This window comes from Rhizobium mulingense, from assembly GCF_029194105.1.
Taxonomy (GTDB): domain Bacteria; phylum Pseudomonadota; class Alphaproteobacteria; order Rhizobiales; family Rhizobiaceae; genus Rhizobium; species Rhizobium mulingense.
The window spans coordinates 55,931-110,322 of sequence record NZ_JARFVE010000002.1; the positions used below are offsets into that span (position 1 = coordinate 55,931).

The 54,392-nt window shown below is 61.9% G+C and carries 56 protein-coding genes and 5 pseudogenes (2 of these 61 running past the window's edge); 29 read left to right on the forward strand and 32 right to left on the reverse strand.

The window, feature by feature from the left end; translation table 11 throughout:
* The 4 genes from PYR71_RS00420 to PYR71_RS00435 all read right to left on the reverse strand — a co-directional run.
* Nucleotides 1-52, reverse strand: partial view of a homoserine kinase gene (locus tag PYR71_RS00420; RefSeq protein ID WP_275617829.1) — the start only. The gene continues 914 nt to the left of window position 1, outside the view; 52 of the gene's 966 nt are visible here — the first part of the coding sequence; its start codon is at nt 50-52; its stop codon lies off the left edge, out of view.
* A gap of 53 nt (nt 53-105) precedes the next feature.
* Nucleotides 106-1,107: a 4-hydroxy-3-methylbut-2-enyl diphosphate reductase gene (ispH, locus tag PYR71_RS00425; protein WP_275617830.1), complete on the reverse strand. Its 1,002-nt coding sequence runs from the start codon at nt 1,105-1,107 to the stop codon at nt 106-108.
* A 63-nt stretch (nt 1,108-1,170) separates the two neighbouring features.
* Complete coding sequence (locus PYR71_RS00430) at nt 1,171-1,926, reverse strand: SURF1 family protein (protein WP_275617831.1); 756 nt, start codon at nt 1,924-1,926, stop codon at nt 1,171-1,173.
* Nucleotides 1,919-2,299: a DUF983 domain-containing protein gene (locus tag PYR71_RS00435; RefSeq protein WP_010029252.1), complete on the reverse strand. Its 381-nt coding sequence runs from the start codon at nt 2,297-2,299 to the stop codon at nt 1,919-1,921. The genes PYR71_RS00430 and PYR71_RS00435 overlap by 8 nt, the downstream gene beginning before the upstream one ends.
* A 118-nt stretch (nt 2,300-2,417) precedes the next feature.
* Between PYR71_RS00435 and PYR71_RS00440 the strand changes: the two genes are divergently transcribed.
* A complete protein-coding gene (locus tag PYR71_RS00440) occupies nt 2,418-3,059 on the forward strand; it encodes a chloramphenicol phosphotransferase CPT family protein (RefSeq protein WP_275617832.1) in 642 nt (213 codons plus the stop codon).
* Nucleotides 3,060-3,205: 146 nt separating this feature from the next.
* Here PYR71_RS00440 and plsY read toward each other — a convergent pair.
* Both plsY and PYR71_RS00450 read right to left on the reverse strand, forming a co-directional pair.
* Nucleotides 3,206-3,891: pseudogene (gene plsY, locus PYR71_RS00445) on the reverse strand (glycerol-3-phosphate 1-O-acyltransferase PlsY).
* A 32-nt stretch (nt 3,892-3,923) separates the two neighbouring features.
* Nucleotides 3,924-4,402, reverse strand: a pseudogene (locus PYR71_RS00450) (HIT family protein).
* A gap of 353 nt (nt 4,403-4,755) precedes the next feature.
* On the opposite strand from PYR71_RS00450, the gene PYR71_RS00455 reads away from it, so the two are divergent.
* Nucleotides 4,756-5,019, forward strand: coding sequence for a hypothetical protein (locus tag PYR71_RS00455; protein WP_183918759.1), 264 nt, complete (start codon nt 4,756-4,758; stop codon nt 5,017-5,019).
* 112 nt (nt 5,020-5,131) lie between these two features.
* Here the strand turns inward: PYR71_RS00455 and PYR71_RS00460 are convergent, their stop codons facing one another.
* From PYR71_RS00460 to coxB, 6 genes are all read right to left on the reverse strand, one after another.
* Nucleotides 5,132-6,010, reverse strand: a complete 879-nt coding sequence (locus tag PYR71_RS00460; protein WP_275617833.1) for a cytochrome c oxidase subunit 3 — start codon at nt 6,008-6,010, stop codon at nt 5,132-5,134.
* A 60-nt stretch (nt 6,011-6,070) separates the two neighbouring features.
* Nucleotides 6,071-6,679, reverse strand: a complete 609-nt coding sequence (locus tag PYR71_RS00465; RefSeq protein WP_275617834.1) for a cytochrome c oxidase assembly protein — start codon at nt 6,677-6,679, stop codon at nt 6,071-6,073.
* Nucleotides 6,676-6,816, reverse strand: a complete 141-nt coding sequence (locus tag PYR71_RS00470) for a hypothetical protein (RefSeq protein WP_004672998.1) — start codon at nt 6,814-6,816, stop codon at nt 6,676-6,678. The genes PYR71_RS00465 and PYR71_RS00470 overlap by 4 nt, the downstream gene beginning before the upstream one ends.
* The gene (locus PYR71_RS00475; RefSeq protein ID WP_183918823.1) at nt 6,816-7,766 is read right to left on the reverse strand and encodes a heme o synthase; all 951 of its coding nucleotides are present in this window, start codon (nt 7,764-7,766) and stop codon (nt 6,816-6,818) included. The genes PYR71_RS00470 and PYR71_RS00475 overlap by 1 nt, the downstream gene beginning before the upstream one ends.
* Before the next feature lie 66 nt (nt 7,767-7,832).
* The gene (gene ctaD / locus PYR71_RS00480) at nt 7,833-9,533 is read right to left on the reverse strand and encodes a cytochrome c oxidase subunit I (RefSeq protein WP_275617835.1); all 1,701 of its coding nucleotides are present in this window, start codon (nt 9,531-9,533) and stop codon (nt 7,833-7,835) included.
* 18 nt (nt 9,534-9,551) lie between these two features.
* Nucleotides 9,552-10,436 carry a cytochrome c oxidase subunit II gene (gene coxB, locus PYR71_RS00485; protein ID WP_275617836.1) on the reverse strand — a complete coding sequence of 295 codons (885 nt, stop codon included), beginning with the start codon at nt 10,434-10,436 and terminating at the stop codon, nt 9,552-9,554.
* 315 nt (nt 10,437-10,751) lie between these two features.
* On the opposite strand from coxB, the gene PYR71_RS00490 reads away from it, so the two are divergent.
* The 3 genes from PYR71_RS00490 to PYR71_RS00500 all read left to right on the forward strand — a co-directional run bounded on the left by PYR71_RS00490 (nt 10,752) and on the right by PYR71_RS00500 (nt 13,720).
* Nucleotides 10,752-11,414, forward strand: a complete 663-nt coding sequence (locus tag PYR71_RS00490; protein ID WP_275617837.1) for an invasion associated locus B family protein — start codon at nt 10,752-10,754, stop codon at nt 11,412-11,414.
* Nucleotides 11,415-11,798: 384 nt separating this feature from the next.
* A complete protein-coding gene (gene tldD, locus PYR71_RS00495) occupies nt 11,799-13,214 on the forward strand; it encodes a metalloprotease TldD (protein WP_275617838.1) in 1,416 nt (471 codons plus the stop codon).
* 14 nt (nt 13,215-13,228) lie between these two features.
* Nucleotides 13,229-13,720, forward strand: a complete 492-nt coding sequence (locus tag PYR71_RS00500) for a GNAT family N-acetyltransferase (protein WP_275617839.1) — start codon at nt 13,229-13,231, stop codon at nt 13,718-13,720.
* 44 nt (nt 13,721-13,764) lie between these two features.
* Here the strand turns inward: PYR71_RS00500 and PYR71_RS00505 are convergent, their stop codons facing one another.
* Nucleotides 13,765-14,262 (reverse strand): NUDIX hydrolase, encoded by a 498-nt coding sequence (locus PYR71_RS00505; protein ID WP_275617840.1) that lies wholly within the window; start codon nt 14,260-14,262, stop codon nt 13,765-13,767.
* A gap of 285 nt (nt 14,263-14,547) precedes the next feature.
* On the opposite strand from PYR71_RS00505, the gene PYR71_RS00510 reads away from it, so the two are divergent.
* Nucleotides 14,548-15,189 (forward strand): DUF47 domain-containing protein, encoded by a 642-nt coding sequence (locus tag PYR71_RS00510; protein ID WP_183918750.1) that lies wholly within the window; start codon nt 14,548-14,550, stop codon nt 15,187-15,189.
* Nucleotides 15,189-16,202 (forward strand): inorganic phosphate transporter, encoded by a 1,014-nt coding sequence (locus tag PYR71_RS00515; RefSeq protein ID WP_275617841.1) that lies wholly within the window; start codon nt 15,189-15,191, stop codon nt 16,200-16,202. The genes PYR71_RS00510 and PYR71_RS00515 overlap by 1 nt, the downstream gene beginning before the upstream one ends.
* Nucleotides 16,203-16,233: 31 nt before the next feature.
* Here the strand turns inward: PYR71_RS00515 and PYR71_RS00520 are convergent, their stop codons facing one another.
* Nucleotides 16,234-16,551 carry a pyrophosphohydrolase domain-containing protein gene (locus tag PYR71_RS00520; RefSeq protein WP_183918748.1) on the reverse strand — a complete coding sequence of 106 codons (318 nt, stop codon included), beginning with the start codon at nt 16,549-16,551 and terminating at the stop codon, nt 16,234-16,236.
* An 83-nt stretch (nt 16,552-16,634) separates the two neighbouring features.
* A complete protein-coding gene (locus PYR71_RS00525; RefSeq protein ID WP_275617842.1) occupies nt 16,635-17,927 on the reverse strand; it encodes a D-alanyl-D-alanine carboxypeptidase family protein in 1,293 nt (430 codons plus the stop codon).
* A 216-nt stretch (nt 17,928-18,143) separates the two neighbouring features.
* Between PYR71_RS00525 and PYR71_RS00530 the strand changes: the two genes are divergently transcribed.
* Nucleotides 18,144-19,181 (forward strand): polysaccharide deacetylase family protein, encoded by a 1,038-nt coding sequence (locus PYR71_RS00530; RefSeq protein WP_275617843.1) that lies wholly within the window; start codon nt 18,144-18,146, stop codon nt 19,179-19,181.
* A 4-nt stretch (nt 19,182-19,185) separates the two neighbouring features.
* Here PYR71_RS00530 and pdxH read toward each other — a convergent pair whose 3' ends face one another.
* Complete coding sequence (gene pdxH, locus PYR71_RS00535) at nt 19,186-19,806, reverse strand: pyridoxamine 5'-phosphate oxidase (RefSeq protein ID WP_183918745.1); 621 nt, start codon at nt 19,804-19,806, stop codon at nt 19,186-19,188.
* A gap of 65 nt (nt 19,807-19,871) precedes the next feature.
* On the opposite strand from pdxH, the gene PYR71_RS00540 reads away from it, so the two are divergent.
* The 4 genes from PYR71_RS00540 to PYR71_RS00555 all read left to right on the forward strand — a co-directional run bounded on the left by PYR71_RS00540 (nt 19,872) and on the right by PYR71_RS00555 (nt 23,345).
* Nucleotides 19,872-20,330, forward strand: a complete 459-nt coding sequence (locus PYR71_RS00540; protein ID WP_275617844.1) for an RT0821/Lpp0805 family surface protein — start codon at nt 19,872-19,874, stop codon at nt 20,328-20,330.
* Between the two features lie 282 nt (nt 20,331-20,612).
* Nucleotides 20,613-21,794, forward strand: a complete 1,182-nt coding sequence (locus PYR71_RS00545) for a DnaJ C-terminal domain-containing protein (protein WP_275617845.1) — start codon at nt 20,613-20,615, stop codon at nt 21,792-21,794.
* 121 nt (nt 21,795-21,915) lie between these two features.
* Nucleotides 21,916-22,734, forward strand: coding sequence for an enoyl-ACP reductase FabI (gene fabI / locus PYR71_RS00550; RefSeq protein ID WP_085777195.1), 819 nt, complete (start codon nt 21,916-21,918; stop codon nt 22,732-22,734).
* A 20-nt stretch (nt 22,735-22,754) separates the two neighbouring features.
* Nucleotides 22,755-23,345: a histidine phosphatase family protein gene (locus PYR71_RS00555; protein ID WP_183918742.1), complete on the forward strand. Its 591-nt coding sequence runs from the start codon at nt 22,755-22,757 to the stop codon at nt 23,343-23,345.
* A gap of 20 nt (nt 23,346-23,365) precedes the next feature.
* Here the strand turns inward: PYR71_RS00555 and PYR71_RS00560 are convergent.
* Nucleotides 23,366-23,560, reverse strand: a pseudogene (locus PYR71_RS00560) (type II toxin-antitoxin system HicA family toxin).
* A gap of 4 nt (nt 23,561-23,564) precedes the next feature.
* Nucleotides 23,565-23,803, reverse strand: a pseudogene (locus tag PYR71_RS30780) (DUF1902 domain-containing protein).
* Between the two features lie 437 nt (nt 23,804-24,240).
* Between PYR71_RS30780 and PYR71_RS00570 the strand changes: the two are divergent.
* Nucleotides 24,241-24,720, forward strand: coding sequence for a class I SAM-dependent methyltransferase (locus tag PYR71_RS00570; protein ID WP_323115716.1), 480 nt, complete (start codon nt 24,241-24,243; stop codon nt 24,718-24,720).
* 167 nt (nt 24,721-24,887) lie between these two features.
* On the opposite strand, the gene PYR71_RS00575 is transcribed toward PYR71_RS00570, so the two are convergent.
* Entirely contained in the window at nt 24,888-25,148 is a 261-nt protein-coding gene (locus PYR71_RS00575; RefSeq protein ID WP_003569889.1) for a DUF1344 domain-containing protein, read from the reverse strand.
* A gap of 341 nt (nt 25,149-25,489) precedes the next feature.
* Here PYR71_RS00575 and aroC point away from each other — a divergent pair, with 341 nt between their 5' ends.
* On the forward strand, nt 25,490-26,587 hold the full coding sequence (gene aroC, locus PYR71_RS00580; protein WP_275617847.1) for a chorismate synthase: 1,098 nt from the start codon (nt 25,490-25,492) through the stop codon (nt 26,585-26,587).
* 8 nt (nt 26,588-26,595) lie between these two features.
* Nucleotides 26,596-27,699: a 3,4-dihydroxy-2-butanone-4-phosphate synthase gene (ribB, locus tag PYR71_RS00585; RefSeq protein ID WP_275617848.1), complete on the forward strand. Its 1,104-nt coding sequence runs from the start codon at nt 26,596-26,598 to the stop codon at nt 27,697-27,699.
* A gap of 448 nt (nt 27,700-28,147) precedes the next feature.
* On the opposite strand, the gene PYR71_RS00590 is transcribed toward ribB, so the two are convergent.
* Nucleotides 28,148-29,338 (reverse strand): winged helix-turn-helix domain-containing protein, encoded by a 1,191-nt coding sequence (locus PYR71_RS00590; protein ID WP_183918739.1) that lies wholly within the window; start codon nt 29,336-29,338, stop codon nt 28,148-28,150.
* Nucleotides 29,339-29,668: 330 nt separating this feature from the next.
* Between PYR71_RS00590 and PYR71_RS00595 the strand changes: the two genes are divergently transcribed.
* From PYR71_RS00595 to PYR71_RS00605, 3 genes are read left to right on the forward strand one after another with little or no spacing between them, the layout of a single operon-like run.
* Nucleotides 29,669-30,343: an energy-coupling factor ABC transporter ATP-binding protein gene (locus PYR71_RS00595; RefSeq protein ID WP_275617849.1), complete on the forward strand. Its 675-nt coding sequence runs from the start codon at nt 29,669-29,671 to the stop codon at nt 30,341-30,343.
* Complete coding sequence (locus PYR71_RS00600) at nt 30,343-30,951, forward strand: energy-coupling factor transporter transmembrane component T family protein (RefSeq protein WP_183918737.1); 609 nt, start codon at nt 30,343-30,345, stop codon at nt 30,949-30,951. The genes PYR71_RS00595 and PYR71_RS00600 overlap by 1 nt, the downstream gene beginning before the upstream one ends.
* Nucleotides 30,952-30,974: 23 nt before the next feature.
* Nucleotides 30,975-31,538: a biotin transporter BioY gene (locus tag PYR71_RS00605; RefSeq protein WP_183918736.1), complete on the forward strand. Its 564-nt coding sequence runs from the start codon at nt 30,975-30,977 to the stop codon at nt 31,536-31,538.
* A gap of 217 nt (nt 31,539-31,755) precedes the next feature.
* Here PYR71_RS00605 and PYR71_RS00610 read toward each other — a convergent pair whose 3' ends face one another.
* Nucleotides 31,756-31,932 carry a hypothetical protein gene (locus PYR71_RS00610; RefSeq protein WP_275617850.1) on the reverse strand — a complete coding sequence of 59 codons (177 nt, stop codon included), beginning with the start codon at nt 31,930-31,932 and terminating at the stop codon, nt 31,756-31,758.
* Nucleotides 31,933-32,068: 136 nt separating this feature from the next.
* Nucleotides 32,069-32,962 carry a LysR substrate-binding domain-containing protein gene (locus PYR71_RS00615; protein WP_275617851.1) on the reverse strand — a complete coding sequence of 298 codons (894 nt, stop codon included), beginning with the start codon at nt 32,960-32,962 and terminating at the stop codon, nt 32,069-32,071.
* A gap of 181 nt (nt 32,963-33,143) precedes the next feature.
* Between PYR71_RS00615 and PYR71_RS00620 the strand changes: the two genes are divergently transcribed.
* Complete coding sequence (locus tag PYR71_RS00620; protein ID WP_183918734.1) at nt 33,144-33,530, forward strand: ectoine synthase; 387 nt, start codon at nt 33,144-33,146, stop codon at nt 33,528-33,530.
* A 47-nt stretch (nt 33,531-33,577) separates the two neighbouring features.
* Here PYR71_RS00620 and PYR71_RS30785 read toward each other — a convergent pair.
* From PYR71_RS30785 to PYR71_RS00640, 4 genes and pseudogenes are all read right to left on the reverse strand, one after another.
* Nucleotides 33,578-34,681: pseudogene (locus tag PYR71_RS30785) on the reverse strand (helix-turn-helix transcriptional regulator).
* 259 nt (nt 34,682-34,940) lie between these two features.
* Nucleotides 34,941-36,290 (reverse strand): SLC13 family permease, encoded by a 1,350-nt coding sequence (locus PYR71_RS00630; protein ID WP_275617853.1) that lies wholly within the window; start codon nt 36,288-36,290, stop codon nt 34,941-34,943.
* 94 nt (nt 36,291-36,384) lie between these two features.
* Nucleotides 36,385-37,899, reverse strand: a complete 1,515-nt coding sequence (locus PYR71_RS00635) for a malonate--CoA ligase (protein WP_275617854.1) — start codon at nt 37,897-37,899, stop codon at nt 36,385-36,387.
* Nucleotides 37,896-39,320: a malonyl-CoA decarboxylase gene (locus tag PYR71_RS00640; protein ID WP_275617855.1), complete on the reverse strand. Its 1,425-nt coding sequence runs from the start codon at nt 39,318-39,320 to the stop codon at nt 37,896-37,898. The genes PYR71_RS00635 and PYR71_RS00640 overlap by 4 nt, the downstream gene beginning before the upstream one ends.
* 155 nt (nt 39,321-39,475) lie before the next feature.
* On the opposite strand from PYR71_RS00640, the gene PYR71_RS00645 reads away from it, so the two are divergent.
* On the forward strand, nt 39,476-40,126 hold the full coding sequence (locus tag PYR71_RS00645) for a GntR family transcriptional regulator (protein ID WP_183934853.1): 651 nt from the start codon (nt 39,476-39,478) through the stop codon (nt 40,124-40,126).
* Nucleotides 40,127-40,133: 7 nt separating this feature from the next.
* Here PYR71_RS00645 and PYR71_RS00650 read toward each other — a convergent pair whose 3' ends face one another.
* Nucleotides 40,134-40,535, reverse strand: a complete 402-nt coding sequence (locus PYR71_RS00650) for an acyl-CoA thioesterase (protein ID WP_183918728.1) — start codon at nt 40,533-40,535, stop codon at nt 40,134-40,136.
* A gap of 188 nt (nt 40,536-40,723) precedes the next feature.
* Between PYR71_RS00650 and PYR71_RS00655 the strand changes: the two genes are divergently transcribed.
* The 4 genes from PYR71_RS00655 (at nt 40,724) to PYR71_RS00670 (ending at nt 43,768) form a co-directional block, all read left to right on the forward strand.
* The gene (locus tag PYR71_RS00655; protein ID WP_275617856.1) at nt 40,724-41,659 is read left to right on the forward strand and encodes a histone deacetylase family protein; all 936 of its coding nucleotides are present in this window, start codon (nt 40,724-40,726) and stop codon (nt 41,657-41,659) included.
* 2 nt (nt 41,660-41,661) lie between these two features.
* Nucleotides 41,662-41,913 (forward strand): exodeoxyribonuclease VII small subunit, encoded by a 252-nt coding sequence (locus PYR71_RS00660; RefSeq protein ID WP_003545921.1) that lies wholly within the window; start codon nt 41,662-41,664, stop codon nt 41,911-41,913.
* Between the two features lie 74 nt (nt 41,914-41,987).
* Nucleotides 41,988-42,755, forward strand: coding sequence for an SDR family NAD(P)-dependent oxidoreductase (locus tag PYR71_RS00665; protein WP_275617857.1), 768 nt, complete (start codon nt 41,988-41,990; stop codon nt 42,753-42,755).
* Between the two features lie 89 nt (nt 42,756-42,844).
* A complete protein-coding gene (locus PYR71_RS00670; RefSeq protein WP_183918725.1) occupies nt 42,845-43,768 on the forward strand; it encodes a pirin family protein in 924 nt (307 codons plus the stop codon).
* A 177-nt stretch (nt 43,769-43,945) separates the two neighbouring features.
* On the opposite strand, the gene PYR71_RS00675 is transcribed toward PYR71_RS00670, so the two are convergent.
* Nucleotides 43,946-44,116 (reverse strand): hypothetical protein, encoded by a 171-nt coding sequence (locus tag PYR71_RS00675; RefSeq protein ID WP_275617858.1) that lies wholly within the window; start codon nt 44,114-44,116, stop codon nt 43,946-43,948.
* Nucleotides 44,117-44,392: 276 nt separating this feature from the next.
* Between PYR71_RS00675 and dxs the strand changes: the two genes are divergently transcribed.
* On the forward strand, nt 44,393-46,309 hold the full coding sequence (gene dxs / locus PYR71_RS00680; protein WP_275617859.1) for a 1-deoxy-D-xylulose-5-phosphate synthase: 1,917 nt from the start codon (nt 44,393-44,395) through the stop codon (nt 46,307-46,309).
* 235 nt (nt 46,310-46,544) lie between these two features.
* Here the strand turns inward: dxs and PYR71_RS00685 are convergent, their stop codons facing one another.
* Complete coding sequence (locus tag PYR71_RS00685; RefSeq protein WP_275617860.1) at nt 46,545-48,488, reverse strand: methyl-accepting chemotaxis protein; 1,944 nt, start codon at nt 48,486-48,488, stop codon at nt 46,545-46,547.
* A 269-nt stretch (nt 48,489-48,757) separates the two neighbouring features.
* On the opposite strand from PYR71_RS00685, the gene PYR71_RS00690 reads away from it, so the two are divergent.
* The gene (locus tag PYR71_RS00690) at nt 48,758-49,543 is read left to right on the forward strand and encodes a TlyA family RNA methyltransferase (RefSeq protein ID WP_416384271.1); all 786 of its coding nucleotides are present in this window, start codon (nt 48,758-48,760) and stop codon (nt 49,541-49,543) included.
* Entirely contained in the window at nt 49,540-50,790 is a 1,251-nt protein-coding gene (locus tag PYR71_RS00695; protein WP_275617861.1) for a class I SAM-dependent RNA methyltransferase, read from the forward strand. The genes PYR71_RS00690 and PYR71_RS00695 overlap by 4 nt, the downstream gene beginning before the upstream one ends.
* 59 nt (nt 50,791-50,849) lie before the next feature.
* Here the strand turns inward: PYR71_RS00695 and PYR71_RS00700 are convergent, their stop codons facing one another.
* On the reverse strand, nt 50,850-51,299 hold the full coding sequence (locus PYR71_RS00700) for a winged helix-turn-helix transcriptional regulator (RefSeq protein ID WP_275617862.1): 450 nt from the start codon (nt 51,297-51,299) through the stop codon (nt 50,850-50,852).
* 85 nt (nt 51,300-51,384) lie between these two features.
* On the opposite strand from PYR71_RS00700, the gene PYR71_RS00705 reads away from it, so the two are divergent.
* Nucleotides 51,385-52,203 (forward strand): oxidoreductase, encoded by an 819-nt coding sequence (locus tag PYR71_RS00705; protein ID WP_275617863.1) that lies wholly within the window; start codon nt 51,385-51,387, stop codon nt 52,201-52,203.
* A gap of 82 nt (nt 52,204-52,285) precedes the next feature.
* Entirely contained in the window at nt 52,286-53,290 is a 1,005-nt protein-coding gene (locus PYR71_RS00710; RefSeq protein WP_275617864.1) for an MBL fold metallo-hydrolase, read from the forward strand.
* Between the two features lie 29 nt (nt 53,291-53,319).
* Here PYR71_RS00710 and PYR71_RS00715 read toward each other — a convergent pair whose 3' ends face one another.
* A complete protein-coding gene (locus PYR71_RS00715; protein ID WP_183918821.1) occupies nt 53,320-54,072 on the reverse strand; it encodes a crotonase/enoyl-CoA hydratase family protein in 753 nt (250 codons plus the stop codon).
* A 31-nt stretch (nt 54,073-54,103) separates the two neighbouring features.
* A protein-coding gene (locus tag PYR71_RS00720) for an acyl-CoA dehydrogenase family protein (RefSeq protein WP_275617865.1) crosses the window boundary here: on the reverse strand, nt 54,104-54,392 show its end. It continues 1,487 nt past the right edge of the window; the window shows 289 of its 1,776 coding nt (coding positions 1,488-1,776); the start codon falls outside the window, past its right edge; it ends in the stop codon at nt 54,104-54,106.

Genomic DNA, 54,392 nt, shown 5'->3' on the forward strand with positions numbered 1-54,392 from the left:
CGGTCAGGAACCACTTCAGATCGTCTTCGGCGATATCGGTATAGACTGCCAAGTGAAGTCTCGTCTTTGCTTATGGATGATGGATGGCGCGGCCGCTATGATGGCCTAGCCGTTGACGAAGGCCATGTCGGCCGCCGTCAGCTCGATGCTGCGCAATTCGCGGTTGACCAGGAAATTCTCGGTTTCCTGCACCGTTTCGGCCAGTTCGACGCGGGCGTCGAAGCGGGCGCGGAACGCCTCGATGATCTCGTTGACGATCACCTCGGGGGCCGAAGCGCCGGCGGAAAGGCCGAGCGTCGAGATCGCGCCGATCTCGTCCCAGTCGAGTTCGGCGGCGCGCTGCACGAGAATCGATTTCTTCGCCCCTGCCCGCAGCGCCACTTCAACGAGGCGCTTGGAATTGGAGGAGTTCGGCGCCCCGACGATGATGAAGAGATCGCAGCCAGGCGCCGCCTGCTTCACCACTTCCTGGCGGTTGGTCGTCGCATAACAGATCGAATCGGCTGCCGGCGCGTTCAGGTTGGGAAAACGCTCCTGCAGGCGGGCGATGACGCCGGCGGTGTCGTCGACCGATAGCGTCGTCTGGGTGACATAGCCGAGATTGTCCGGATCGGCGGGTGCGTAGGCGTCGGCATCCTCGATGGTCTCGATCAGCGAAACCGACCCCTCCGGCAGCTGTCCCATCGTGCCGATCACCTCAGGATGGCCGGCATGGCCGATCAGCACGACGTGGCGGCCGAGGCGGTTGTGGCGCATCGCCTGCTTGTGGACCTTGGAAACCAGCGGACAGGTGGCGTCGAGATAGAAGAGATTGCGGCTTACCGCATCCTCCGGCACGGATTTCGGCACGCCATGGGCAGAGAAGACCACCGGCTGGGCGCGATGCTCGGCCGGGATCTCGTCCAGCTCCTCGACGAAAACGGCGCCCTTCGCCTCCAACCCCTCGACGACATAACGATTGTGGACGATCTCGTGACGCACATAGACCGGCGCGCCATAGGATTTCAGCGCCAGCACGACGATCTGGATGGCGCGGTCGACGCCGGCGCAGAAGCCGCGCGGCCCGCAGAGCCTGATCGTCAAGGGAGGTTTCGCCGCAATATTCATGTCTGTTCCGGATTGAGAGGGTTAGGGACCTCTAGCCCAATATGGCCAAGAATTGAAGCAATACTATTGCCGAGGCGACTTCCCTGACCTGCGGAACCAGGAGATCGCCACCACGACGACGAGCACGGCGGCCAGGCCGTACCAGGTCAGGGCATATTGCAGATGGTCGTTCGGCAGATCGACCTGGGTGACGCCGCCGATCGGCAGGCCGGCCGGATTGGGGGTGGAATCGGCATCGACGAAGAAGGGAAGGACGCGCCCCTTCTCCAGCCCGACGCTTTCGGCCATGACGTCGAGATCCTTCCAGTAGAAGATGTTCTTGGCGACGTCATTGTCCGGCACCAGCCGCGAGGGCTTGCCCGGAAGTTTTGCCCGCGCCAGGCCGGTGACGGTCTGCTGATCCGTCAACTGGCCCTGCATGCGCATTTCCGGCTCCTTGTTCTCATAGGGAACGAAACCGCGATTGACGAAGAGGACGCGCCCGTCGGCAAGCTCGAGCGGGGTATAGACATAAAAGCCGGTCTGGCCGCGCCAGGTGGCGAAGAAATGCCGCTCCTTGTTGTTGATGTAGCGGCCGGTGGCGGTGACCTTGCGGTATTCGATATCGCCGCCGCTCGCGGCCATCGCCTCGATGTCGGCCAGCGGCACCGGGGCGGCAGCCTGGCGCGTGGCAATATCGGCGAGCAGCCCCTCTTTCCAGTGGAGGCGCTCGACCTGCCAGGTGCCGAGCGAAATTAGGATGGCAAGCGCAATCAGCACCAGCATACCTGTTATGAGAGGCAGCCGGCGGCGCGGCATTACATGCTCTGCTTCAGTCACTCAGGCGTCCCTCGCGGGCATTGTGTCTGTATTGCATGGCGATCAGGATGCCCTTGAACCAGCGCAGCGTCAGAAGCGACAGGATGATCGTCAGCGGCCCGAACAGCAGGATATGCACCCAGATCGGCGGGCCGTAATTCACCTGCAGCCAGAGCACCATGCCGATGATGATAAAGCCGACGATAAGGATGACGAAGACGGCCGGACCGTCGCCGGAATCGGCGAAGGAATAATCGAGGCCGCAGGAGGCGCAGCGCGGCTTTACCCCGAGCAGGCCATCGAACAGCTTGCCCTGGCCGCAACGCGGGCAGCAGCCCTTGATGCCTGTCTTAACAGGGTCGACCGGGGGAAAATGAGCGCTGTCCTCGTTCATGCCACTCCTTCTGACAATTCCATGCTGCCTTAACTCTCCCATAAAGTATTCGCATCCCGAATGGAAATGCCTGCGCGACCTCCCTCAGCGATTCGCCCCAAACAGAAGAAGAAGACTGATGACCCATGACAGCCATGCCGGACAGATCATCATCCTGAACGGGGCGCCGCGCAGCGGCAAATCCAGCATTGCCCGGGCAATCCAGGAGGAATTCGAGGGGCCGTGGATCAACCTCGGCGTCGACAGCTACAATGCCATGACGCCGAAGCGCTATTTGCCCGGCATCGGGCTGAGGCCCGGCGGCGAGCGGCCGGAGCTGGAGGAGTTGATACCGTTCCTCTATGCCGCCCTTTACGAATCGATCGCCATTCATGCCGGATTGGGACTCAATGTGGTCGCCGATCTCGGCCATCACGACAGCTATTCGCGCCCGCTCGGCATACTTCCCGACTGCGCCCGGCGCCTTGAAGGCTTTTCCGTGCTGTTCGTCGGCGTGCGCTGTCCGATCGAGACGATCATGCAGCGGCGCGAGGTTGCCCAAGAAGGCCGCGAGAGGCTGTATCTCCGCGCCACCGAAGAGGTGTCGATCCCCGAACCGGTGCAGCGCTGGCAGGACGAGGTGCACCGGCCCGGGATCTACGACATGGAGGTCGATACATCCGTGCTGACCGCACTCGAATGCGCCGAGGCGATCCGCCAGCGCCTCGACCTCGGCATCCCCGAACCTTCGGCTTTCGAACGGATTGCCGGCGGGCGTTGAGATCGGCCCCTCATCCGGCTGCCGCAACCTTCTGCCACTCTGGGGACGAAGTGTTATGCCACGGCGTGTCGACTCCCCTCTTCTCCCAGCGGGAGAAGGTGCCCGTAGGGTGGATGAGGGGGCCGCAGACGGCCCACGTCGCCGCTCTAACTTTGCGACGCCGCTTTTGATTCCGGGCTGCCTTGCCCCAGGCGCGGCTCCATCCCTGACAGCAGCCGGCGAATGTTGGCGCGATAACGTATGATCACATAGGCACCGCCTAAGATCACCAGCAGCCGATAGGGCAAGGGCTGCTCGAGGCTGCAGATGAGAGCGATTGCAGTCAAAGCCGCCAGCATCGACCCGAGGGAAACAATCCTGAAGATGGCGAGCACGACGCCAAAAGTCGCAAGGGCGCCAAGACCGACCGGCCAGGATATTGCGAGCAGCAGGCCGAGCCCCGCAGCGACGGATTTGCCGCCTTTATAATTCAGCCAGATCGAACGGCTATGACCGAGCAATGCGGCAAGTCCGGCCAGGCAAACAGCCCAAGGTAGCCAAGCGTGCAGCTCAAGTGCGGCCGGCGGCATGTCGTGCAGCACTCTGTGGAGCCACGGATAAAACCAACGGGCAAACAGGATCGCTCCCGCGCCTTTTAGCACATCCACCAGAAGCACCGCCGACGCAGGCCATTTCCCCAGGGTTCGCAAGAGTTCGTTGCGCCGGTGGAACCGGAGCCGTGGTCGCGAATATCGATGCCTCTAAGCAGTTTCCCGGCAAGATAGCCCGTGGGCGTGGAACCGATGAGGTAGCCGATCGCCAATCCAAACAAACTCGCTGCCCAGAAAACCATGGAGCCTCCTCGATGCTCTACCTATCGGTGTATCATCGCATCGCCCTTCGCAATATTTCAATGGTCTCCGAGACGGACCGGCCTTGAACCGGCGGCGGCTCCGCGCGCTCGCAGAATTCGCGCCAGACGAACAGGGTCAGTTCGGCGCCATCCGTCGGGGTCTCTCCCGGTCCGTCGGCAAAACTCTGGAGGATGCGATATCGGCTGTCTTTCCAGAACAATTCCTCCACCCACTCATAGATCGGGATCACGTGGAAATGGATCGGATAACCGGGAGAGTGTCCGTAGCGGCCGATATAAACGCGTTGCGCTCCCAGTTTCCGCTTCAGTACGTCCTGAGCTGTCGCCAGCAACGGACCAAGCTCTTCAATGCGGCCTCGGACAAATCGGAAAGATCGTTCGTATCCGTCTTGGAGCTGATCATGAGATAGCCGGGAAGAGCGGAATTCATCCGATGGTTCACCAACCATCCATCCGTCTCGGCAATAAGAAAACGATCGGGGATCTGCAAATTGCCTACTCCTCTGCGAATTCGGGAGTTCTAGGGATGGAGCATTCTTGATCTCTCCCGGATCAAGCAAATGCTTTGTCGATCCCCGATCATGGGATGAGTGTCCGCCTCTTGCCAATCGCACGTCCCAGTCGCCGTCATGCTCAGGTTTGACCGACTTGACCCGAGCATTCGATGCGAAGTCCGGTAGCAAATGCTACCATGATTGCTTCTAATGCGAAGCTGGGGCCGGAAGCGACGAGAGCGTCGACATCTTTGCCATTTGCCGACGACGCTGCGCCCCGCCCATCCGGGTAATATCAATGTGATCAATCGCGGCGTAGTGTTCTATTTGGCTTTGAGCGGAGGATGCTATGCCTACCATATTGGCCTATCACGACGTCAAAGACGTCAAACATTGGCTCACTTCACCACGCCGCAAAGAGGTTTTCGAGCCCCTCGGCTGCACAAACATTCGTACGTTCGTCGATCCACAAGGATCCAACCGAGTTGGTCTGGTCATGGACGTCCCCGACATGGGCCGCCTGGAAGAATTTATGAAGTCCAAGCAAGCGGCGGATGCGATGGAATATGACGGAGTATTGCCGGAGACCTTGGTTATTCTCACTCAATCGTAGCGGGTAGTCAGGGGCCGCGCCGTGGGTCAAGCCCGGCGATGACGGAGCGTGGAGCCAAAGACAAAAAAGGCGGACCCGAGGCCCGCCCTTTTGTTTGAAGCTGACTTCCTGATCAGCCTGCGGCGACCGGAGCGCCCCAGCCGCCCCAAACGTAGATGCAGAAGAACAGGAACAGCCAGACGACGTCGACGAAGTGCCAGTACCAGGCGGCTGCCTCGAAGCCGAAATGCTGCTTCGGGGTGAAGTCGCCGCGAAGCGCGCGCAGCAGGCAGACCAGGAGGAAGATCGTGCCGACGAGGACGTGAAAACCGTGGAAGCCGGTCGCCATGAAGAAGGTCGCGCCATAGATCGAATTCTTGAAGTCGAACGGAGCGTGAGCATATTCGTAGGCCTGCACGGAAGAGAACAGGATGCCGAGCAGCACGGTCAGCGTCAGGCCCTGAATGAGGCCCTTGCGGTCATTGTGCAGCAGCGCATGGTGCGCCCAGGTCACCGTCGTGCCGGAGAGCAGCAGGATGACGGTGTTGTAGATCGGCAGGTGCCAGGGATCGAGGACTTCGATGCCCTTAGGCGGCCAGACGCCGCCAGTATAGGCCATGCGCGAGGCCTGGATCGCCTCGTTCGGAAACAGGCTGGCGTCGAAATAAGCCCAGAACCAGGCGACGAAGAACATCACTTCCGAAGCGATGAACATGATCATGCCGTAGCGCAGGTGCAGCGAAACGACGCGGGTGTGAGAGCCCTCATGGGCTTCCTTTACCGTATCGGCCCACCAGCCGTACATGACGTACAGAACCAGCACCAGGCCGATATAGAAGAGCCAGGGATTGGCGAGCTCGGCGCCGGCGAGCTTGAAGGAGCCGCCGTTCAGGTAACGCATATAGCAGACGCCGCCGATCGCCATGATGAAGGCGCCGAGCGAGGCGAGAATCGGCCACGGGCTCGGATCGATGATGTGGTAGTCGTGGTTCTTCTGATGCGCATCGGCCATGTGGCTATCCCCGAATGTCTTCCTCACTTCGCCCCCGGCATAGCCGGAAACGAGCCTTGATCAAAGTTTCTTTTCAATCTTCACCGTTCCACCTTCATTCGAAGCGACAGGCTTCGGACCCTCTTTCGGGTAGAACGTGTATGACAGCGTCACCGTGTGGATATCCTTCGATTCCACAGCCTTGACGATTTCAGGGTCGATATAGAACACGACCGGCATCTCCAGCTTCTCGCCCGGCTTCAGGTCCGTTTCCGTGAAGCAGAAACATTGCACCTTGTTGAAATAGGCGCCCGCCTCGCCCGGCGTGACATTGAACACCGCCTGGCCGCGCTGGGTTTCGTTCGACCGGTTCTCGGCGACGAAATTGACCTGGATGGTTTCGCCGATCTTCGGATTGACCTCGCGCTCGACCGGCTTGAAATTCCACTGCAGGCCGGGGGCGACATTGGCGTCGAAGGTGACGCGCATCTTGCGGTCGAGCACGACGCTCGACATCTGCTCGACGCGTTGCGTCGTGCCGTTATAGCCGGTCACCTGACAGAAGATGCGGTAGAGCGGCACGGCGGCATAGCTCATCGCGCCCATGCCGAAGACGAAGCTCAGGCACATCATGACGACGGCGCCGTTGTTGCGGCCCTGCTTCCTGGGTGCGGCGGCTTTTTCGCTCATCCGGCCATTCCCCCGCCGATCTTGACGATCGTGATCGCATAGAAGAGGACGACAAGGCCGGCCAGCACCAACCCGAGGGCGATGTTGCGGTTGCGGCGCGACTTCATCTGCTTTTCGGTGAGCTTGACCAGATCCATCAGAACCAACCTCCAGCGTGCGAAACCAAGACCGAAGCCAGCCGGTCGATCATCAGGGCTGAAAATACGGCGAAGAGGTAGAAGATCGAGAAGGCGAAGAGCTTCTTTGCCGGGATCATCTTCAGATCGCCGTCCGGCATGCGCCAGACGGCGATGGAACAGTAGATGAAGATCGCGCCGAGAGCGGCGGCGACGAGACCGTAGCCGAAGCTTGCGAAACCGAGGACGGAGGGCAGCACCGCGCAGATGGCGGTCAGCACCGCATAGGCGACGATCTGATGCTTGGTCACCCGCTCGCCGGCGACGTTCGGCAGCATCGGCACGCCGACGGCCTCGTAATCGCGCATCTTGAACAGGGCAAGCGCCCAGAAATGCGCCGGCGTCCACAGGAAGATGATCAGGAAGAGAACGGTGCTCTCGATCGTCACCGAATTCGTGACGCACGCCCAGCCGATCATCGGAGGAAAGGCGCCGGCGGCACCGCCGATGACGATGTTCTGCGGCGTCGAGCGCTTCAGCCACATGGTGTAGATGACGGCGTAGAAGAAAATGGTGAAGGCAAGGATGCCGGCCGACAGCCAGTTGACGGCAAGGCCGAGAATGACCACCGAAAAGCCCGACAGCACCAAGCCGAAGGCGAGCGCCTCCGACGGCGCGACGCGGCCGGCCGGAATTGGGCGCTTGGCCGTGCGGCTCATGACGGCGTCGATATCGGCGTCGTACCACATGTTCAGCGCGCCGGAGGCGCCGGCGCCGACGGCGATGCAAAGGATGGCGATCAGGCCGAGGACGGGGTTGATGTGGCCCGGCGCCAGCACCAGGCCGGCAAAGGCGGTGAAGACCACGAGCGACATGACCCGTGGCTTCAAGAGCTCGAAATAATCGCGCGCGCTCGCTTCCGACATTTCGCCGTCCTCTGCAAGCGCCTCGTGATTGTCGATAACCGTCATCATTCCGTCCTGAATTTCCTTACGCCGGACGCCGTATGGAATGCGGCGTCCGGTTTTCCGCACGCTTTACTTGATGCGCGGCAACTGTTCCCACTGGTGATAGGGCGGCGGCGAAGGCAGCTGCCATTCCAGAGTCGTCGCACCCTCGCCCCACGGATTCTCGCCGGCGATGCGCTTCTTGGCGAAGGCTTCGAAGACCGAGACGAGGAAGATCAGCACGCCGAAGGCCGAGATGTAGGAGCCGATCGAGGAAACATAGTTCCAGCCGGCAAAGGCATCCGGATAATCGATGTAGCGGCGCGGCATGCCGGCGAGACCAAGGAAGTGCTGCGGGAAGAACACCAGGTTGACGCCGATGAACATGACCCAGAAATGCAGCTTGCCGAGGAACTCGTTGTACATGTAGCCGGTCATCTTCGGGAACCAGTAGTACCAGCCGGCAAAGATCGCGAAGACGGCGCCGAGCGACAGAACGTAGTGGAAGTGAGCCACGACGTAATAGGTGTCATGCAGCGACCGGTCGAGACCGGCATTGGCAAGCTGGACGCCGGTGACGCCGCCGACCGTGAACAGGAAGATGAAACCGATCGCCCAGAGCATCGGCGTGCGGAACGAGATCGAGCCGCCCCACATCGTCGCGATCCAGGAGAAGATCTTCACGCCCGTCGGCACGGCGATGACCATGGTGGCGAAGACGAAGTAACGCTGCGCATCAAGCGACAGGCCGACCGTGTACATGTGGTGGGCCCAGACGACGAAGCCGACGGCGCCGATTGCGACCATGGCGTAGGCCATGCCCAGGTAGCCGAAGATCGGCTTCTTCGAGAAGGTCGAGATGATGTGGCTGATCATGCCGAAGCCCGGCAGGATGAGAATGTAAACCTCGGGGTGACCGAAGAACCAGAACAGGTGCTGGTAGAGGATCGGATCACCGCCGCCTTCCGGAGAGAAGAACGAGGTGCCGAAGTTGCGGTCGGTCAGCAGCATGGTGATGCCGCCCGCCAGAACCGGCAGCGACAGCAAGAGCAGGAAGGCGGTGATCAGCACCGACCAGGCAAACAGCGGCATCTTGTGCAGCGTCATGCCGGGGGCGCGCATGTTGAGGATCGTGGTGATGAAGTTGATCGCACCGAGGATCGACGAGGCGCCGGCAATGTGGAGCGCGAAGATCGCCAGGTCGACCGCCGGTCCCGGCGTGCCGCTCGTTGCCAGCGGCGGATACATCGTCCAGCCGCCACCCGTGCCGTAGGCGCCGGCCGGACCTTCGACGAACATCGACAGAAGCAACAGCGCGAAGGCCGGAACGATCAGCCAGAAGGAGATGTTGTTCAGGCGCGGGAAGGCCATGTCGGGGGCGCCGATCATGATCGGCACCATCCAGTTGGCGAAACCGCCGATCATCGCCGGCATGACCATAAAGAAGATCATGATCAGCGCGTGCGCGGTGGTGAACATGTTGAACATTTGCTTGGCGCCGTCGATGGCGGCATCGCCCTCATAGCCGTAGACCATCGAGGCCAGGCCGTGGAAGATCTGGATGCCCGGCTCCTGCAGCTCCATGCGCATGGCCACCGACAGCGCGCCGCCGATGATGCCGGCGATGATCGCGAAGATCAGGTAGAGCGTGCCGATGTCCTTGTGGTTGGTCGAGAACAGCCAGCGATTGACAAAGCTCGGCTTGTGCCCGTGATCATGGTGATCGTGATCATCATGTGCATGGTCGTGGCGGGCGTGAGAATGATCGTCGTGAGCGGAAGGTCCAGCCATTGTCCCGATCCCCTTTGATTACTGTGCTTCGGCGACGTCGACGGTCTTTGCGGGACCATCGGTTGCGGCCATGAGTGTCTTGTAGGCGCCGGGCAGGTCGCTGGCGGCTGCGCTCAGCCACTGCTTGTACTTGTCCTCGGAGACGACGCGGATGGCGATCGGCATAAACGCATGGTCCTTGCCGCAGAGCTCGGAACACTGGCCATAGAACAGGCCTTCGCGCTCGGCCTTGAACCAGGTCTCGTTCAAACGGCCCGGCACGGCGTCGATCTTGATGCCGAAGGACGGCATGGCGAAAGCGTGGATGACGTCGGTCGGCGCTGCGGTCACGAGGACGCGCACCGTCTTGTTGACAGGCAGGACCAGCTCGTTGTCGACGGCCAGAAGCCTGGGATAGATCGACTTATCTTCCTTGCCGGCAGCGGCGCGATCCTGATCCTTCAGAAGATAGGAATCGAAGGCGAGCGGGCTGTCGCCCGAACCTTCATATTCATAGTTCCACTGCCACTGCGTGGCGGTCGCCTTGATCGTCACATCGGGGTTTTCGGGCAGCGTCAGCTGCGCCGTCAGCAGGTTGAAGGAGGGTATGGCGAGAAGGAGCAGCACCAGGACCGGCCCCACGGTCCAGATGACCTCGATCAGGGTGTTGTGGCTCGTCCTCGAAGGCACCGGATTAGCGCTGGCGCGGAACTTGAAGCAGACGACGATGAGCAGGATCAGAACGAAAAGCGTGATCGGAACGATAAACCACAGGGTATATTGTTCGAACCAGTGGATTTCCCGCATGATCGGCGTCGCCGCCGGCTGCAGCGTCGCCTGCCACGGCTTCGGCTGGTCGGCATATGTGCCGGAAGCAAAAAGCAGACAGACCAGCGCGGTCAGAGCTGCATAAGCCTTCTTCATCACCTTATTATCTCCCTCGAGCGCTTGACCTGCAAAACCAACGCAGAATCCTTGCCATCTTCAGCGCTTCAAACCACAGTTTGGCATTTGCCGCAACAGGCCAGAGCAATTGTCTATGCGGCATTTTTGCTTAAAGAGCAGGCAGGCGCGGACGGCAAAACATCCCAAGTTTTTCATCAGCATATGAAAAAACGCCTTTCCGGCCAATCCGGCCGCCGCACATTCTTGTCGAAAGGTCCAATTTCTGCCGCAGTCCCCCGGTTTTCACGGGGTGGGGCTTTTCATTTTCGGTGGGCAGCTTCAACAATAGCCGCAATGATTCGATATCCAGAGGTTTTCATGGGTTTCCGTTCCCTCGCGCAGTCGCTCGTCGTGACTGCCAGCATCGCGGCTGCCACGGCGACGCCCGTTTTCGCACAGCAACCCGCCCCCTCCCCGGCCGCGCCCACCGCGCCAGCCCCGGCCGCCCCTGCCCCCACCCCGCAGCAGCCGAACGCCTCCACCCCGAAAGTCGAACCGGTGACGCCCGGCCAGACGCAGCCGCAGGCGCCGGGCACGGTGAAATCCAATCATGGCGCCTGGTCTGTTGTCTGCGACAAGCCGGCCGGCGCTTCGGCCGAACAATGCGCGCTGATGCAGAACGTCATCGCCGAGGACCGGCCGGAAGTCGGGCTTTCCGTCGTCGTGCTGAAGACGGCCGACCGCAAGTCGAAGATCCTGCGCGTGCTCGCACCGCTCGGCGTGCTCTTGCCGAACGGCCTCGGCCTCAATGTCGACGGCAAGGATATCGGCCGCGCCTATTTCGTGCGCTGCTTCGCCGATGGCTGCTATGCCGAGGTCGTGCTCGAGGACGAGTTGCTGAAGACCTTCCGCAGCGGCGCCCAGGCAACCTTCATCGTCTTCCAGACCCCGGAAGAAGGCATCGGCATCCCCGTCGACCTCAAGGGTTTCGCTGAGGGTTTCGATGCGCTGCCGTGAGGGCATGCGAGCGCGGCGCCACTAGGCTCGTCTTCCAACTTCCCTCGCTGCACGCGCTCCAAAGGCTCATCCCACCCTCCATCATACTCAGGCTTGACCCGAGTATCCACGCGGCATCCATCAGTGGGCGGGTATGGATCCTCGGCTCAAGGCCGAGGATGACGGAGGATGGGGTGACGTTCCAGTCAAGCTTGACGCTGGCGCGGGGGCGCCCCTGAACGTAAAGCGAAAAACGCTTTACATCTCCTTCGCGCACACTCCCATCTCCTGAGATGAACTTGCCCATCAAAGAATAATTCGGCCGCAGGGCTTCACTCCTTGTAAGGTAGAACCCTATCTAGGGAGTAAGCGCATTCCCGAACGCATGCCCATTGGAGCCAGACCATGACCACCGATCTCCTGACGCTTTTCGATGCCGACGACGCCACCATGCGCGGTCTGGTCGCCGAAGCCTTGTCCGGCGCCGATGACGGCGAGCTCTTCATCGAGCATGCGCAGGCCGAAGCGCTGACCTTCGACAATGGCCGGCTGAAGGGTGGCAGCTTCAATACCGAGCAGGGTTTCGGACTGCGTGCCGTTGCCGGTGAAGCGGTCGGCTACGCGCATGCGGGCGATCTTTCCGTCACGGCGTTGAAACGGGCCGCCGATGCCGTCAGTACGGTCACGCGCGGTTATGCCGGCAGCTATGCTGCAGCACCCCAGCGGACCAACCGCAAGCTCTATACCGACGAAAATCCGATCGGCTCGCCGAGCTTCGAGGAAAAGGTGAAGGTGCTGACCGAGATCGACGCCTATTTAAGGAACAAGAACGATAAGGTACGGCAGGTGACGGCTTCGGTCGCGGCAAGCTGGCAGATGGTCGACATCCTGCGCGCCGACGGTCATCGCGTGCAGGATATCCGGCCGATGACGCGCATCAATATCTCGGTCGTGGTCGGCGAAGGCGATCGGCAGGAAAGCGGCTCCTATGGCCAGGGCGGCCGCATCGGTTTCGGCGATTTCATCGCAACGGGAAGCTGGAAGTTCGGCGCCGACGAGGCGCTGCGCCAGGCGCTCGTCAATCTCGAGGCGATCGATGCGCCGGCCGGCACGATGGATGTCGTTCTCGGCTCCGGCTGGCCGGGCGTGATGCTGCACGAGGCGGTCGGTCACGGGCTGGAAGGCGATTTCAACCGCAAGAAGACGTCAGCCTTTGCCGGCCTTCTCGGCCAGATGGTGGCAGCACCCGGTGTCACCGTCGTCGACGACGGCACGATCGACAACCGCCGCGGCTCGATCACCGTGGACGACGAGGGCACTCCGTCCGGCTACAATGTTCTGATCGAGAATGGCAAGCTCGTCGGCTATATGCAGGATCGGCAGAATGCCAGGCTGATGGGCATGGCGCCCACCGGCAACGGACGCCGCCAGGGTTATGCGCATGTGCCGATGCCGCGCATGACCAACACCTACATGCTCGGCGGCGACAAGACGCCTGATGAAATCATCGCCTCGGTGAAGAAGGGTATCTATGCCGTCTCCTTCGGCGGCGGCCAGGTGGATATCACCTCCGGCAAGTTCGTCTTCGGCTGCACCGAGGCCTACCTGATCGAGAACGGCAAGGTCGGCGCGCCCATCAAGGGCGCGATGCTGATCGGCAACGGGCCCGATGCGATGAAGCGGGTCACGATGATCGGCAACGACATGAAGCTCGACACCGGCATCGGCAATTGCGGCAAGGGGGGCCAGTGGGTTCCGGTCGGCGTCGGTCAGCCGCATCTGCGGATGGATCAGGTGACGGTCGGCGGCACGCAGACCTGAGGCGGGAGGAGCCGATGGCGGAGATCGAAATCAGACCTTTTGCCGAGGGCGACGCCGATGACGTGCTGTCGGTGATCCTGCCGATCCAGCGCGAAGAATTCGGCATCGACATCACCGCCGATGCGCAGCCGGATCTGAGGGTCATCCCGGATTTCTACCAGTCCGGCAAAGGCCAGTTCTGGGTCGCGGTCAAGGACGGCGTCATCGTCGGCACTCTGGGCTTGAAGGATATCGGCCACAATCAGGCGGCGCTGCGCAAGATGTTCGTCGCCGCCGAGGTTCGCGGCCGCGAACATGGCGTGGCGGCGCGGCTTCTCGATCACCTGTTTGCCCACGCCAGGGATGCCGGCCTCACCGATATCTTCCTCGGCACGACCGACAAATTCGTCGCCGCCCATCGTTTCTACGAGAAGAACGGCTTTACCGAAATTGCCAAAAGCGCCCTGCCCCGGGCCTTCCCGCTGATGGCGGTGGATAGCAAGTTCTACCGATATAAGGTCGGGTGATGAAACAGAGGATGCGGCTCCGAAAACCGCTCTAGGCTTCGGCATCACGCTTTAGGCGGTTTCATCACCGTTTTTTCAACCTTGCCCAACAAGCTTTTCAGTTCGGGCTCGCGAACGAGAACCGCGGCTTCGAGCGGCGGCAGCCATCGGCTGCTCCGTTGTTTTTCCTCTGGAAAGTTCTCGTCTATTTCCCGGGCTTTCAGGAGATGGACCTGAACGACCGAGGGAACGCGCTCACCGTTGGCGCGCGTCTTAATATAGGTATAGAAGCCGAAGGGGCGCTTCTTGGCCTTACCCTTCACACCGGCTTCCTCCCATGCCTCGCGCTCGGCAACCTGATGGGGCGCGAGCTTGGCGATAGGCCAGCCTTTCGGAATGATCCACCGGCCAGTTTCGCGCGATGTGATCAGCAGAACCTGCACCGCGCTGTCGCCGACTTTTCGGTAGCAGATCGCCGCAAACTGCTCGATCGCTTCCCCGCGAAACAGCTGCTCGGTCGCGCCTGCGAGCCGGCCGAGATAGGACCTAGCTTTCTTCGGCATTCGCGTCAGCCACCATTGGTCGGGAATTATTTGTGGCGGACGCCATGTGGATCTCCAGGTCAATGGTGGAATGAAAGCCTGGGCTGTGTCGAAGGACAATGGACCAAGGTTCGGTGACCGACAATGTTCTTCAACTGTGCTCCTTTTTCAAGGCGCCATTGTCACAAATCTGTCATAAACTGAAATTTGCCCCTATCTCTTCAAAGGGATAGGGTTTAGGACGGCTGTCACATAAAGGGGTTGCTCTCATCGTCGATAGCGCAAATCAGGGATCGCGAGGTATTCATGCTGGGTTGGTTTCGAAAGTTGATGCCGCGCGAAGACCGGTTCTTTGTGCTCTTCGAACAACATTCCACGACGATCGTCGAGGCCGCACAGGCTCTGGACAGGTTGCTGTCGGGAATAGAGATCGAACATCAATGCGAGACGATCGTGCGGTTGGAAGACCAGGCCGACGACATTACCCGCGAAGTCATGCTTGCGGTCCGGCGAAGCTTCATCACGCCTTTCGATCGCGGCGACATCAAGGATCTCATCCAATCCATGGATGATGCGATCGACATGATGCACAAGACCGTCAAGACTATCCGGCTTTTTGAGCAGACCAGCTTCGATCCTGGCATGCGGGAGATGGGCAAGACCGTCGTCGAGGCCGCCAATCTCATTGCCGAAGCCATTCCGTTGCTTGATCGCATGACTGCCAATGCGCCGCGACTGTCCGCCATCGTCGAACAGGTAACGCGCGTGGAAGGCCGATCCGACGAGCTGCATGAGCTAGGGCTCAAGGATCTGTTTCGCAGACATGGCGCCAACAATCCGATGGCCTATATGATCGGCAGCGAGATCTACGGCGAGCTGGAGAAGGTGGTCGACCGTTTCGAGGACGTCGCCAACGAGATCAGCGGCATCGTGATCGAGAATGTCTGATGGATGCCACCCTTGCTCTTCCGCTTCTCGTCGGCCTTATCGGCGTCGCGCTGCTCTTCGATTTTCTCAATGGCCTGCATGATGCGGCCAATTCGATTGCGACAATCGTATCGACGCGGGTTCTGAGGCCGCAATATGCGGTCTTCTGGGCGGCGTTCTTCAATTTCATCGCCTTCCTGTTCTTCGGGCTTCATGTGGCCGAGACGCTCGGCACCGGCATCATCGATCCGGCTATCGTCACGCCGCAGGTGATTTTCGCCGCCCTGATCGGCGCCATCGCCTGGAATGTCTTGACCTGGATATTCGGCATTCCCTCCAGTTCCTCCCATGCGCTTGTCGGCGGCCTGGTCGGGGCGGGGCTTGCCAAGACCGGATTGAGTTCGATTGTCTGGAGCGGCCTCCTCAAGACCGCTGCCGCAATCGTCATGTCGCCGATGATCGGCTTTCTTCTCGCCCTGTTCCTCATCCTGGCGGTGACCTGGACCTTCATCCGGCAGACACCTTTTGCGGTCGATCGGTCCTTCCGTTTCCTGCAGTTCGTGTCGGCGTCGCTCTATTCGCTTGGTCATGGCGGCAATGACGCACAGAAGACCATGGGCATTATTGCCGTGCTTCTCTATTCGCAGGGCTACCTCGGCGACAGTTTCCACGTGCCGCTCTGGGTGGTGATTTCGTGCCAGGCGGCCATGGCGCTCGGCACGCTCTTCGGCGGCTGGCGCATCGTGCATACGATGGGTTCGAAAATCACCAGGCTGAACCCGATGCAAGGCTTCTGCGCCGAAACGGGCGGCGCCTTGACGCTCTTCGGCGCCACCTGGCTCGGCATCCCCGTTTCGACAACTCACACCATTACCGGGGCCATCATCGGCGTGGGCGCCGCACGGCGCGTCTCCGCGGTCCGGTGGGGCCTTGCCGGCAATATCGTGGTCGCATGGGTTGTCACGCTGCCGGCTGCGGCGATGATTTCGGCGCTTTCGTTCTGGCTCGTGACCGGAGTGAACAAGATCTTCTAACGTCGATGCCGTCCGGCAGAAACTGCAATTCTTAGGTGTTCGCCGTCTGCATCGGCTGAAACCGCCACTTGCGTTCGATCGCCGCGGCAAGATCGATATCGTTGCGGCGGGCAAACAGCAGCAAGTGGCCGAGCAGGTCGGCGGTCTCGTCGGCCAGATCGCGCCGCATTTCCTCGGGCGAACGGCCTTTGGCACGGCCCCGGCCGGTCAGCCGGTTCCACGCCTGTGTCAGCTCGCCCATTTCTTCCTGCAGCTTCAGGAGGAACCAGTCGGCATCGCGTTCGATGCCGTTGGCGGCGACATGGGCGGCGGACGAGGTTTCGAACTGTTCGGCAAGACGACGCAACATCGGCGTTCTCCTTTTGTTTATGGAAGAGACGCTGATTCCCGCTGCTTGTCCAGAGGGGATTGCCTTGAGTCCCGGGGTCCAGATCAGCCGTGGTCCGGCAACAGCATGCAGTCGTAGGAGCGCTGCTTCAGCGCGTCGCAGGCCGAAACGGCGGCATCCTTGCTGGCGAAGCCGACGAAGCGGGCGCGATAGATCTTGTTGGCGCCCGTCCCGACCGCCTCGGTATAGGGCGAAGCGGAAACGAGCGGCGCGCCGCCTTCCGATTGCGCTTGGGCGAGAAGCGCGCGCGCCGCATCGGCGCTCGGCGCGGCCGAAATCTGGATCTGCCAGGTCCCATCGGCCTTTTCGGCCGATGGCTTGACCGTCTTGCCGGCGGCGAGGATTTCGTCCATCGCGGCCGGACGCTCCAACGGCACGACCGCATCGTCGGCATAGGCCAGACTGTTGGCTCCGAGGCCGTTCGGCGCGGCATCGCCGGCCGAGCGCGGCGCGTTGAGCGGCACCGGAACGTCGGACGCATCGGCGGCGGAAGCGACTTCGACGGCCTCCTTGGCGCCGACGCTCGCCATCAGCCTGGCGCCGCCGGAGGCACGGCCGAGATAGCGATCGAGCAGCGCCGCCATCTTGGCGTCGCGGCTGCGGGCGGTGCGGCCGCCGAGCACGACGCCGACGACACGGCGGTTGCCGTCCTTGACGGCGCTGACGAGATTGAAGCCCGAGGCATTGGTATAACCCGTCTTGATGCCGTCCATGCCCTGGTAGCGGTACATGAGATTGTTGTGGCCGCGCACGGTCTTGCCGCGGAAATTGAAGCTCGCCATCGAAAACAGGCGGTATTCATTGGGATAATGCTTCATCAGCGCCACGCCGAGCGTCGACATGTCGCGCGCCGTCGTCACCTGGCTGCTGTTCGGCAGGCCGGATGCGTTGACGAAGACGGTGCGGCTCATGCCGAGCTGGCGGGCCTTTGCCGTCATCATCCGTGCAAAACCGCTCTCCGAGCCGCCGAGCGTCTCGGCCATCGCGGCGGCAGCATCGTTGGCGGATTTGACGATCATGCCATAGACCGCCTCGCGCACCGTGATGGTGCCGCCCGCCTTGACGCCGAGCTTGGTCGGCGGCCGGGCGGCAGCATATTTCGACATTTGGATCGGCGTATCCCAGGCGATCCTGCCGCGTTTCAGCGCCTCGAAGGTGAGATAAAGCGTCATCATCTTCGTCAGCGAGGCGGGGTGGTTCAGCGTGTCGGCGTTTTCGGCGGCAAGGACCTTGCCGGTGCGGGCATCGAGGATCAGCGAAGCGTTGCCGGCAAGAGCCGCAAGCGGCGCCGAGACGGCCAGCGTTACGGTCAAAACAGCCGCCAATAGCTTTCTCATGGAATCCCCCTGATGCGCTGGCTCTTGATGGGCCGGCCCTGTGTCGTAATGTGACAGAAGCCGCAAGTTTGTCGCGACTTTGCGGCAACGCTTACCATTTTTCTAGTCTTTTCATCGCCTTGGTTAACAAAAAACCAAAGAAGCTGTGCGAAAATCGGGATTCAGCAAGGCTTAAGCCGCTGTTGCTAGTTTGTCGCAAAAGGCAATGGGCGGCGCATGAGGGGACAATTGAAGCAACTGGCAAAACGCGCGGCGATCGGCGCCGGGCTCGAGGCATCCTGGCTGCTCGCGGCGGCCGGGTTGATGCGCCAGGCGCGCGGGCGCGGCGTCGTCTTCACGCTGCATCACGTCCGCCCGCATGTGACCCAGCCTTTCGCGCCGAATGCGCATCTCGAAATCACGCCTGACTTTCTCGACGCGGCGCTCAGGCGGCTGGCGCGGGAGGGCTATCGTTTCGTGCCGCTCGATCGGATGCCGGCGCTGTTGGCGGAGCCGGAGGGCGGCAGGCCGTTTGCGGCCTTCACGCTCGACGACGGTTACCGCAACAATTTGGAGCATGCGCTGCCGGTGTTCGAACGGCACCAGGCGCCGTTCACGGTTTTCGTCAGCCAGGGTTTTGCCGAAGGCTCCCACAGCATCTGGTGGGAGACGCTCGCTGTTCTCCTGCGCCAAGCAACCGAAATCCGGTTCGATTTCGGCCGCGGCAGCGAGCGGCTGGCGCTCGAAAGCCCGCGGCAACAATGGGACGCCTTCGACCGCTTTGCCGCTTACATCCACCGTTCCGACGAGGCACGCGCCGTCGCCGCCATCGACAGCCTGGCGCGGGAAAACGGCCTCGAGCCGGCGAATATCGTGCGTGAGCTGGTCATGGAGCCGGGTGAGCTGCAATGGCTTGCCAGACATCCGCTCGCCGCACTCGGGGCACACACGATCAGCCACCGCGCCCTTGCCCGCCTGCCAGCAGCCGAAGCGCGGATAGAGATGCAGGTTTCGGCCGATTATGTCGAGGGGCTGACCGGCATCCGCCCCGATACGATCGCCTATCCCTACGGCACGCCGCAGGCTGCCACCGCCCGTGAGGCGCGGATTGCCTGCGATCTCGGCTTTTCGGTCGCCGTCACCACGCAGCCCGGGCTGCCGGCAGCCGCCAGCACCGCCTATTTGCCGCGCATGTCGCTGAACGGCTTCTACCAGAAGCGACGCTACGTCTCAGCCCTTGCTTCCGGCATACCGCTGAAGCTGATGGGCAGGTAAACCGTCACGGATACATCCGCACCTTTTCCCACGCGCCTTCCGGCGACGGCCGGCGAAATTCGATACGGTCATGCAGACGGAATTTCTGGTCCTTCCAGAATTCGATCGAGGTCGGCCGGATGCGAAAGCCCGACCAGTGGGCGGGGCGTGGAATTTCGCCGAGGGCGTAGCGCGCCGTATATTCGGCCACCGCCTTCTCCAGCGCGAATCGGCTCTCGAGCGGGCGGGACTGTTTGGAAGCCCAGGCGCCGATGCGGCTGCCGCGCGCCCGCGTTTGGAAATAAGCGTCGGCTTCGGCGTCACTCACAATCTCGACAGGGCCGCGCAGCCGCACTTGGCGGCGCAGGCTTTTCCAGTGGAAACACATGGCGGCTTTCCTCTGCCCCAAGATTTCGAGACCTTTCCGGCTCTCGAAATTGGTGTAGAAGACGAAACCGTCGTCATCGAATCCCTTCAGGAGAACCATGCGGACATTGGGAAGACCATCCTCGTCGACCGTCGCCAGCGCCACGGCATTCGGGTCGTTCGGTTCGGAGGCCTCCGCCTCCTTCAGCCATTCGGCAAAGAGCTTGAAGGGCTCGCCACTTTCGGTAAAGTCACCGCTTGTTAACTCGTTTGCCGACATATTGGTTCAAATGCCCCGGATTGTTCAAAATTCGCCCAGTTTTTCATAACTGGACAGGATGCAGGGTGGAAGTCATAGCAAAGTCATATCGCCATACAAAGGGTCTGCGGCAACGCAGCTGCGCCTTCCTGGTCATCGGCGCCGCAATGCTGTCGCTCTCCGGTTGCGTTGGCGGCGGCATGGATTTCTTTAGCGAAGCCAAGGTCGACCGGTCGGTGGCAACAGGCACGGTGCCGCAGACGCCGCCGAGCACCGACACGCTGTCTGACGAGATGACGGTGCGCAACGCCGTGACTTCGGCCGATGTGAACAAGCTCGAAGGCCAGCCGCTTCCCTGGGCGAATGCATCGACCGGCAGCGCCGGCGTTATCGATACGATCGTCGAAAACAATGAGGCGGGCCAGGTCTGCCGGCAGTTCCGCACGACACGGCACTCGTATGTCGGCATCGCCAAATTCTACGGCAAGACCTGCCTTGTCGGCGGCGGCAACTGGCAGCTCCTGAGCTTCCAACCGGAGAGCTGATCCGGCGGGAAAGTTGACGCTAATCCGGCGCGCCGACAGGTTAACGGCCGCCGGCTTTCCACCCAATGCTTAGCAAAGAGCTAACCATTTCCGGCAAAACACTCCCAATCCCTCCACAGAAATAAGAAGTGATTAGCAACTCGGCCGCACGATCGGCGTTGAGAGTGGCTCTGCTTGCCTTTGCGGCCGGTGGCGCCTCACGGCGTTGATATTGGACTTTGATATTGGGCGGGGATGCCGGGCAAGGACAGGCGCCCGCATCACAACACCGGCGGTTTTGACATGCGCGATCCATACAAAATTCTGGGCGTCAAACGCGACGCGGCGGCGGACGAGATCAAGGCAGCCTGGCGCAACATGGCGAAGGCTGCGCATCCCGATCACAACCAGGATGATCCGACGGCGAACGCCCGGTTCGCCGAGATCGGCCGTGCCTATGAAACCTTAAGAGATCCGCGCAAGCGCAGCCTGTTCGACAATGCCGTGCGGATGGCGGAAGCCAAGAAGCAGGAACAGACGATCATGCAGCAGCGCCAGGCCGCGCGTGAGGCTGCAGCCCGCGCCAAGGCGGCCCAGGCAAACGCCGAGCGGGTGATGGAAGAGCTCGCCCGGGCTGCCCAGAAGACCGCGGCCGAAGGCTCCAGGCAGCAGGCCGCTGCTGCCGAAGGCGCCGAAGAGATGGTCGAACGCATTTTTGGGGCGCAGACACGCGCTGCGGCGGGCGGCCGCGCGCAGCAAGCCCAGAATCAGCAAACCCAATACCAGCAGAGTCATAATCAGCAGATGCAAGGCCAGACGCAGGCCGAAGCGGGCAAGCGGGCCGATGGCGACGCCGCCGAAGCCGAGGAGGAAACCGGCGAGGCGTCAAACAATGCAGGCGTCAACCTGCCGCTGCCGCTCAGCATTCTGACATCGCTGGTGCGCCGTTTCACCGGCGCCAAGGATGCGGGCCTCGAAAAGGCGCCTGACGAGGTGACGACGGCGACGGTGACGATCGACGACGTGCTGAAGAGCGGCTGGATCACCGCGTCGCTGCCGGAGGGTCGCGAAATCGGCTTCGCCTTGCCGGCGGGCACGACGGATGGTCACGAGATCCGGCTGAAGGGACAGGGCTTCAAGCTGCCGGGCATGCAGCGCGGCGACGCCGTCGTCAATATCCGCATCGCCCCCGATCCGCGCTTCACCGTCGACGGTTTCGACCTGCACGCCGTGCTGCCGCTCAGCATCGAAAACGCCGTGCTCGGCACCGAGGCGCGCATCGATGGACCGGCCGGGCCGCTTGATATCACCGTTCCCGCATGGTCGGGCTCGGACAAGACGATCCGGATTTCCGGCCAGGGATTGCCGCGGGAAGACGGCAGCAGAGGCGATCTCGTCGTCGAATTGCGCATTATTCTGTGGGAAAAACCCGACGACAAGATCACCGATCTCATGCGCAGCATGCGCGAAGGCCTGTTTTTGTGAAATTTTTACGACATTCGCACCCTTTGTTACGATCCCTAACAGTTGATGATCCAGGCCAAGCTTGAACCGATTAACGGCCTATGCCATAGGCAGGATCGATCAGAATCCTAGGGAGCGAAATATGGCTCAAGCATCCGGCCTCATGGCAGGCAAACGCGGCGTCATCATGGGTGTCGCCAACAATCGTTCGATTGCGTGGGGTATTGCCAAGGCCATTCATGCGCAGGGCGGAGAAGTTGCGCTCACCTATCAGGGCGATGCGCTGAAGAAGCGTGTCGAGCCGCTCGCCGCCGAAATCGAAGCGACGCTCGTCGGCCATTGCGACGTCGCCGACGAAGCCACCATCGACGCGGTTTTCGAGAATGTCGAAAGACTGTGGGGCAAGATCGATTTTCTCGTGCATGCGATCGGCTTTTCCGACAAGGACGAGTTGACCGGCCGCTACATCGACACCTCGCCCGACAATTTCAATAAGACGATGCAGATCTCCGTCTATTCCTTCACCTCGGTCGCACGCCGCGCCGAGAAGCTGATGACGGAAGGCGGCTCGATGCTGACGCTGACCTATTACGGCGCCGAGAAGGTGATGCCGAATTATAATGTCATGGGTGTCGCCAAGGCCGCCCTCGAAGCCAGCGTCAAATATCTCGCCGTCGACCTCGGGCCGCAGAACATCCGCGTCAACGCCGTCTCGGCCGGGCCGATCAAGACGCTCGCCGCCTCCGGCATCGGCGATTTCCGCTATATTCTGAAGTGGAACGAATATAACGCCCCGCTGCGGCGCACCGTCACCATCGAGGAAGTCGGCGATGTCGGCCTCTATCTCCTGTCCGACCTTTCGCGCTCGGTCACCGGCGAAGTGCACCATGCCGACAGCGGTTATCATGTCATCGGCATGAAGGCCGTCGACGCGCCGGATATTTCGGTCGTCAAGGACTAAATGCCTCCGGAGTCTGGACCGTGCTTATCTATGTGATCAGACACGGTCAGACGGACTGGAACGCCGAGCGCCGCCTGCAGGGCCAGAAGGACATTCCGATGAACGCCATCGGCCTGGAACAGGCCCGGCGGAACGGCATTGCGCTGGCGGAAATTCTTGGCGAAACGGTGGGCGAATTCGATTTTGTCGCCAGCCCGCTCGGGCGCACGCGCGCGACCATGGAAATCATGCGCGCCGCCATGGGGCTGCCGCCGCTTGCCTATCGCACCGATCCGAGGCTGGTGGAGATTTCCTTCGGCGACTGGGAGGGCTCTACGCTCAAGGAGTTGAAGGCGACGCAGCGCGAGCGGGTGGCGGAACGCAATGCCTCGAAATGGGATTTCATCCCACCCGGCGACGACGCGGAAAGCTATGAGATCCTCTCCTGGCGCACCGGCTCATGGTTGCGCTCCGTCGATCGCCCGACCGTCTGCGTCACCCATGGCGGCGTCATCCGCACGCTTTTCCAGATGGTCGCCGACCTGCCGAAAAGCAGCGCGGCGGAAGGCGGGATCCCGCAGGACCAGATCGTCAGGATCGACACCAAGGAGCGGACGATCGTCTGGCTGTAGGCATCGTTACTACGTCTCGATCAGAATGCCTTCGGAAGTCCGGCCTGTTTCAGCGTTTCATTGGCTGTATGGCGAGATTTTACGCCATGATCGACGGTGAAGTGGCGGTTGGAAATCGGGCTCTACCAGATTTCTTGATCGCCCTTCCCCGGTCGCACGTATTCGCAGCCACCTTTCAACGGCAACTCCTTAAGTTCGCGGAGATAGCCGGCCATGCGCTCAGTAAGTTGGATTAGGAATGCGAACGCTGTTCGGCTGATATGAACGGGGATTTCCGGCGGGCTCGAGGTGAAGCCGTTCAATTCGAAAAGATCGGTGATCGCTGCGACAACCTTCGGCTCGAGTGCTTCCAGCGTATCAGCCTCGACGGCCAGCCCCTCGATATCATTGCTGCTGGCAACCCAAACGCCTGCCTCTTCATCCCAATCCGCGCGCACTATGATCGAGGCGTGCTTCATATGATCAGTCGCCGTAGCGGACTCGCAATTCCACTGGTTCTTGAAAGAAGCTCTAAAACCCCACCACCCCTACCTCCAATGACTATAGAAATCGGGGCGGCATACCGAGTTCGCCGCTACGGCGCGGCCAATTGCTGCGCTTGCAGTCGTCTGCCCGTTGAGCTAGTATAGTTAATGAGTTGAGCTAGTATAGCGTAGGAGGGCATGAGTTGAGGTAGAATATCTTAGGGGGGGAGTAATGAGATATGACGCGAGGTTTTCTTTCGGAGGGTAAATTTAGCCCGACATCAATTAGTAATCCATTCCGGACGAAGCGGCTCGATCGGTTCCTAAACATAGTCGGGGGAGTCTTGGCGCAACGGCCCTCATGCAACATTCTAGATATCGGCGGGACCGCGAGCTATTGGAATACATATGGGCACAAGATCCCGAAAGGCGTGACGATCTCTCTGGTAAACCTCACCCAGGAAGAGGTTATGGAAGGCGACATCGTCTCCTCCTTCATAGGAGACGCCAGGAGCTTAGACAGCTTCGCAGACAAATCGTTCGACATCGTGTACTCGAACTCGGTGATAGAACATGTCGGCCTCTGGCGAGACATGGCCGCGATGGCCGGTGAAGTGCGCAGACTGGCGCCCAGATATTTCGTGCAGACCCCAAACTACTGGTTCCCGATCGAGGCCCATTATAGGCTTCCCTTCTTCCACCTCCTGCCAGATCCGATTAAGCAATCGCTTTTACTTAGAAACCGCCGTGGGTTCGTCCCCAAAGCGTCGGACATCGGGGAAGCCTCCGCGCTGGCGCAGTGCGCGTTCCTCCTGACGAAGAGACAGATGCGGTTTCTGTTTCCTGAAGCCACAATCGAGCAGGAAAAATTCTTCGGTCTCACCAAATCGTTGATGGCCATCAAGGAGTGACGTGCTAGTCCACTGCCCAAGTCACAGGGGATGTGACCGCCGTCCTAACCCCAGCACCTACGTCGTGCGGTGGTAGCTGATGACGGCTTTGCGCCGAACGCGGCCGTTGGTAGCATTTGCTACATAATTCCGGAAATTTATACGTCAATCCAGGAGGTTAGGCCTGCCTATTTGACGATGTCGAGATCGTTGATGACGCGCTTGCCGTCGACTTCGGTGTAGAAGACGATCACTTTGACGCCGGCTTCGAGGCCGTCGAAATTGAATTCCTCCGGCGCCTGATAGGTCTTGCCATCGTCAAGCGTCAGCACGAGATTGGCCGTGTCGACCTTCTTGATCGTCGCCTCGACGTCGGCGCTCTCGGCAAAGCCGCTCATCGGCGACAGGAAACTTGCTGTGGCCAAAAGCGTGGCGACGACGAAACGCATGGCAACAATCCTTTTGAAACGCTGCACGAGAACACTGGCCACAGATAAGCTCCTGAATATGGCGAAAATTGCCCGTAAGAATGGCTTTTCCCGCCCAATTGATGAATAGGATTTTAAATATAATCAAGATGCCGCGTTAATCATGGCGTCCTCCCGCGGCGTCTGCCTCCGCCGTCGTGGCGGCTACCCTTTCCCGAACCCGGAAACAGGATTTCCGCAGCTGCCGGTTTCGCGCAAAGAAAGGCTTTTGCCTCGGCGGCTTTTTGGCCTATGAGTGACGCGCCTTTTCAAGCAATGGCGCGGCCGGTGGCGACCGGCCCTGGCGCCGCCCGTGGGAACACATGTCGCACAATACATTCGGTCACCTCTTCCGCGTAACCACCTGGGGCGAAAGCCATGGTCCGGCGCTCGGCTGCGTCGTCGACGGCTGCCCTCCTGGCCTGCGTTTCAAGCTCGCCGATCTCCAGGTCTGGCTCGACAAGCGCAAGCCCGGACAATCCCGTTTCGTCACGCAGCGGCGCGAGGACGACCTTGTGAAGGTGTTGTCAGGCGTCATGCTGGATGCCGACGGCGAGACGATGACGACGACAGGCACGCCGATCTCGATGCTGATCGAAAACACCGACCAGCGTTCCAAGGATTATGGCGAGATCGCCCGGCAATACCGCCCCGGCCACGCCGATTATACCTATGATCTCAAATATGGCATCCGTGACTACCGCGGCGGCGGCCGTTCCTCGGCACGCGAGACCGCAGCCAGGGTTGCGGCCGGCGGCATTGCCCGCCTCGTCGTTCCCGGTGTGACCGTGCGCGGGGCCTTGGTGCAGATCGGCAAACACAAGATCGACCGCCGCAACTGGGATTGGGAGCAGGTCGGGCAGAACCCGTTCTTCTCGCCGGACGCGGCGATCGTGCCGGTCTGGGAGGAATATCTGGACGGCATCCGCAAGGCCGGCTCCTCGATCGGCGCAGTCGTCGAAGTGATCGCGGAGGGCGTGCCCGCCGGCCTTGGCGCGCCGATCTATGCCAAGCTCGACCAGGATATCGCCTCGCTGCTGATGTCGATCAACGCCGTCAAGGGTGTCGAGATCGGCAACGGCTTTGCCGCCGCCGAAACATCGGGCGAAGACAATGCCGACGAGATGCGCATGGGCAATGACGGCACGCCGATCTTTCTTTCCAACAATGCCGGCGGTATTCTCGGCGGGATCTCGACCGGGCAGCCGGTCGTCGCGCGTTTCGCCGTCAAGCCGACCTCCTCGATCCTGACCGAACGCCAGTCGATCGATGCCGACGGCAAGAATGTCGATGTCCGCACCAAGGGCCGGCACGACCCCTGCGTCGGCATCCGCGCCGTGCCGATCGGCGAGGCGATGGTCGCCTGCGCCGTCGCAGATCATTATCTTCGCGACCGCGGCCAGACCGGCCGTCTGAAATAGGAGCGTCCATGTCTTACGATCAGAAACGCGTCGTCGACGCCATCAGGGCCTTCGAGGCCGGCGAAATCGTCGTCGTCATGGACGACAATGACCGGGAGAACGAGGGCGACCTGATCGTCGCCGCCGTCCACACCACGCCGGAGAAGATGGCCTTCATCGTGCGCCACACATCCGGGATTGTCTGTGCGCCGATGCCGAAGGAAGAGGCCAAACGCCTCAACCTCAACGCCATGGTGGCGGAAAACGACTCGGCCCATACGACCGCCTTCACCGTCTCGGTCGATTTCAAGCACGGCACGACGACGGGCATTTCCGCCGACGACCGGACGCTGACGGTGCGCAACCTCGCCAATCCGAATGTCGGGGCCGCCGATTTCGTCCGGCCCGGCCATATCTTCCCGCTGGTTTCGCGCGAAGGCGGCGTGCTGATGCGCTCGGGCCATACGGAAGCCGCCGTCGATCTCTGCAAGCTTGCCGGCCTGCCGCCGATCGGCGTCATCTCCGAACTCGTCAATGATGACGGCACCGTCACCCGCGGGCCGCAGGTTGTCGAATTCGCCGAAAAGCACGGGCTGAAGCTCGTCTCCGTCGCCGACCTCATCGCCTATCGCCAGCGCAAGGAAACGTTGGTCGAGCACGGCACGAGCTTCGACATCGACACGCGCTTCGGCAAGGCCAAGGCGCATACCTATTCCCTGCCCTGGGACCCGATGCAGCATCTCGCCGTTGTCTTCGGCGACATCCGCGACGGCGTCGACATCCCGGTGCGCCTGCATCCGGAGAGTGTCGCGGAAGATCTCTTCGGCAAGAACAGCCCGGTCGATTTCTACATGGAGAAGATTGCCGCCGAAGGACGCGGCATCATCGTCTATCTGCGCGAGGGCTCCGTCGGCGTCGGACATTACGACAATGGGCGCAAGGCCCGCAACCAGGGCCGCGAAGCCCATGCCGAGGCGCAGAGCCGCGAAAGCGAATGGCTGGAAATCGGCCTCGGCGCCCAGATCCTCAAAGACCTCGGCGTCAGCTCGATCAAGCTGCTCACCAGCCGCGAGCGCCACTATGTCGGCCTGGAAGGTTTTGGCATCAAGATCAGCAAGACGGAGATTTGCTGAGGTCTCTCCTTCCTTACCGTGATCAATTCAAGCCGTGACTGACTGTCTGATTTCGGCAGAGTATTATGCCGAAAAAGTGTGGGCGGTTTTCGGACGACATCCTGCTCTAACTCTTTAATTTAGAACGGGATTCAGATTTTAGGCCGACCGGGCCTAAAATCATCCTGTTCTAGCGGATGGCGGCTGACACGGGCATCTGCGCTGTGAATGGGTGCCTCCTGTGCACCCCGCTCTCCGTCATGCTCGGCCTTGAGCCGAGCATCCACACCGCGTCCACCGGCAGTCGTGGCATGGATCCCAGGCTCAAGGCCTGGGATGACGGAGAGCGTGGTTGACGTTGTTGCCAAACTCGCCGTCGGCCTACAGAGAGGCACCGCTGCTGGTGTTACATTCGGCCCGCACTTATTACGGTCTCCCTGGAGGGCGCGGAACGTCAGCGGATAATTCGCTACCCCCTCCACCCCTCGAGCAACACCACCTTCTCCACGCCGGCAAACCGCGCCACCCGCTCCAGTTCCGCTTCCAGCTTTTCCAGCCTTCCTGCCGACGGCTTGACGCCCGGTTCCAGCCAGAGCCGCCTGACATCGAGCGTCGATTTCTTCCGGTCCGCCTTCATGTCGATGCGGCCGATCAGCCTGTCGCCTTCGAGCAGCGGGAAGACGTAATAGCCATATTCGCGCTTGGCTTCCGGCACGAAGACCTCGATGCGGTAGAAGAAGCCGAACAGCCGTTCGGTGCGGTTGCGGTCGCGGATCATCGGGTCGAAGGGGCTGAGCACGCGGATGCGCGGCGGTGCGTCGGGATGGCTGTCGAGCGTCGAGAAGAAATCGGCAAAGGCCCAGGAGGCGCGCGCCCTGTCGCCGGTCGCCGGCTCGATCAGCACTTCGGTCAGTTCGTCGCGATGGGCTGACACCCAGGCCTTGGCCTCGTCAGGCGAAACGAGGTTCCAGAAGGCGGCGATCTCCCCATGCGTGGCAAAACCGAGGCGGGTGAGCGCGCTACGGCAGGCCCAGTCGACGAAGTCTTCGCGGTTGACCTCCGGCTCGCGGAATTCCGCCGGAATGACCCGCTCCGTCAGATCATAGATCTTCTGGAAGTTCGAGCGGCCGGCGATGGCCAATTTGCCGGTGTGCCAGAAATATTCGAGCGCCGTCTTGTTGGGATGCCAGTTCCACCAGCCGCCGGACACGTGGCCATCGGCCTTGACGTCGCGCGCCAGCATCGCGCCGTCGCGAAGGACACGCTCATAGGTCTCCTCGAAGGCCGCCTCGAAACCCTCGCCGCGCCATTTGCGCCAGCGCTCGACCAAGACCTTTTCCTGATGGCGGAACTTGTGCTTCCAATAGACGAAGAAGGCGCTGGGCAGAATGGAGGCATCGTGTGTCCAGTGCTCAAACAGCGCTCGTTCCTTCTCGAGCAGTGCCTTCAGATGTTCGCGCCTGTAGGTCTGGTTGCGGGAAAACAGGATCTGATGATGCGCTCGCTCTACCGTCTGGATGCTGTCCACCTGGACGAAGCCGAGATCATGGATGAGCTGCAGCAGGCCCTGCTTGGTCAGGGCGCGGTTCGGCGGAGCGCTGAGGCCCTGCTTGGCGAGAAAGACCCGGCGGGCGTCGGAATTGGAAAGCAGATTCGTCATGCGGCCATCATATCGCGGAAAATCTTCCTAGCCACCCGATATCGCGATTTGCTCTTCATCAAGCCGATGTCCCCGTATAGAAGCATTGCTGTCCGGTTGGCGCCAGTGGCTGCCCCTCACCCTAACCCTCTCCCCGCCTGCGGGGCGAGTGGACCTGCCCTGCGAGAGCGAGTGGGAAAGGAGAGGTCGCGGCATGTCCCTTCGGAGCCCCGCAAGCGGGGAGAAGGTGGCGGCAGCCGGATGAGGGGCTGGTGTCGGCAATCTCGTGCCGTGACGCTTCCCGCACGACATTGATCCTGATCGTAAACGGACAGGATACGAGGGACTGATTTGGACATACAATTCGAAGGCGCCGGGGTCAGTTTCGGAACGCGGGTAGCGCTGGAACCGCTGACGCTCGGCATCAGCGGCAAACGCATCGGCGTCATCGGGCTCAACGGCTCGGGCAAGACCACGTTCGCTAGGCTGATCAACGGGCTGACCAAGCCGACGGTCGGCCGCGTCACCGTCAACGGCCGCGACACGGCCGATGAGAAGGCGGCGGCGGCCGATGTCGGCTTCATCTTCCAGTCGCCGCAGAACCAGATCATCCTGCCGATCGTCAGGGACGACATTGCCTTCGGGCTGAAGCGGCGCGGCTTCAGCAAGGCGGAGATCGAGGCCAAGGTCGAGGGGGTGCTCGCCCGCTTCGGCGCCGAGGCACTCGCCGATCGCCGGGCGCACGAGCTTTCCGGCGGCGAGTTGCAGGTGGCGGCGCTCTGCTCGGTGCTGGCGACGGGGCCGGGCATCCTCATCCTCGATGAGCCGACCAACCAGCTCGACCTCAAAAACCGGGCGCTGGTCGAGAGCATCATCGCCGGGCTGCCGGAAAGCGCCATCGTCATCACCCATGATCTCGAATTGATCGCCGGGTTCGAGCGGGTGCTCTTGTTTCATGAGGGGCGGCTTGCCGCCGACGCGCCGGCGAGCGAGTCGATCGCCCGCTACAGGGAGATCGCCGCCTGATGCAGTCGCTCTATGTCGAAGGCAGCAGCGTGATGCACCGGCTTTCACCGCGGCTGAAACTCCTGTCGCTGACGACCTTCGGCATCGTGCTGTTCATCACCGACAACCTCGTTCTGCTTTCGATCGCCGCGCTGATGACGGCGGTCGTCTATCGCATGGTCGGCCTGCCCCTCGGCGAGGCGCTCAGGCGGCTGCGGCCGGTCTTCCTGACGATCGCCGTCGTGGCGCTGTTCAACCTGATCTTCAATCCGTGGCAGCAGGCGCTCGTGCCATTGTTGCGGCTTACGGCGCTGATGCTGCTGGCCGCCACCGTGACGGCGACGACTTCGATCACGGAGTTCATCGACGAGGTGACGGCGCTTGCCCGCCCGCTCGAGCGCACCGGCCTCGTGCAGGCCGACGATATCGGCCTGGCGCTTGGGCTGGTGCTGCGCTTCGTGCCGGAGATTGTCGAGCGTTATCAAGCGATCCGCGAGGCGCACAGGGCACGTGGGCTGAAGGTCCGGCCGACGAGCCTGCTTGCGCCGCTGATCATCCTGACGCTCCGAGATGCGGATAATATCGCCGCGGCGATTGACGCGCGCGGCATTCGGCGGCATGTGAGTTAACGATTGATAAACAGGAATCCATGATGAGCACTCGCGACCTCGTCCTTACCGCCCTCTTTGCCGCGATCATCGTGGCGCTCGGCCTGCTGCCGCCGATCTCGCTCGGCTTCATTCCGGTGCCGATCACCGCCCAATCGCTCGGCGTCATGATGGCCGGTGTCGTGCTCGGCGCCCGGCGCGGCGCGATTTCCGTGCTGATCGTGCTGCTGCTCGTCGCCATCGGCCTGCCGGTGCTTTCCGGCGGCCGCGGCGGCCTTGCCATCTTCGCCTCGCCGACGGCCGGCTTCCTCGTCGGCTGGATCTTCGGTGCCTTCGTCACGGGATATCTCAGCGAGCGCCTGGTCAACCACGGGCAATCCGGCCTGGTGCAGACGGTCAGCTTCTTCCTCGCCGCCATGGCCGGCGGCATCGTCGTGCTCTACGCCTTCGGCATCGCCTATCTCGCGACCGTCGCCGGCCTCGGCTTCACCAAAGCCTTCGTCGGCTCGATGGCGTTCATCCCGGGCGACGTCATCAAGGCTTTCGTCGCAGCCCTGCTCGGCCGCGCCGTCATGGTCGGCTACCCCCTGCTGCCGGCGCGCGCCTAAGGCGCCACGATCGCAAATACATGCAATGGCCGTCTTCACCCGAAGGCGGCCATTTGCGTTTGTGGCACGCCAAGATCGCTTGCCTGCGGCGCAGGCTCTTCGTCTCGATGCTCATGGAGGGGGAAGGAGGGCTCGCTGCCAGCAAGGTACGGCCTGGAACGCAGGCAACAAAAAACCGCCTTGAGGCGGTCGGGCATTCTATCGATTTCAGTTTGATCTAGTCTCCTCCACCACCGTCGCCGCCGCCGTCACAGCCGCCGTCGTCTGAGGCGTCGAACCAGCCTCCCCCGCCATTGCCGGAGCTTTTCGATCTGCGCTGGCCAATCGCAGCGATCAGGGCGCAAATCAGAGCGAAATAGGCAATGAGAAAGACATTCGTGAAAAATGTGACCAATCAGTATCCTTTCGTTTGCTTCAGGAAATCTGGTTTCCTGACTAAAACTGTAGATTATTTTTCGATTTTCGCAATGGCTTCAATATGAAAGTTTCGTGACATTCCAGCTCTGGTCAGGTTGCCGGCGGTCGCTCGCCTATTCAATGATCGGAGGAGCGCTGGATCTACACTCCTCAACAAACCACTCGGCAAAGCGACGGACCGGTTTCTTCGCCCAGGCGCTAGTGATCAGATAATATCCCTGGGTCTCTGCCGTCGAGATGTCCGAAAGCACGACAAGGTCGCCGCGCTCGATCTCACGGCGAAACACCTCGACAGGACATAGAGCGATCCCATGCCCGGCAATCACTGCCGTGGCCAGAATATTGAAGTCCTGAAATATCGGTCCACGGATCGGCTCGGGTGGATTTATCCCGGCCTTGCGGAACCATTCTTTCCAGCCCTCCACGGATTCGTCATGCAGCAGGTCGGCCGTGGCAAAGGGAACTTTCTCGATCGTCCAATTCCGCTTTGCCAGATAATGGACGCTCGCCACCGGCTGGTTGCGCCGGGAGAAAAGCAGACGGCTCTCCCGGCCTCCCGACAGGTCTTCCCCCATGGTGATGAGAACATCCAGGCTTTCGTGATCGAGGCGTTCTTCCGCTCTGGCGTAAACGATCCTGACATCGAGATCGGGATCGCTCTCCCGGAACGACGGCAGCGCGGGAACCAGCCAGCGCGACGCGATCGAAGGAATGCAGCCGACGGTGATCGAGCGCATATTGTGGTCTCTGCGCATGTTGCCGGTTGCGTGGGCGATGGCTGCCAATGAGCCGGAGACGGCAAGATAATATTCGGTGCCTGCTGACGTCAGCGCAACGCCGCGCCCGGATTTCTGCAGCAGCTTGCGTCCCAGCCACGTTTCCAGATGCTTGATCTGGTGACTGATCGCGGCGTGGGTCACATGCAGCTCGTCTCCGGCTTTTGACAGGCTCATCAGCCGGGCGGTCGCTTCGAAGGCCCTCAATGCGTTCAGCGGCGGCAGCTGCATATGTTCGAGTTCCTCACATGATAGCCCTGGGTCGATCCGCCTCACGCAGAGATCAAGCGCTAAAAACATGTAAATTATTCTAACAGTTTTCTCAATTTAGATCATTTGAAGCAAGCATGGATTTCAGGGCCTAATGGATCATGGAGATCGAGCCATCTCCGCCATTTTCGAGGAGAAGAACATGTTTGTGAGAAGCCTGAAAGACGTGGAGCAGACCGAGCGTTTCGTCGACTGGGGCAATGGCACAAGCCACCGTCTGCTGACGAGGGATGACGGCATGGGGTTCACGGTCTGCCACACTGTCGTTCGCGCCAACACGCAAGCCCTGCTGCAGTACCGCAACCATCTGGAAGCCTGCTACTGCATCAGGGGAGAAGGCGAGGTCGAGGACATGGACGGCAATGTTTTCCCCATCCGCGTCGGCGATATCTATGTTCTCGACAAACATGATCGGCACTATTTGCGGGGCGGCAAGGACGAGGACCTCATCCTGGTCAGCGTCTTCAATCCGCCACTCAAGGGAACTGAGCGTCACGACCTGAAAAACACAAGCGGTTCGGAATATTGAGTTGAGCGACCGGGGGCCAGATCACGCCGGACTTGCACCCCTAGAATTCACCGCATCAGCAGCGACACCAGGCCGACGCGGGAATTCACCCCGAGCTTCGAATAGATGTTTCTGAGATGGGTTCTGACCGTCTCGTAGCTGATATCGTCGGTCATCGCCACCTCTCGGGGCGATTGCCCCGATGCAATGCTCGACGCGATCCGGATTTCGGTGGCCGTCAGCTTATATAGCTGCATTAGCAAGTTCCGCCGCTCATTGAGAGGCGTCGCGACGATCGGTTCCACGATCACCGCCACGGTCGGCCCCTCGAGAAACTCGGTAAATGCATCGGAATGCAATCGGACGAGGGTGATGCGATAATTATCCTGGTTTACACCCTTGACGATTGCCGTGTGCGGCTGGGTCTGCACGCCGTTTCTGGAAGTCAGGAATTCAAGCACCGCATCTGACTTCTCGCATTGAAGCGCGAGGGTTCCGTCGGCGGCGATCTGCACAGGCACGTCGGCGGCCAACAGCGCCTCTGCGCTCTTGTTCCAGCGGCGGGCCTTCCGCTGCTCCGAGACATAGATCAATCCGACGCCGATGCTGTCGAACAGGGCCTGCGTTGCCTGCTCGTGCGGCGCGAAGAGATCGCGCTTGCGAATGAAGTCGAAGGTCCTCTTTAGATGCGGCGCGAGCTGCGTGTAGAGCTTGGCCGCTTCCCTGTTGAGATCGGGGTCGGTCGAGGAGGTGGCGGTCGACAGGATGAAGGTGCGATTTTCCTCGCGTATGATCGAGACGCCGATGCTCGTCTCGCATCCGGTCTGCCGCTTCAGCCAGTCATTGTAAAAACTCCGATCTGATCAGTTCCTCGCGCGGAACGATCTCGTCACCGCACAGGCCTTGGCCGACGGGCACGAGATCCAGTCTCGGAAGCCAGGGATTGACCGAGGCAAAGTGGCTCATGAACTGGTCGACCTCGGATTGCGAAAAGCCCGACATGAAGGGAACATGGGCAACGGACCGGTCAGATCATGATAGTGAAGCGCCGCTTTGCCGCCCGGCGATGTCTGCGCAAGGCGATCCAGAAAATCCTGCCAGCTGCACTCGCCGAAGAGACTTCCATAGATCATATCCGTCAGAAGAGACGAGTCGTCAGTCGATTGAATCATGATCGATTTTCAACAGCTGCGAATGAAAGCGTCTTCAAAATATAGAACAGTGTTGTCTTCGCAATTGCAACGGAATTCGCATGCGCAATATCAGACGCTCCGCACTGAACGTGAAATACTACAACCCAAGCATGTTATAGCTTCTCCGGCACTATATTTCCGGCCGGCGCCTCCGAATCGGGGGCCGTGTAACTCGGAATACCTTCCCCTCAACGTGCGTGCCCGGGCCGCCGCGAGCGAAGGACCGCGGCGGACGCCGTCAAACCAGCCCCGGCACGACGAACACCAGCCAGGCAACGATCGGGCCGATGATGGCAATCAGGGCGCTGTAGACCAGCAACTGCTTGAGGACCTGCTCGCGCCTTTCATCCGGCGCATTGGCGACCACAAGCGCACCATTGGTGGAGAATGGGCTGGTATCGACGATCGTCGTCGAAATCGCGATGGCGGCGACCACGCCGATGGCACTGACATGTCCCTGCATAAGGAACGGGACGGCCAGCGGGATGATGGCGCCGAGCAGCGCGGTCGAGGATGCAAAGGCCGAGACGATGGCGCCGGTAAAGCAAAGCAGGAGCGCCACCAGCAGCGGCATGCCGAGGCTGGATATGCCGTTTGCGACGTAGTCCACCGTACCGGCCTTCTCCATCACGCCGACATAGGTGATGATGCCGGCAATCAAAAGCACGGTCGACCAGCTGACCTTGTCGATTGCCGCCTTCTGGGTCTTCGGGGACAACAGCGCCAGCGCGACGGCGACGGTCATGGCGACAAGGCCGACATTGAACTTGAAAACGAGCGCGCCGATGCCGAGCGCGATCAGTCCGATCAGCGTGATAATTCTTTCATTGTTCAGACGCAGCGTCGCAGCAGTATCGGCCGCCGTGCCATAGGCATGTTCCCGGATCGGTTTTGCCGGCGTGCCGCCGTGACCTCTGATCGACGCCGACACGCCCTCGGGATGCAGTTCGGGCAAGGGGCCAAGGGATGCCGCAGGCACTTGCTTCATGACCTTTGCGCCGCCGAACGCGAAGAAGACCAGCACCGCAATCGCCAGATTGAAGAAAAAGCTGGAGAGAAACAGCGATGTCGGCGCGAAAGGCAGACCGGCCTTGGCAACGATCTGGTTGGTGATGCCGCCATAGATGCTGATCGGCGAAAAGCCGCCCGCTTGTGCGCCGTGGATCACCATCAGCCCCATCATGACGGGGTGAATTCGATACTGGATGGCAAAGCTCAGCGCGACCGGCGCGAGAATGGCGACCGCAGCCGGCCCCAGAGCGCCGAAACCGGTAATCACGGCGGCGACGAGGAACATCACCCATGGGATCAGGCCGATGCGTCCGCGCACCAGCCGGACGGCGCATTCGACCAGCCAGTCGATGGTGCCGTTGATCTGCGCGATGGCGAAGAGGTAGGTGACAGCGACCAGCGTCAGGAACAAGTCGCTCGGAAAGCCGGCGAAAATATCGGTGGTTTTCATGCCGATGGTCATGGAGCCGAGCACGAAGGCGCCGGCAAAGGCGAGCGCGCCCATGTTGATCGGCTGGATCGTCGCAACGACGAACATGGCGACGAGCATGCCTATGGCCAGTATTTCAATACCCATGATTCCCCTCCCTCCGACGCCTCCAGCGCCGTGGTTTGCTGTTTGCAGGATTGATGCGGATGCCGACGCGCCCTCCTCCCAGAGGGCGGCCGTCTTACGCCCGGGTGTAGAGATCGGCGTATTGCTGCCGCAGGATGTTCTTCTGAACCTTGCCCATCGTGTTGCGCGGCAGGTCCTCGGCGAAGATGATGCGTTTGGGTTGTTTGTAGCGCGCAAGACGATCCTGCAGGGCGCTGACAATGCTCTTTTCATCAAGCACGACGCCAGGCTTGCGCACGACGACTGCCGTGACGCCTTCTCCGAAATCCGGATGCGGCACGCCGATCACGGCGCTCTCGACAACGCCTTCGATCCGGTCGATCTCGCTTTCGACCTCTTTCGGATAGATGTTGTAGCCACCGGAGATCACCAGATCCTTGCCGCGGCCGACGATATGCACATAGCCGTCGCTGTCGATCTTGCCGAGGTCGCCGCTGATGAAGAACCCGTCGGCGGTGAATTCGGCCGCGGTTTTTTCCGGCATGCGCCAATAGCCCTTGAAGACGTTCGGCCCCTTGATCTCGATCATGCCGGTCTCCTCCGGCGGCAGCACTTGTCCCGTGGCGGGATCGGTAACGCGCACCGTCACACCAGGCAGCGGTAAGCCGACCGTGCCGGCGATGCGCTTGCCGTCATAGGGGTTGGAGGTGTTCATATTGGTTTCGGTCATGCCGTAACGCTCGAGAATCGCGTGACCGGTCCGGGCCTGGAACTCGCTATGGGTTTCTGCAAGCAGCGGCGCCGAGCCTGATATAAAGAGGCGGATGTTGGCTGCCGCCTCTTTGCCGAAACGCGGGCTTTGCAGGAGGCGCACATAGAAGGTCGGCACGCCCATCAGCATTGTTGCCTGTGGCATCAGTGAAATGACCTCGTCGGCGTCGAATTTCGACAGCAGGAACATCGAGGCGCCGGCGAGCAGCGTGACGTTGGTGGCGACGAACAGCCCATGCGTATGGAAGATCGGCAGGGCATGGATCAGCCGGTCGTCCGATGTGACGCGCCAGTAATCCCGCAAGGTCAGGGCGTTCGAGAGCAGGTTCCCATGCGTGAGCATCGCCCCCTTGGAGCGTCCCGTCGTTCCCGAGGTGTAGAGGATCGCGGCCAGATCATCGGCAGCGCGCGACGCATCGACGAAGTCGGCCGGCTCGTCGCGCGCCAGATCGAGCAGCGAGCCGCTGCCGTCGGCGTCGAGCGTTTCGACGATCGCGCCGTGACGCTTGGCGATCGTCTCGACGCCTTGGCGAGCGGCCGAGGCAACCACCACCAGACGCGGCTCGGCGTCGCCGATGAAGTAATCGAGCTCGGCCAGCGTATAGGCGGTGTTGAGCGGCAGGTAGACCGCCCCGCTTTGAAGACAGGCGAGATAGAGGATCAATGCCTCGGCGCTTTTGTCCACCTGCACCGCAATCCGGTCGCCGGGGCGGATGCCGAGCGTGTCCATCGCGCCGGCAATGCGGCCGGAAAGGGCGAAGGCCTCCTCATAGGTCCATGTTCGGGTGCTATCGATCCGGATGAATGGTGCGTTATCGGGTGCGGCGGCCCGCATGGCGTCGAAAAGATGGTTGCTCACTTTCGCCCTCCTCCAAGCGTGGAATTCATCAGTTGCGTGAAGGCTCGAGAGCCTTGCTGGCCATTGCCGCCGCGGCGGCCTTCGTCGCTCTGGCTGAGCAGACTTTTGACGGCGGGCGAGGCAATCACTTCACCACGCTGCGCTAAGGCCTCGTGGTTGGCGACGATGTCATCAAGCTTGTAGAGATAGTTGACCATCAGACCGTACGCCTGCTGGAGCGCCTTGGGCGAGCGGTCGCCGAGAAAATTCACCCTTTCGAGCCGGGCGCCGTTGCCGAGATGGAAGCGGGCGACGGGATCGACGGGGCGGCCCTCCGGCGTGCGTTCAGTCAGGAAGTAGCGGGCCGCCAGCGGCAGCAACACACGTTCCACTTCGGCCGCGCTGCTCTCGCGGCCCGGCCAGTTCGGATCGTCGAGCAGGGTCAGCGTTTCCAGCGCCGCTCCGGATAGGGACCGATCGCCGGTCGCCGCACGCACCTTGGCAAGCCAGCGGGCAAAGCCCGGGACGGGCGACAGCGTCACGAAACTCTTCAGGCCCGGCAGGTCCTTGCGCAGATCTTCGACGACCTGCTTGATCAGGAAATTGCCGAAGGAGATGCCGCGCAAGCCATCCTGGCAGTTGGAGATCGAATAGAAGACGGCCGTCGTCGCCTCGTCGGCATGGATCTGCTCCCTCCCCTCGTCAAGCACATCGGCGATCGCCTTCGGCACGGATCGGGTGAGCGCCACCTCGACGAAGACCAGCGGCTCATCCGCCAGTCGCGGGTGAAAAAAGGCAAAGCATCGACGGTCGGCCGGCGCCAGACGACGGCGCAACTCCTCCCAGCCGGCAATTTCGTGCACGGCCTCGTATCGGATGATCTTTTCGAGAATATAGGCCGGCGTCGTCCAGTCGATCGGCCGCAGCGTCAGAAAGCCGCGATTGAACCAGGAACCGAACAGATGCGTGAAGTCGGCATCAAGCGCGTGATAGGCTTCGGATCGGTCCTTGGAAGCAAGCAGCTGCTGACGCATGCGGACGAGCGTGGCAGTGCCGTTCGGCGCGTGATTCAATCGGCGCAGCAACTCCTGCCGCCGCGGCTCTGCTGCCTGGTGGAGCGCGATGACCGCGGCTGAGCTTTTGTCCGTGCGGTAATCTTCAATCGCCTGATCAAGCCTGGCGGTGTCGGGGCCGAACTTTTGCTGAAGCATATGGAAGAATTTCTGCGCACCCTCGCTCTCGAGCGCGCCCCAGCGATCGAGGATCTCGGCTGCAAGGGCCATGCCGGAGGCTTCACCCCGGCTCGACAGCAGCATTTCACAGAGGGTCTCGAGATCGGCTTTGGCGGCGGCCTGCGTATTGCGAGAGCCGGAAAACAGCAGCTGGCGTCCGTGATCCGTAATGCTTTGCAGCATGTCGGTGAAGAAAGACGCCTCGGGCATGCCATTCTCCTGTCTTCTAATGGTGCTGTGTGGCCTTTGGACACTGCTTCCCAACGCAGGGCTTCGTCTGTAGTATGTACATTGCCATTCTTCGTACACGACGTCAACCTTTTTGTATACAAGATTGGCAGTTATGTATGAAGGAAGCGCGAGAAATGTCCGAGAATGTCGGCCGGTGGCTCCGGGATGAGATTGAAAATGCAATACTTTCCTACGAATTCGCCCCCGGCGAGCGGCTGGATGAAACCGTACTTGCCAATCGGTTCGGTGTGTCGCGGACGCCGGTGCGCGAGGCGCTGATGCAGCTTGATGCCATCGGCCTCATCGAAATCCGTCCGCGCCGCGGCGCCATCGTGATCGATCCAGGCCCGCACCGCATTTACGAGATGTTCGAGGTCATGGCCGAGCTCGAGGGCCTGGCCGGATCGCTTGCCGCCCGCCGGCTGGACAAGGCCTCACGCGAGGCGATCACCGCCACCCACAGCCGCTGCGAACAATCCGCCGCTGCCGGTGACAGCGATGCCTATTATTACGACAATGAGGAATTTCATAAGGCGATCTACGCCGCGAGCCGCAGCGATTTCCTGCAGGAGCAATGCGCCCAATTGCATCGGCGCCTTCGCCCCTATCGCCGTCTGCAACTGCGGGTGCGCAATCGCCTGTCGACCTCCTTCGCGGAACATTGCGCCATCGTCGATGCGATCTTCGCCGGCGATGGAGATGAAGCCCGCCGCCTGCTGCGCACGCATGTCGGCATTCAGGGAGAAAGGTTCAGCGATCTGGTCGCGAGCATGGCAGCCAGATAGAATTGCTCTAATCCAAAAACCGATAGAGCCAGTCGCGCGTTTCCTCCGGCAGCGGGGCCGGCTGCTGATCCTCGCCGCTGCGGGCCTGCCAGATGATTTCCACCTCGGCGGCGCGCTCCTCGCCGGTGTCGATCGAAACGAGGAAACCGATGGAGCGCACGCCGATCTTGTCAACGGCGGCGGTAAAAAGGGCCGGCTCATCGTAATGCAGCGGGCGGTGGAGAACACAGGTAATCTTGCTGGCGCTATAGACTGGTTCGTCCTCGACCTCGGGCCGCGCCGACCAGAAGCTCGCAATGACGGATTCGGCATAGGAAATATAGGAAGCCAGGAACATCCGGCCATTCATATCGACATCGCGAAACGGCACATGTATTTCCGTCACACCCGGGCGTTTCGACTGACTCATCAACAACTCTGCCTGCAAAATTCCCCGTCAACGACAGTAGCACGAGGTTTTTTGAAGTAAACGGCTGAGATGACAGGAAATTATAATGCCGCCGCCGGCGAGAGGGTGCGGCAGAGCGCTTGTTGAAATCATCAGGCGATGTCCCATCTGCTGTGGAACATGACACAAGCGACCGATAGAGTGTCTCCATGAGCACCCGTCTTTATGAACACCCGATCTTCCTGGAACATGTGACGCCTTCCGGCCATCCGGAGCGGTCGGACCGGATCCGCGCCATCAACATGGCGCTGGAACATCCGAATTTCGCCCGGCTGGAGCGCCGGCAGGCGCCACAGGCGAGCGAGGATGCGGTGCTGCTGGCCCATCCGGAAGAACATCTAAGAGCCGTGATGCGGGAAATCCCCGAGGAAGAGGATCGGATCAACCAGCTCGAGGCCGATACTTATGCCAGCGCCAAAAGCCTGCAGGCGGCGCTGACCGGGATCGGCGGCGCGATGGCGGCGGTGGACGACGTCTTTTCCGGCGCCGCCGACAATGTCTTCGTCGCCGCCCGCCCGCCCGGGCACCATGCCGAAAAGACGACGGCGATGGGTTTCTGCTTCTTCAACAATGCGGCAATCGCCGCCCGCCACGCGCAAAAAAGGCATGGTGCCGAACGTGTCGCCATCGTCGACTGGGACGTACACCATGGCAACGGCACCCAGGACATCTTCTGGGACGATGCTTCCGTGCTGTTCTGCTCGACGCATCAGATGCCGCTCTATCCCGGCAGCGGCGCCAAGGAGGAGAAGGGCAAGCACAATACCATCGTCAACGCGCCGCTTTCGCCGAATGTCGGCAGCGACCATTTCCGCGAGGCGTTCAAATCGCGCGTGCTGCCGGCGCTCGACGATTTCCGGCCGGATCTGATCATCATCTCCGCCGGCTTCGACGCGCATCACCGCGATCCGCTTGCGCAGATCAACCTGACGGGCGAAGATTTCGACTGGGCGACCGGCCGCGTCCTGGAACTGGCCGACCGGCACGCCAAGAACCGGGTCGTCAGCCTGCTCGAAGGCGGCTATGATCTCGAGGGTCTCGCCGAATCGGCGGGCATGCATATTCTGAGAATGATGAAGGGTTGAGAATGACTGACAGCGCCAAGCCGGAAGTGTCCGGCCTTTCCTTCGAAAAGGCGGTCGCCGAACTCGAAAGCATCGTTGCCCGACTGGAACGCGGCGACGTGGCGCTGGATGAATCGATCGAGATCTATGAGCGCGGCGAAGCGCTGAAGAAACATTGCGAGACGCTGCTTTCGGCCGCCGAAAACCGCATCGAGAAGATCCGGCTCGACCGCGCCGGCAAGCCGCAGGGCGTCGAGCCTCTGGACGGGGCCTGAGCGGATCGAAGGCGCTTGGCGATCGGCTTGCGGCCGATCTATGATCCCCTCCAGAACCATGAGGGGACAGACAAATGACGGATAGATTGAAAGGCAAGGTCGCCATCATCTCGGGCGGCGCGACTGGCATGGGCGGTGCTGCCTCCAAGCTGTTTGCGGCCGAAGGCGCGCGCGTCGCCATCATCGACCGCAACGGCGAAGCGGCGGCCGAGACCGTCAAGCAGATCCGTGATGCCGGCGGCGAGGCCGATTGCTGGACTGCCGATGTCTCCGACGAAGCGGCCGTCCATACCGCTGTCGCCGGCGTCGAGGAACGCTACGGCGCGGTGACCGTTCTGTTCAATCATGCCGGCACTATCGTCATCAAACCCTTTCTCGAGACGACGCTTCAGGAATGGGACTGGCTGCACGCGGTCAATGTGCGTTCGATGTTCCTGATGACCAAGGCCGTGCTGCCGAAGATGATTGCCGCGGGCGGTGGATCGATCGTCTGCACCTCGTCGATCTCGGCGGTCGCCGCCACGCCGATGGAAGTGCTTTACGACACGACCAAGGGCGCGGTGCACATGTTTGCCCGCGCCATCGCGGTCGAATTCCGCGACCGCAACATCCGCTGCAACGCCGTCTGCCCCGGCTTCATCCGCACGCCGCACGGGTTGCGCGAGGTCGCCGACCTGCAGGCGCTCGGCGTCGATGTCTCCGATGCCGCCATCGCCGCGCAGCAGGGACGGATCGGCGAGCCGGAAGACGTGGCGCGGGCCGCCCTCTATCTCGCCAGCGACGAGTCGAGCTTCGTCAACGGCGCCCACCTCTTCGTCGACAACGGCTTCACCGCGATCTGACTTCATGGAGCCTCTTCGGCACATCAAATTGGACGCGCGGCGCTGCAGGGACTATCTGTGGTCGATGTCCTTGTAAGCGGAGTCCCGTCATGTCCTTCTTTCCCGGTAAAGATCCCCTCCCCGGCGATGCCTTCGCCTGCGATGCGATCGAGAACCTGATCATCCCGCGCAGCAGTGACATCGGCGGATTCCAGGTGCGGCGCGCGCTGCCCACAAGGCAGCGGCGGCTGGTCGGGCCGTTCATCTTCTTCGACCGCATGGGACCGGCGATCCTGAAGCCCAACGAGGCGCTCGACGTCAAGCCGCATCCGCATATCGGCCTGTCGACGGTCACCTATCTCTTCGACGGCGAGATCCGCCACCGCGACAGCCTCGGCACCGAAAAGGTCATCCGCCCCGGCGATATCAACCTGATGACCGCCGGCCGCGGCATCGTCCATTCTGAGCGCACGCCCGACAATCTGCGCGGCCACCCGCTGCTGATGTCGGGGCTGCAAACATGGCTGGCGCTGCCCGACGACAAAGAGGAGATCGATCCTTCCTTTGCCCATACGGAAAAGACCGAGATGCCGCTGATCGAAACATCAGGCGTGCGCGGGCGCGTCGTCATCGGCTCGTTCGAAGGCATGACATCGCCGGTCGGCACCTTCTCCGACACGCTCTATGTCGATCTCAACCTGCAGCCCGGTGTGCGCTTTCCCTTCGGCGCGGCCCATGAGGAGCGCGCCGTCTACGTGCTCTCCGGCGAGGTCGTCATATCGGGCGACCGTTTCGCCGCCGATCAGCTGCTGGTCTTCCGGCCGGGCGATCCGATCACGCTCGAAGCCGGCAGCGAGGGCTGTCACCTGATGCTGTTCGGCGGCGCGGCGCTAAACTCGAAGCGCTATATCTGGTGGAATTTCGTCTCTTCCTCGAAGGAGCGGATCGAAAAGGCCAAGGAGGAATGGCGCACCGGCCGCTTCGACATCGTCCCCGGCGACGAAGAGGAATTCGTGCCGTTGCCGGAAGGCTGACGGCAAAGGCGATGCGCGCCGCGGAGCGATTTTCCCCTTCGCGACGCCCGATCCGCGGCTGAATTCAGGCCGCTGCGAAATACCGCGTCAGCGCACCCTTGGTGCGGTTCACATAGCCGTCCTGCCAGCTGTCATCGACATTGAGAAAGCCAGAACAGCCCTTCTTGCCCTGGCGCTTCAACTCCGCCTCGACGGCGCGGAATACTTTTTCGCCACGTTTCCCTGCTCGTCGAGATAGACGCGCACGACTTCTAAGCCGAGGTATCCGTCGATCTTGGCGTCGATATCCCAGGCCACATAGGCGACCTCGCTGTTCACATAGGCATGCGCTGCAACAATCGTTCGCATGACCTGATCCCCAGTCGGCGCGGCAACATTGCTACCATTCTTCAAGCAGCTCGCCGCCCTTTGCACGTTCGACCAGCGGGGCGGAAAATCGGGGCGGCACCGGGCCAAGATCAGGCGAATGCAACTTACGGAAATAGAATTTGATAACTCCCGAAACCCCTCACACATTTTTCCGCCATGCTCTAAGGTGAAAAGCTTCGGTTCCTGAAATCACTTGTTTTGCCTCGTTCTAATCGAATAAAGCGGTACAAGGAAAAGTAAGAAAGAGCGCCGCCCGTGACACATCCGCCGAAGACTCCTCTGCTCGACCAGGTCACTTACCCCGCCGACCTGCGCAAGCTGGAGGATCGCGACCTGCCGCAGCTCGCCCGCGAGGTCCGCGACGAAATGATCGACGCGGTGTCGCGGACCGGCGGTCATCTCGGCGCCGGTCTCGGCGTGGTCGAGCTGACGATCGCCATTCACAGCGTCTTCGATACGCCTGACGACCGGCTGATCTTCGATGTCGGCCATCAATGTTATCCGCACAAGATTCTGACCGGCCGGCGCGATCGCATCCGGACCTTGCGGCAGGAAAACGGGCTGTCCGGTTTCACCCGCCGGGCGGAGAGCGAATATGATCCCTTCGGGGCGGCGCATTCCTCGACCTCGATCTCGGCCGGCCTCGGCATGGCGATCGCCGCCGATCTCGACAAGAATGACCGGCGCGTCATCGCCGTCATCGGCGACGGGGCGATGTCGGCCGGCATGGCCTATGAGGCGCTGAACAATGCCGGTGCGCTCGATGCCCGCCTCATCGTCATCCTCAATGACAATGACATGTCGATCGCGCCGCCGACAGGGGCGATGAGCGCCTATCTCGCCCGCCTGGCCTCGGGACGCACCTATATGGGCTTCCGCGACTTCGGCAAGAAGCTGACGGCCTATCTCGGCAAGAACATCGATCGCGCCATCACTCGCGCCGTCGAGCACGCGCGCGGCTACGTCACCGGCGGCACGATGTTCGAGGAGATGGGCTTTTATCATATCGGGCCGATCGACGGGCATTCCTTCGATCACCTGCTGCCGGTGCTGCGCAACGTGCGCGACAATGCGCGCGGCCCGGTGCTGATCCATGTCGTCACCCAGAAGGGCAAGGGCTATCCGCCGGCCGAAGCCGCGGCCGACAAATATCACGGCGTCAACAAGTTCGATGTCATCACCGGCGCGCAGGCCCGGGTCAAGCCGAATGCGCCGAGCTATACCAGCGTCTTTGCCGAAGCGCTGGTGCAGGAAGCCGCCCTCGACGACAAGATCGTCGGAATCACCGCCGCCATGCCGAATGGTACCGGCCTCGACAAGCTCGCCGAAGCCTTTCCATCGCGCTGCTTCGATGTCGGCATTGCCGAACAGCATGCCGTGACCTTCGCCGCCGGCCTTGCGGCCGAGGGCTACAAGCCGTTCGCGGCGCTCTATTCCACCTTCCTGCAGCGCGCCTACGACCAGGTCGTGCACGACGTGGCGATCCAGGGACTGCCCGTGCGTTTCCCGATCGATCGCGCCGGCTTCGTCGGTGCCGACGGCCCGACCCATGCCGGCTCCTTCGACACCGCCTTCCTCGCCACCCTGCCCGGCTTCGTGGTGATGGCAGCGGCCGACGAGGCCGAGCTGAAACATATGGTACGCACGGCCGCCGCCTATGACGCCGGGCCGATCTCCTTCCGTTATCCGCGTGGCGAAGGCGTCGGCGTCGACATGCCGGCGCGCGGCGAAATCCTGCAGATCGGCAAGGGCCGCATCGTCAAGGAAGGCACGAAGGTCGCCCTGCTTTCCTTCGGCACCCGGCTTGCCGACTGTCTGCTTGCCGCCGAAGATCTCGAAGCCGCCGGCCTGTCGACGACGGTCGCCGATGCACGCTTCGCCAAGCCGCTCGACCACGAGCTGATCCGCCAGCTCGCCCGCCACCACGAGATGCTGATCACCGTCGAGGAAGGCTCGGTCGGCGGCTTCGGCAGCCAGGTGATGCAATATCTCTCCAGCGAGGGCCTGCTCGACAACGGCCTGAAGATCCGCTCGCTCGTCATGCCCGATATCTGGATGGAGCAGGCGAAGCCCGAAGCGATGAATGCCCATGCGGGGCTCGATCGCGCCGGGATCGTATCGACGGTGTTCAGGGCCCTGGGGCATGGGGTTGCTGTGGGGGTTGCGGGGTAATTATCGACGAGAGGGTGTGCCGTGTGGCCCCCTCATCCGCCGTATGGGCACCTTCTCCCCGCTGGGGAGAAGAGGGAATCGAAAGGTCGCGGCATCACCCTTCGCCCCGGCGGGGAGAAGCCGGCCCGAAGGGTCGGATTAGGGGGCCACGGGCCGCACCATGGCCATCTCATCATGAAAAAAGGCGGCACATCTCTGCGCCGCCCTTTCGTTGACGTCCTTCCGAAAGCCGCCCTCAGAACTCCGTCCAGTCCTCCTGAACCGCAACCGCAGCACTCGCCTGTTTGCCGCCGAAGGCCTTGGTGACCTTGCTGGCGAGTGCGCGGGCCGGTGAGGCGACCGGGCGGGAGGCAGGCGTCGCAGCGGCCGTCTTCTGGGCCGGAGCGGCAAGCTGGGTTCCGAGCTTGAACTGGCGCAGCAGCTCGTCCAGGGCGCTTGCCTCCTGGGCGAGCGCATGGCTTGCGGCGGTCTGCTCTTCGACCATGGCCGCATTCTGCTGCGTGCCCTGGTCCATGTTGTTGACGGCGGTGTTGATCTCCTGCAGGCCGATCGACTGTTCGCGCGTGGCGGTGACGATCGCGTTGACGTTGCGGTTGATCTCCTGCACCTCGGCGACGATGGCTTCCAGCGCCTTGCCAGTCTCGCCGACCAGCGACACGCCGGTCTGCACATGCGTGCCTGACGTGGTGATCAGGTCCTTGATCTCCTTTGCCGCCTTGGCCGAGCGCTGGGCGAGCTCGCGCACCTCCTGGGCGACGACGGCAAAGCCCTTGCCGGCTTCCCCGGCGCGGGCTGCCTCGACGCCGGCGTTCAGCGCCAAGAGGTTGGTCTGGAAGGCGATGTCGTCGATGACGCCGATGATGTTGGAGATCTCGCCCGAGGATTTTTCGATCTGCTGCATGGCGGAGACCGCCCTGCGGACGACATCGCCGGATTTTTCGGCGCCGAGTCGGGTGCGCTCGACGAGGTTGCCGACATCCTCGGCGCGTTTGGCGCTGTCGCGCACCGTCGTCGTCACCTCTTCCAAGGCCGCTGCGGTCTGTTCGACGGCGGCAGCCTGCTGCTCGGTGCGGTGGGCAAGATCGTCGGCGGCCAAGCGGATCTCGCCGGCACCGGCATTGATCGCCGAGGCGTTGCGGCCGACCGACTGGAGTGCGGCCTGCAGCTTTTCGACGGCATTGTTGAAGTCGTTGCGCAGGCTGTCATATTGCGGCGCGAAGGGCGTCTGGATGCGGGCGGCGACATCGCCGACGGCGAGGCCGGCAAGGCCGCCGGCCAAGGCGTCGACGGCATAACGCAGTTCGCCTTCCTCGCGCGCCTTCCGCTCGTCGCTTGCCCGGCGCTGACGCTCGGCGTCATCACGCATGCGGTCGGTCTCGCCGGCAAGGCGCAGCTTCTCGATCGCCGCCTGCTTGAACACCAGGACGGACTGGGCCATGCGGCCGATTTCGTCGCCGCGCTCGACAGCCGGCACCTCGATATCGTTCTGACCGCCGGCAAGGCGATCCATGGCCGCGGTCATGCCGACGACCGGGCGAACAATAGTGCGCGACATCAGCCAGGCGAGTACGGCGGCGGCAAGCGACGCGACGATGCCGCCGGCAATCAGCGTCATCTTCAGATCGCTGTTGGCATCGGCGCGGATCGCGGCGAGCGCGTTCGACTTTTCGCGGGCGGTGGCCTTGATCTTGGCGGACGCCTGGCGGAAACCGTCGAGCTGACCCTTGGTGGCGTTGACGCCGATCTTGACGACCTCTTCGATCGGCATGTCGGTTTCCTTGCGCGCCTTGGTCTGCGGCTCGGCAAGTTCATGGAAATAGAGGTCGGCGGCCTTCTGCATGCCGTCGATCATCTCGAGCAGCTGCGGCTCGGCCGCGGCCGTCTGCTTGGCGGCGGCGATCGCCTTCAGCATGCGCTCGCGGTTGGCGAAAACGTCGCCATAAGTGCTGTCGCTGCGGAAGAGGATGAAGCCGCGCAGATTGACCGCCTGCTCGAGCATCGCCTGCAGCGCATCGTCGATCTGGTTGACGAGCAGCTCCGATTTTTCCTGCTCGGCGGACGCGGCAGCCGACGCCGTCGCCTTGGAATACACAAAGGCGGAGACGGACATGAAGATAAGAATGAGGGCTGCGAACGTCGCCGCAAGCTTCCCGTTCAAGGATATGTTTTTAGCGGACATCGTTGATTTTCTCCTGGCGACAGTCGACGCGGCGAGAGACGGTCGCGCGCAAGACGCAACCGCAGAGACTTGGAATCGGAAACATGATCGGCGAAAGACGCCTGCGCCTTCATGGCACGAAGCGGTTCGGACGAACCGCTGCAATCGAGCCGACCCTATGCGGGCAGGCTTTAAATTTGCTTAAATACGCGCTGCAGCAATGGCGAGCCCGACGATTATCTGCTTCCGGCGTCCGAAAGCTCCGACGGTCATGGCGATCCTGGAACAAAATGCTTGCAACCGGCGGCTTTGCCGGTCATTCACAGCCGATGTCCGATCAAAACAGCCGACGCCTCGACCAGCTGCTCGTCTCCCGCGGCCTCTTTGCCAGCCGCTCGCGGGCGCGCGACGCCGTGCAGCGCGGCACCGTCCGGATCGCCGGCCAGGTGGTGACGAAGGCCGGCGCGCTCTTTGGCGTCGACGCCGATATTGCCATCGACGATCCGGCGCAGGATTACGTCTCGCGCGCCGCGCTGAAGCTTGCTAGCGCCCTCGACCATTTCCGGCTCGACCCGGCCGGCCATCACTGTCTCGATATCGGCGCGTCCACAGGCGGCTTCACCGAGGTGCTGCTGCAGCGGGGTGCGGCGCATGTCACGGCGATCGATGTCGGCCATGGGCAGATGCATCCACGCATCTCAGGCGACCCGCGGGTGACAAACCGGGAAGGCCTCAACGCCCGCAACCTGACCGCCGAGGATATCGGCCACCCCGCCAGCTTCATCGTCTCCGACGTCTCCTTCATCTCACTGAAGCTCGCGCTGGCGCCGGCTCTTGATATCGTCTCGCCGGGCGCCATCGCCGTGCTGCTGGTCAAGCCGCAGTTCGAGGCGGGACGCGAGGCGATCGGCAAGGGCGGACTGTTGAAGGACCCCTCGTCTGCGCCCGCCGTCGCTGCGGAACTGGAGCGCTGGTTCACCGAGGATATGGGCTGGAACAGCCTCGGCCTCATCCCCTCCCCGATATCAGGCGGCGACGGCAATCGGGAGTTTCTGTTGGCAGGATTGAAACCGTGAGCACCGAAACCGTCACCATCGAGAAGCTCGGCGCCCAGGGCGACGGCATTGCCGGCAGCGCCGCCGGTCCGGTCTATGTGCCCTTTTCCCTTCCCGGGGAAACAGTGGCGATCGCCCGCGTCAAAAGCCAGGGCACGATCATGTCGATCACGACGCCCTCGCCCGACCGGCAGGAGCCGCCTTGCCGCCATTTCGGTCCCGACGGCGTCAACGGCACCTGCGGCGGGTGCACGCTGCAGCATCTGGCGGATGCCCCCTACCGCGCCTTCAAGCGGCAGCTGATGGTCGATGCACTCAAATCCAAGGGGCTGACGCCTGAGGTCGGTGAAATCGTTCCGGCCCGGCCGGGCGAACGCCGGCGCGTGGTGTTTGCGGCGCGCAAGACCGAGAAGGATATGTTGATCGGCTTCAACCAGGCCGAAAGCCATCACATCGTCGCCATCGAGGAATGTCCGATCTCGTCGGCAGGGATCGTCGCCCGACTGCCGGCGATCAAGGCGATTGCCGCGGCGCTCGCGACCAGCGCCGAACCCTTCCGGGTCGCGGTGCTCGAGACGCTTTCCGGCCTCGATCTGGCGGCCGACGACATCAAGAAACTCTCCGACCCGCAGCGGCGCAAGGCGATCGAGACCGTGCTCGGCCTGCGCGGCATCGCCCGCGTGACCGTCAACGGCGAAATCCTCGTCGAGCCGGCCAAGCCGCTTATCGATTTCGGCGGCGTCGAGGTTTCGCCGCCGCCCGGCGGCTTCGCGCAGGCGACCAAGCCGGCGGAAGAGGCGATGGCGGAGTTGGTGCTTGCCCATGCCGGCAAGGCCAAGCGAATCGCCGATCTCTTTGCCGGCACCGGCACGTTTTCGCTCAGACTGGCGCGGATCGGCCGGGTGCATGCGGTCGAGGCCGAGGCAACGGCGCTCGCCGCACTCGACCAGGCCGCCCGCAAGACGCAGGGGCTGAAGCCGGTGAGCGTCGAAAAACGCGATCTCTTCCGCCGCCCTTTGATGACGCAGGAGTTCAAGCCCTTTGACATGGTCGTCTTCGACCCGCCACGCGCCGGCGCGGAGTTTCAGTGCAAGGAACTTGCCCGCTCAGGCGTGAAGAAGATCGCAGCCGTCAGCTGCAATCCGCTGACGCTGGCCCGCGACCTTCAAATCCTCGTCGAGGGCGGCTACCGCATCATCGGGGTGACACCGATCGACCAGTTCCTCTGGACCTCGCATGTCGAGGTGGTGGCGACGCTGGAGAAGTAGGCCGTTGCCTCACGCTTCGCGGTCAATGCGATCGCGCTATCCGGAGCGTCAAGAACATCTCATCGATCGCCGGGTTCGCTTCCCGGCTGCAAACTCATGCGCATTGGCCGCGTTCCGAGCTTTGCACCCGTAACGGCATCGATTGCGATCGGTTCGATCTCCGATCCTGACTCGACATCGACATAGCGGGCGAGTTCGCCATCGCAATGGCGGTGCGCCCAAGCCCCGATCATCATCAGCACAGGCAGAAAATCGCGACCGGCTTCCGTGAGGACATATTCTTCGCGCGGCGGCCGTTCGGAATAGAGGCGCTTCTCCAGCAGACCGTCCTCCGTCAGCGCCTTGAGACGCTTGGTCAGCATGGTCGGCACGATGCCGAGGCTCTTCCTGAACTGGTCGAAACGGGTGAGGCCCGAATGGGCGTCGCGCAAAACGAGAATGCTCCACGCATCCCCGACGGATTGAAGGCCGCGGGCGACCGGGCATTGCGGAATCGAACTATTTTTCATTCGGTATCTTTTCGATAGTGACACGATATCGAAAAGATAGTAACAGAACGGCCAACGATGATCCACTCTTTTGAAAGCTGACAATATGACCGACAAAAACAGAAGCGTTGCACTGGTCACCGGTGCATCCTCAGGCATCGGCCTCGCAACGGCGGAGTCTCTGGTGAAGGCCGGCTACCGCGTGTTCGGGACCAGCCGCAAACCGGCCGCCAACAGGCCCGGGATAACGATGCTGATCTGTGACGTGGCCGATGACGCCTCGGTGCAGGCGGCTGTTGCGGAGGTCGTCCGGCAAACCGGCCGGCTTGATCTCGTCGTCAATAATGCCGGCATCGGCCTCATCGGCGGCGCGGAAGAATCCTCCATCGCCCAGGCCCAGCGGCTTTTCGACGTCAACGTCTTCGGCGTAGCGCGCGTCGCCAATGCGGTACTGCCGGTCATGAGGAAGCAGAAAAGCGGCCGGATCATCAACATGAGCTCGATCCTCGGCCTCATCCCGGCTCCGTACAACGCCTTCTATGCCTCGACCAAACATGCGCTCGAGGGCTATTCGGAATCGCTCGATCATGAAGTGCGCAACTTCGGCATTCGTGTTGTTCTCGTCCAACCCGGCGTCACCAGGACATCCTTCGAGGAAAACCTGACGCGAGCAGACCAACCTCTTGCGGTCTATGCTTCGGAGCGCGCCCGCAGTGAAGCGTTGATGCGGAAATGGGTGGAGACGGGCGATGCACCTGAGGTCGTCGCCGATATGGTGGTGAAAGCCGCAACCGCAAAGAAGCCGAAGCTGCGCTATTCCGCCGGCAAGCAGTCGCGCCAGGTCCGCTCGCTTCGCCGCTACCTCCCCGAACGGCTGGTCGACGGCCTGCTGCGCAAGGTCAATGAGTTTCCGGCCTCGGCCTGACTCCTTCATTGAGGATAGGATTCAGATTTCAAGCCGACAGGCTTAAAGTCATCCTATCCCCGGCCAGGGAAACCGATTCCGAATGCGCAAGACCAAAAGACGCAATCCCTACTATGGGGGCCCAGTGTCCGATCACTTCGACGGCACGTACTTCTTCAATCCCGAAGGTATCGAGCCGCTTGGTTTCCGCGCGCTCTTGCGCTGGCAATTCGGCGGTGGCCGTGCGCGCTGGCCACGATCGGTTCCAAGTCCATTTGCGGCCGCCAAGCCGGTTCCCCGCGTCGACGGCGAGGATCTGCGGGTGACGATGGTTGGGCATGCAACCATGCTCGTGCAGGTCGCCGGTCTCAATATTCTCACCGACCCGGTGTGGTCGGAGCGGGTCAGCCCCTTCACCTTTGCCGGACCCAGGCGCGTCGTCGAACCGGGCATTGCCTTTGATGATTTGCCGTCGATCGATCTCGTGCTGGTATCGCACAATCATTATGACCATCTTGATATCGCAACACTGAAGCGCTTGCATGCCACGCATAAGCCGCTTGTCGTGACGCCGCTCGGCAACGACACGATCATGCGCCGTGCCGTGCCCGGTCTACAGACGACATCGATGGATTGGGGCGAGCGCATCTCGCACGCCGGAATAAGCATCGATGCGGAGCCTGCCCACCATTGGTCCGCCCGCGGCGGCGCCGATCGCCGCATGGCGCTCTGGGCGTCGTTCGTCTTGTCGACGCCAGCCGGCAAGATCTACCACGTCGGCGATACGGGCTTTCACCACGGCATCAATTACAAAGCGGCACAGCAAAAACATGGCGGTTTTCGCCTGGCCACCTTACCCTTCGGCGCCTATGAGCCGCGATGGTTCATGAAAGGGCAGCACCAGAATCCTGAGGAGGCCGTGGTGGGGATGAAGCTGGCAAATGCGGCCTATGTGGCGGGGCATCATTTCGCGACGTTCCAACTGACGAATGAAGCGGTCGACGCGCCGGTAAGAGCGTTGCAAGAGGCGATGAGAGAGCACGATATTCCCTCGCACCGCTTCCGGCCGCTCAGGGCCGGCGAAGTCTTCGATGTGCCGCCGGCCTGATCGGTATCCATCTGGTACTTCGGCAGCGCTCAGCGGCGCATGAAGGCTTCGAAGGCCGCCCGGGCCTCGGCGCTTTTCAGCCGCGTGGCGAAATGGCGGGCCTCGACATCGATGCGGGCGATGACCTCTTCCCGGGAGCCGCAAATGAGATCGCGGGCGATCTTCAAGGCTTCCGGCGGCTTGGCGGCGAGTTTCGTGGCCGCGGCAAGTGCGGCATTCTCCACCTCGTCCGGCGTCGTGACCTTCCAGATGAGGCCGGCCTCGCGGGCTTCCTCGGCGCTAAAGGCCTCGCCGGCGGCCAGCATGGCAAAGGCGCGCTGGTGGCCCATGATGCGCGGCGCGATCAGGCTGGAAGCCGCTTCCGGCACCAAGGCCAGGTCGACGAAAGGCGTGCGGAACTGGCTGCGGTCGGAGGCGATCGTCAGGTCGCAGTGCAGGTTGAGGGTGGTGCCGATCCCGATCGCCAGGCCGTCGACCCCTGACACCAGCGGCTTTTCGGATCTGGCGAGCGCGTAGAGGAAATCGATCAGCTCGTCTCCCATGCTGCCGCCCATTGCAGTGGCAAGAAAATCGCCGATGTCGTTGCCGGCTGAGAAGCTGCCTTCGGTGCCGAGAAAGACCGTCACCCTGATATTCGCGTCCGCATTGGCAGCGGTGAGCGCATCGGTCATGGTGCGATACATCGCCCGTGTGAAGGCGTTCTTCTTTTCCGGCCGGTTGAAGCGAATGAGCTGAACGCCGGGATGGGCGGAAGGCTGCTCGACGATGATATGGTCGGTCATTAGGTTTTCCTCAGGTGTCATCGGGATCTCCTCAGGCGAGCAGGATGCGGGCGGCGGCGAGGCTCGCCGCGCCGTTGACGACCCGGTCGCGAAGGGCCGCGGTCTCGGCAAGCAGGTTTTCAGCGGTGAAGCGGCAGAGCGCGATGCGGCCCTCGCCTTTGCCGTCGCCGCTTTCGGCCAGAGCACCCTTGGCGAGGTAACAGCCGGTGAGCACCAGGCCGAACAGGCGCTGATAGGGGGTGGCGCCGGCAAGCGCCTCGGGAGCCCTCCCATCGGCAAGCGCTGCCAGAAGCCAGGCAGTCGTCTCTTCGAGATCTGAA

What these genes read in the sequence shown, in the direction of transcription:
- ispH (WP_275617830.1), bottom strand. Translation starts at nt 1,107, where the DNA reads ATGAATATTGCGGCGAAACCTCCCTTGACGATCAGGCTCTGCGGGCCG.
- PYR71_RS00435 (WP_010029252.1), bottom strand. Translation starts at nt 2,299, where the DNA reads ATGAACGAGGACAGCGCTCATTTTCCCCCGGTCGACCCTGTTAAGACA.
- PYR71_RS00440 (WP_275617832.1), top strand. Translation starts at nt 2,418, where the DNA reads ATGACCCATGACAGCCATGCCGGACAGATCATCATCCTGAACGGGGCG.
- PYR71_RS00455 (WP_183918759.1), top strand. Translation starts at nt 4,756, where the DNA reads ATGCCTACCATATTGGCCTATCACGACGTCAAAGACGTCAAACATTGG.
- PYR71_RS00460 (WP_275617833.1), bottom strand. Translation starts at nt 6,010, where the DNA reads ATGGCCGATGCGCATCAGAAGAACCACGACTACCACATCATCGATCCG.
- PYR71_RS00465 (WP_275617834.1), bottom strand. Translation starts at nt 6,679, where the DNA reads ATGAGCGAAAAAGCCGCCGCACCCAGGAAGCAGGGCCGCAACAACGGC.
- PYR71_RS00470 (WP_004672998.1), bottom strand. Translation starts at nt 6,816, where the DNA reads ATGGATCTGGTCAAGCTCACCGAAAAGCAGATGAAGTCGCGCCGCAAC.
- PYR71_RS00475 (WP_183918823.1), bottom strand. Translation starts at nt 7,766, where the DNA reads ATGACGGTTATCGACAATCACGAGGCGCTTGCAGAGGACGGCGAAATG.
- ctaD (WP_275617835.1), bottom strand. Translation starts at nt 9,533, where the DNA reads ATGGCTGGACCTTCCGCTCACGACGATCATTCTCACGCCCGCCACGAC.
- coxB (WP_275617836.1), bottom strand. Translation starts at nt 10,436, where the DNA reads ATGAAGAAGGCTTATGCAGCTCTGACCGCGCTGGTCTGTCTGCTTTTT.
- PYR71_RS00490 (WP_275617837.1), top strand. Translation starts at nt 10,752, where the DNA reads ATGATTCGATATCCAGAGGTTTTCATGGGTTTCCGTTCCCTCGCGCAG.
- tldD (WP_275617838.1), top strand. Translation starts at nt 11,799, where the DNA reads ATGACCACCGATCTCCTGACGCTTTTCGATGCCGACGACGCCACCATG.
- PYR71_RS00500 (WP_275617839.1), top strand. Translation starts at nt 13,229, where the DNA reads ATGGCGGAGATCGAAATCAGACCTTTTGCCGAGGGCGACGCCGATGAC.
- PYR71_RS00505 (WP_275617840.1), bottom strand. Translation starts at nt 14,262, where the DNA reads ATGCCGAAGAAAGCTAGGTCCTATCTCGGCCGGCTCGCAGGCGCGACC.
- PYR71_RS00510 (WP_183918750.1), top strand. Translation starts at nt 14,548, where the DNA reads ATGCTGGGTTGGTTTCGAAAGTTGATGCCGCGCGAAGACCGGTTCTTT.
- PYR71_RS00515 (WP_275617841.1), top strand. Translation starts at nt 15,189, where the DNA reads ATGGATGCCACCCTTGCTCTTCCGCTTCTCGTCGGCCTTATCGGCGTC.
- PYR71_RS00520 (WP_183918748.1), bottom strand. Translation starts at nt 16,551, where the DNA reads ATGTTGCGTCGTCTTGCCGAACAGTTCGAAACCTCGTCCGCCGCCCAT.
- PYR71_RS00525 (WP_275617842.1), bottom strand. Translation starts at nt 17,927, where the DNA reads ATGAGAAAGCTATTGGCGGCTGTTTTGACCGTAACGCTGGCCGTCTCG.
- PYR71_RS00530 (WP_275617843.1), top strand. Translation starts at nt 18,144, where the DNA reads ATGAGGGGACAATTGAAGCAACTGGCAAAACGCGCGGCGATCGGCGCC.
- pdxH (WP_183918745.1), bottom strand. Translation starts at nt 19,806, where the DNA reads ATGTCGGCAAACGAGTTAACAAGCGGTGACTTTACCGAAAGTGGCGAG.
- PYR71_RS00545 (WP_275617845.1), top strand. Translation starts at nt 20,613, where the DNA reads ATGCGCGATCCATACAAAATTCTGGGCGTCAAACGCGACGCGGCGGCG.
- fabI (WP_085777195.1), top strand. Translation starts at nt 21,916, where the DNA reads ATGGCTCAAGCATCCGGCCTCATGGCAGGCAAACGCGGCGTCATCATG.
- PYR71_RS00575 (WP_003569889.1), bottom strand. Translation starts at nt 25,148, where the DNA reads ATGCGTTTCGTCGTCGCCACGCTTTTGGCCACAGCAAGTTTCCTGTCG.
- aroC (WP_275617847.1), top strand. Translation starts at nt 25,490, where the DNA reads ATGTCGCACAATACATTCGGTCACCTCTTCCGCGTAACCACCTGGGGC.
- ribB (WP_275617848.1), top strand. Translation starts at nt 26,596, where the DNA reads ATGTCTTACGATCAGAAACGCGTCGTCGACGCCATCAGGGCCTTCGAG.
- PYR71_RS00590 (WP_183918739.1), bottom strand. Translation starts at nt 29,338, where the DNA reads ATGACGAATCTGCTTTCCAATTCCGACGCCCGCCGGGTCTTTCTCGCC.
- PYR71_RS00600 (WP_183918737.1), top strand. Translation starts at nt 30,343, where the DNA reads ATGCAGTCGCTCTATGTCGAAGGCAGCAGCGTGATGCACCGGCTTTCA.
- PYR71_RS00605 (WP_183918736.1), top strand. Translation starts at nt 30,975, where the DNA reads ATGAGCACTCGCGACCTCGTCCTTACCGCCCTCTTTGCCGCGATCATC.
- PYR71_RS00615 (WP_275617851.1), bottom strand. Translation starts at nt 32,962, where the DNA reads ATGCAGCTGCCGCCGCTGAACGCATTGAGGGCCTTCGAAGCGACCGCC.
- PYR71_RS00620 (WP_183918734.1), top strand. Translation starts at nt 33,144, where the DNA reads ATGTTTGTGAGAAGCCTGAAAGACGTGGAGCAGACCGAGCGTTTCGTC.
- PYR71_RS00630 (WP_275617853.1), bottom strand. Translation starts at nt 36,290, where the DNA reads ATGGGTATTGAAATACTGGCCATAGGCATGCTCGTCGCCATGTTCGTC.
- PYR71_RS00640 (WP_275617855.1), bottom strand. Translation starts at nt 39,320, where the DNA reads ATGCCCGAGGCGTCTTTCTTCACCGACATGCTGCAAAGCATTACGGAT.
- PYR71_RS00645 (WP_183934853.1), top strand. Translation starts at nt 39,476, where the DNA reads ATGTCCGAGAATGTCGGCCGGTGGCTCCGGGATGAGATTGAAAATGCA.
- PYR71_RS00650 (WP_183918728.1), bottom strand. Translation starts at nt 40,535, where the DNA reads ATGAGTCAGTCGAAACGCCCGGGTGTGACGGAAATACATGTGCCGTTT.
- PYR71_RS00655 (WP_275617856.1), top strand. Translation starts at nt 40,724, where the DNA reads ATGAGCACCCGTCTTTATGAACACCCGATCTTCCTGGAACATGTGACG.
- PYR71_RS00660 (WP_003545921.1), top strand. Translation starts at nt 41,662, where the DNA reads ATGACTGACAGCGCCAAGCCGGAAGTGTCCGGCCTTTCCTTCGAAAAG.
- PYR71_RS00665 (WP_275617857.1), top strand. Translation starts at nt 41,988, where the DNA reads ATGACGGATAGATTGAAAGGCAAGGTCGCCATCATCTCGGGCGGCGCG.
- PYR71_RS00670 (WP_183918725.1), top strand. Translation starts at nt 42,845, where the DNA reads ATGTCCTTCTTTCCCGGTAAAGATCCCCTCCCCGGCGATGCCTTCGCC.
- PYR71_RS00675 (WP_275617858.1), bottom strand. Translation starts at nt 44,116, where the DNA reads ATGCGAACGATTGTTGCAGCGCATGCCTATGTGAACAGCGAGGTCGCC.
- PYR71_RS00685 (WP_275617860.1), bottom strand. Translation starts at nt 48,488, where the DNA reads ATGTCCGCTAAAAACATATCCTTGAACGGGAAGCTTGCGGCGACGTTC.
- PYR71_RS00690 (WP_416384271.1), top strand. Translation starts at nt 48,758, where the DNA reads ATGCTTGCAACCGGCGGCTTTGCCGGTCATTCACAGCCGATGTCCGAT.
- PYR71_RS00700 (WP_275617862.1), bottom strand. Translation starts at nt 51,299, where the DNA reads ATGAAAAATAGTTCGATTCCGCAATGCCCGGTCGCCCGCGGCCTTCAA.
- PYR71_RS00705 (WP_275617863.1), top strand. Translation starts at nt 51,385, where the DNA reads ATGACCGACAAAAACAGAAGCGTTGCACTGGTCACCGGTGCATCCTCA.
- PYR71_RS00710 (WP_275617864.1), top strand. Translation starts at nt 52,286, where the DNA reads ATGCGCAAGACCAAAAGACGCAATCCCTACTATGGGGGCCCAGTGTCC.
- PYR71_RS00715 (WP_183918821.1), bottom strand. Translation starts at nt 54,072, where the DNA reads ATGACCGACCATATCATCGTCGAGCAGCCTTCCGCCCATCCCGGCGTT.